49 protein-coding genes and 2 pseudogenes (1 of these 51 cut by a window edge) are annotated in these 57,671 nt (G+C 74.5%); 38 read left to right on the forward strand and 13 right to left on the reverse strand.

Going from position 1 to position 57,671, the window contains the following annotated elements; genetic code table 11:
• Positions 1-378 precede the first annotated feature (378 nt).
• Positions 379-1,221, reverse strand: a complete 843-nt coding sequence (locus EV386_RS02250; RefSeq protein WP_165399809.1) for a LysR family transcriptional regulator — start codon at positions 1,219-1,221, stop codon at positions 379-381.
• A gap of 89 nt (positions 1,222-1,310) precedes the next feature.
• On the opposite strand from EV386_RS02250, the gene EV386_RS02255 reads away from it, so the two are divergent.
• Both EV386_RS02255 and EV386_RS02260 read left to right on the forward strand, forming a co-directional pair.
• Positions 1,311-2,057 (forward strand): CTP synthase, encoded by a 747-nt coding sequence (locus EV386_RS02255; protein ID WP_130411925.1) that lies wholly within the window; start codon positions 1,311-1,313, stop codon positions 2,055-2,057.
• Complete coding sequence (locus tag EV386_RS02260) at positions 2,054-2,638, forward strand: RBBP9/YdeN family alpha/beta hydrolase (protein ID WP_130411927.1); 585 nt, start codon at positions 2,054-2,056, stop codon at positions 2,636-2,638. The genes EV386_RS02255 and EV386_RS02260 overlap by 4 nt, the downstream gene beginning before the upstream one ends.
• A gap of 12 nt (positions 2,639-2,650) precedes the next feature.
• On the opposite strand, the gene EV386_RS02265 is transcribed toward EV386_RS02260, so the two are convergent.
• The 5 genes and pseudogenes from EV386_RS02265 to EV386_RS18945 all read right to left on the reverse strand — a co-directional run.
• The gene (locus EV386_RS02265; protein WP_130411929.1) at positions 2,651-3,316 is read right to left on the reverse strand and encodes a pentapeptide repeat-containing protein; all 666 of its coding nucleotides are present in this window, start codon (positions 3,314-3,316) and stop codon (positions 2,651-2,653) included.
• A gap of 235 nt (positions 3,317-3,551) precedes the next feature.
• A complete protein-coding gene (locus EV386_RS02270) occupies positions 3,552-4,853 on the reverse strand; it encodes an enterochelin esterase domain-containing protein (RefSeq protein ID WP_130411931.1) in 1,302 nt (433 codons plus the stop codon).
• Between the two features lie 83 nt (positions 4,854-4,936).
• Positions 4,937-5,830, reverse strand: coding sequence for a LysR family transcriptional regulator (locus EV386_RS02275; protein WP_130411933.1), 894 nt, complete (start codon positions 5,828-5,830; stop codon positions 4,937-4,939).
• A 155-nt stretch (positions 5,831-5,985) separates the two neighbouring features.
• Positions 5,986-6,180 (reverse strand): SDR family oxidoreductase, encoded by a 195-nt coding sequence (locus EV386_RS18615; RefSeq protein WP_242607797.1) that lies wholly within the window; start codon positions 6,178-6,180, stop codon positions 5,986-5,988.
• 61 nt (positions 6,181-6,241) lie between these two features.
• A pseudogene (locus EV386_RS18945) lies at positions 6,242-6,709 on the reverse strand (SDR family NAD(P)-dependent oxidoreductase); the annotation flags it as partial.
• 331 nt (positions 6,710-7,040) lie between these two features.
• On the opposite strand from EV386_RS18945, the gene EV386_RS02285 reads away from it, so the two are divergent.
• From EV386_RS02285 to EV386_RS02390, 22 genes are all read left to right on the forward strand, one after another.
• On the forward strand, positions 7,041-8,030 hold the full coding sequence (locus tag EV386_RS02285) for an ABC transporter substrate-binding protein (protein WP_242607799.1): 990 nt from the start codon (positions 7,041-7,043) through the stop codon (positions 8,028-8,030).
• Positions 8,027-8,815: an ABC transporter permease gene (locus EV386_RS02290; protein WP_242607800.1), complete on the forward strand. Its 789-nt coding sequence runs from the start codon at positions 8,027-8,029 to the stop codon at positions 8,813-8,815. The genes EV386_RS02285 and EV386_RS02290 overlap by 4 nt, the downstream gene beginning before the upstream one ends.
• A complete protein-coding gene (locus tag EV386_RS02295) occupies positions 8,812-9,606 on the forward strand; it encodes an ABC transporter permease (protein ID WP_130411942.1) in 795 nt (264 codons plus the stop codon). Before EV386_RS02290 ends, EV386_RS02295 begins: the two co-directional genes overlap by 4 nt.
• Before the next feature lie 4 nt (positions 9,607-9,610).
• Positions 9,611-10,474, forward strand: a complete 864-nt coding sequence (locus EV386_RS02300; protein WP_130411944.1) for an ABC transporter ATP-binding protein — start codon at positions 9,611-9,613, stop codon at positions 10,472-10,474.
• Positions 10,471-11,259, forward strand: coding sequence for an IclR family transcriptional regulator domain-containing protein (locus EV386_RS02305; RefSeq protein ID WP_130411946.1), 789 nt, complete (start codon positions 10,471-10,473; stop codon positions 11,257-11,259). Before EV386_RS02300 ends, EV386_RS02305 begins: the two co-directional genes overlap by 4 nt.
• A gap of 11 nt (positions 11,260-11,270) precedes the next feature.
• A complete protein-coding gene (locus tag EV386_RS02310; RefSeq protein WP_130411948.1) occupies positions 11,271-12,467 on the forward strand; it encodes a thiolase family protein in 1,197 nt (398 codons plus the stop codon).
• The gene (locus EV386_RS02315; protein WP_130411950.1) at positions 12,464-13,150 is read left to right on the forward strand and encodes a 3-oxoacid CoA-transferase subunit A; all 687 of its coding nucleotides are present in this window, start codon (positions 12,464-12,466) and stop codon (positions 13,148-13,150) included. Before EV386_RS02310 ends, EV386_RS02315 begins: the two co-directional genes overlap by 4 nt.
• Complete coding sequence (locus EV386_RS02320) at positions 13,147-13,797, forward strand: 3-oxoacid CoA-transferase subunit B (protein WP_130411952.1); 651 nt, start codon at positions 13,147-13,149, stop codon at positions 13,795-13,797. The genes EV386_RS02315 and EV386_RS02320 overlap by 4 nt, the downstream gene beginning before the upstream one ends.
• Complete coding sequence (locus EV386_RS02325) at positions 13,794-14,993, forward strand: 4-hydroxybenzoate 3-monooxygenase (RefSeq protein ID WP_130411954.1); 1,200 nt, start codon at positions 13,794-13,796, stop codon at positions 14,991-14,993. Before EV386_RS02320 ends, EV386_RS02325 begins: the two co-directional genes overlap by 4 nt.
• The gene (gene pcaH, locus EV386_RS02330) at positions 14,990-15,805 is read left to right on the forward strand and encodes a protocatechuate 3,4-dioxygenase subunit beta (RefSeq protein ID WP_130411956.1); all 816 of its coding nucleotides are present in this window, start codon (positions 14,990-14,992) and stop codon (positions 15,803-15,805) included. The genes EV386_RS02325 and pcaH overlap by 4 nt, the downstream gene beginning before the upstream one ends.
• Positions 15,805-16,389 (forward strand): protocatechuate 3,4-dioxygenase subunit alpha, encoded by a 585-nt coding sequence (gene pcaG, locus EV386_RS02335; protein ID WP_207216451.1) that lies wholly within the window; start codon positions 15,805-15,807, stop codon positions 16,387-16,389. Before pcaH ends, pcaG begins: the two co-directional genes overlap by 1 nt.
• A complete protein-coding gene (locus EV386_RS02340; RefSeq protein ID WP_165399810.1) occupies positions 16,382-17,560 on the forward strand; it encodes a lyase family protein in 1,179 nt (392 codons plus the stop codon). The genes pcaG and EV386_RS02340 overlap by 8 nt, the downstream gene beginning before the upstream one ends.
• On the forward strand, positions 17,557-18,375 hold the full coding sequence (locus EV386_RS02345) for an alpha/beta fold hydrolase (RefSeq protein ID WP_130411961.1): 819 nt from the start codon (positions 17,557-17,559) through the stop codon (positions 18,373-18,375). The genes EV386_RS02340 and EV386_RS02345 overlap by 4 nt, the downstream gene beginning before the upstream one ends.
• On the forward strand, positions 18,372-18,746 hold the full coding sequence (gene pcaC / locus EV386_RS02350) for a 4-carboxymuconolactone decarboxylase (protein ID WP_130411963.1): 375 nt from the start codon (positions 18,372-18,374) through the stop codon (positions 18,744-18,746). Before EV386_RS02345 ends, pcaC begins: the two co-directional genes overlap by 4 nt.
• 59 nt (positions 18,747-18,805) lie before the next feature.
• Positions 18,806-19,945 (forward strand): MFS transporter, encoded by a 1,140-nt coding sequence (locus tag EV386_RS02355; protein ID WP_207216452.1) that lies wholly within the window; start codon positions 18,806-18,808, stop codon positions 19,943-19,945.
• An 89-nt stretch (positions 19,946-20,034) separates the two neighbouring features.
• Positions 20,035-20,643 carry a hypothetical protein gene (locus tag EV386_RS02360; protein WP_130411967.1) on the forward strand — a complete coding sequence of 203 codons (609 nt, stop codon included), beginning with the start codon at positions 20,035-20,037 and terminating at the stop codon, positions 20,641-20,643.
• Positions 20,644-20,674: 31 nt separating this feature from the next.
• Positions 20,675-21,346, forward strand: a complete 672-nt coding sequence (locus EV386_RS02365) for a copper resistance CopC family protein (RefSeq protein ID WP_130411969.1) — start codon at positions 20,675-20,677, stop codon at positions 21,344-21,346.
• On the forward strand, positions 21,343-21,933 hold the full coding sequence (locus tag EV386_RS02370) for a copper chaperone PCu(A)C (RefSeq protein ID WP_130411971.1): 591 nt from the start codon (positions 21,343-21,345) through the stop codon (positions 21,931-21,933). Before EV386_RS02365 ends, EV386_RS02370 begins: the two co-directional genes overlap by 4 nt.
• Before the next feature lie 11 nt (positions 21,934-21,944).
• Entirely contained in the window at positions 21,945-23,195 is a 1,251-nt protein-coding gene (locus EV386_RS02375) for a Dyp-type peroxidase (RefSeq protein ID WP_130411973.1), read from the forward strand.
• Positions 23,196-23,307: 112 nt separating this feature from the next.
• Positions 23,308-24,882 (forward strand): Re/Si-specific NAD(P)(+) transhydrogenase subunit alpha, encoded by a 1,575-nt coding sequence (locus EV386_RS02380; protein WP_130411975.1) that lies wholly within the window; start codon positions 23,308-23,310, stop codon positions 24,880-24,882.
• A 4-nt stretch (positions 24,883-24,886) separates the two neighbouring features.
• A complete protein-coding gene (gene pntB, locus EV386_RS02385; protein WP_130411977.1) occupies positions 24,887-26,293 on the forward strand; it encodes a Re/Si-specific NAD(P)(+) transhydrogenase subunit beta in 1,407 nt (468 codons plus the stop codon).
• Positions 26,294-26,413: 120 nt separating this feature from the next.
• Positions 26,414-27,316, forward strand: a complete 903-nt coding sequence (locus EV386_RS02390) for a ketopantoate reductase family protein (protein WP_130411979.1) — start codon at positions 26,414-26,416, stop codon at positions 27,314-27,316.
• 15 nt (positions 27,317-27,331) lie between these two features.
• Here EV386_RS02390 and EV386_RS02395 read toward each other — a convergent pair whose 3' ends face one another.
• Positions 27,332-27,964: a LysE/ArgO family amino acid transporter gene (locus tag EV386_RS02395; RefSeq protein ID WP_130411981.1), complete on the reverse strand. Its 633-nt coding sequence runs from the start codon at positions 27,962-27,964 to the stop codon at positions 27,332-27,334.
• An 81-nt stretch (positions 27,965-28,045) separates the two neighbouring features.
• On the opposite strand from EV386_RS02395, the gene EV386_RS02400 reads away from it, so the two are divergent.
• Complete coding sequence (locus tag EV386_RS02400) at positions 28,046-28,924, forward strand: LysR family transcriptional regulator ArgP (protein ID WP_130411983.1); 879 nt, start codon at positions 28,046-28,048, stop codon at positions 28,922-28,924.
• A gap of 235 nt (positions 28,925-29,159) precedes the next feature.
• On the opposite strand, the pseudogene mqo reads toward EV386_RS02400, so the two are convergent.
• Positions 29,160-30,686: pseudogene (gene mqo, locus EV386_RS02405) on the reverse strand (malate dehydrogenase (quinone)); the annotation flags it as partial.
• A 155-nt stretch (positions 30,687-30,841) separates the two neighbouring features.
• On the opposite strand from mqo, the gene EV386_RS02410 reads away from it, so the two are divergent.
• The 3 genes from EV386_RS02410 (at position 30,842) to EV386_RS02420 (ending at position 34,331) form a co-directional block, all read left to right on the forward strand.
• Positions 30,842-32,242: an MFS transporter gene (locus EV386_RS02410; protein WP_242607801.1), complete on the forward strand. Its 1,401-nt coding sequence runs from the start codon at positions 30,842-30,844 to the stop codon at positions 32,240-32,242.
• Positions 32,239-32,751, forward strand: a complete 513-nt coding sequence (locus EV386_RS02415) for a YbhB/YbcL family Raf kinase inhibitor-like protein (RefSeq protein ID WP_207216453.1) — start codon at positions 32,239-32,241, stop codon at positions 32,749-32,751. The genes EV386_RS02410 and EV386_RS02415 overlap by 4 nt, the downstream gene beginning before the upstream one ends.
• 302 nt (positions 32,752-33,053) lie before the next feature.
• On the forward strand, positions 33,054-34,331 hold the full coding sequence (locus EV386_RS02420) for an MFS transporter (protein ID WP_130411989.1): 1,278 nt from the start codon (positions 33,054-33,056) through the stop codon (positions 34,329-34,331).
• Positions 34,332-34,489: 158 nt separating this feature from the next.
• Here the strand turns inward: EV386_RS02420 and EV386_RS18450 are convergent, their stop codons facing one another.
• The 3 genes from EV386_RS18450 to EV386_RS02435 all read right to left on the reverse strand — a co-directional run bounded on the left by EV386_RS18450 (position 34,490) and on the right by EV386_RS02435 (position 39,058).
• The gene (locus EV386_RS18450) at positions 34,490-35,263 is read right to left on the reverse strand and encodes a DUF2599 domain-containing protein (protein WP_207216454.1); all 774 of its coding nucleotides are present in this window, start codon (positions 35,261-35,263) and stop codon (positions 34,490-34,492) included.
• Positions 35,260-36,408 carry an aminopeptidase P family protein gene (locus EV386_RS02430; protein WP_130411991.1) on the reverse strand — a complete coding sequence of 383 codons (1,149 nt, stop codon included), beginning with the start codon at positions 36,406-36,408 and terminating at the stop codon, positions 35,260-35,262. Before EV386_RS02430 ends, EV386_RS18450 begins: the two co-directional genes overlap by 4 nt.
• A 103-nt stretch (positions 36,409-36,511) precedes the next feature.
• Complete coding sequence (locus EV386_RS02435; protein ID WP_130411993.1) at positions 36,512-39,058, reverse strand: ATP-dependent DNA ligase; 2,547 nt, start codon at positions 39,056-39,058, stop codon at positions 36,512-36,514.
• Between the two features lie 132 nt (positions 39,059-39,190).
• On the opposite strand from EV386_RS02435, the gene EV386_RS02440 reads away from it, so the two are divergent.
• Positions 39,191-39,901: a GTP pyrophosphokinase gene (locus EV386_RS02440; protein ID WP_130416727.1), complete on the forward strand. Its 711-nt coding sequence runs from the start codon at positions 39,191-39,193 to the stop codon at positions 39,899-39,901.
• A gap of 93 nt (positions 39,902-39,994) precedes the next feature.
• Positions 39,995-40,795 (forward strand): non-homologous end joining protein Ku, encoded by an 801-nt coding sequence (gene ku / locus EV386_RS02445; protein WP_130411995.1) that lies wholly within the window; start codon positions 39,995-39,997, stop codon positions 40,793-40,795.
• Here the strand turns inward: ku and EV386_RS02450 are convergent.
• Positions 40,737-41,297 carry an SRPBCC family protein gene (locus tag EV386_RS02450; RefSeq protein WP_130411997.1) on the reverse strand — a complete coding sequence of 187 codons (561 nt, stop codon included), beginning with the start codon at positions 41,295-41,297 and terminating at the stop codon, positions 40,737-40,739. The two genes, ku and EV386_RS02450, sit on opposite strands and share 59 nt — an antisense overlap.
• Before the next feature lie 143 nt (positions 41,298-41,440).
• On the opposite strand from EV386_RS02450, the gene EV386_RS02455 reads away from it, so the two are divergent.
• The 8 genes from EV386_RS02455 to EV386_RS02490 all read left to right on the forward strand — a co-directional run bounded on the left by EV386_RS02455 (position 41,441) and on the right by EV386_RS02490 (position 56,821).
• The gene (locus tag EV386_RS02455) at positions 41,441-43,375 is read left to right on the forward strand and encodes a metallophosphoesterase family protein (RefSeq protein WP_130411999.1); all 1,935 of its coding nucleotides are present in this window, start codon (positions 41,441-41,443) and stop codon (positions 43,373-43,375) included.
• A 9-nt stretch (positions 43,376-43,384) separates the two neighbouring features.
• Positions 43,385-44,071: a metal-dependent transcriptional regulator gene (locus tag EV386_RS02460; RefSeq protein WP_130412001.1), complete on the forward strand. Its 687-nt coding sequence runs from the start codon at positions 43,385-43,387 to the stop codon at positions 44,069-44,071.
• A 45-nt stretch (positions 44,072-44,116) separates the two neighbouring features.
• Entirely contained in the window at positions 44,117-45,367 is a 1,251-nt protein-coding gene (locus tag EV386_RS02465; RefSeq protein WP_130412003.1) for an MFS transporter, read from the forward strand.
• 82 nt (positions 45,368-45,449) lie between these two features.
• Positions 45,450-48,458: a leucine--tRNA ligase gene (gene leuS / locus EV386_RS02470; protein ID WP_130412005.1), complete on the forward strand. Its 3,009-nt coding sequence runs from the start codon at positions 45,450-45,452 to the stop codon at positions 48,456-48,458.
• Positions 48,459-48,479: 21 nt separating this feature from the next.
• Positions 48,480-50,027 (forward strand): DUF3375 domain-containing protein, encoded by a 1,548-nt coding sequence (locus tag EV386_RS02475; RefSeq protein WP_130412007.1) that lies wholly within the window; start codon positions 48,480-48,482, stop codon positions 50,025-50,027.
• The gene (locus EV386_RS02480) at positions 50,024-50,755 is read left to right on the forward strand and encodes a DUF4194 domain-containing protein (protein ID WP_130412009.1); all 732 of its coding nucleotides are present in this window, start codon (positions 50,024-50,026) and stop codon (positions 50,753-50,755) included. Before EV386_RS02475 ends, EV386_RS02480 begins: the two co-directional genes overlap by 4 nt.
• Positions 50,752-54,204, forward strand: a complete 3,453-nt coding sequence (locus EV386_RS02485; RefSeq protein WP_130412011.1) for an ATP-binding protein — start codon at positions 50,752-50,754, stop codon at positions 54,202-54,204. Before EV386_RS02480 ends, EV386_RS02485 begins: the two co-directional genes overlap by 4 nt.
• Positions 54,205-54,349: 145 nt before the next feature.
• Positions 54,350-56,821, forward strand: a complete 2,472-nt coding sequence (locus EV386_RS02490) for a glycogen/starch/alpha-glucan phosphorylase (RefSeq protein WP_130412013.1) — start codon at positions 54,350-54,352, stop codon at positions 56,819-56,821.
• Positions 56,822-56,877: 56 nt separating this feature from the next.
• On the opposite strand, the gene EV386_RS02495 is transcribed toward EV386_RS02490, so the two are convergent.
• On the reverse strand, positions 56,878-57,671 hold the end of the coding sequence (locus tag EV386_RS02495) for a helicase HerA-like domain-containing protein (RefSeq protein WP_130412014.1). The gene runs 1,057 nt beyond the window's last position; the window shows 794 of its 1,851 coding nt (coding positions 1,058-1,851); its start codon lies beyond the right edge, outside the window; it ends in the stop codon at positions 56,878-56,880.

The following is a 57,671-nucleotide window of genomic DNA, read 5'->3' on the forward strand; positions in this document are numbered from 1 at the left end:
CACCGAGGCGGCCTTGACCGCCGAGGCGAGGCGCTGGCCGCGGTGGTCAGCGCGGACCGAGGTGGACTCGGTCTCGGCGCGGTCCGAACGGCGAGCGATCCCGGTGACCGCGACCAGGTCGTCGGCGTCGGGGGCGCGCCGAAGATGCGCAAGCCCCGCGCGAAGAGCGCCCGCACGTCCTCCTGGCTCGGGGCGGCGTGCGCGGTCGACGGCGTGGACGGGTAGTCGGCCTCGTTGACCGCCTCCAGCGCGGCGATGGCCGCGGCGTCGTGCGGGTCGAGCTCGACGACGCGGTAGCCGTGAGCGGTGGCTGCGGCAACCTCGCGCCGCTGGTCTGCTCGACGCGGCGGCGTGAGGGGCCCGCGCCCTGAGGGAAGGTCACACGCGCATGGCGACCGCCCGTGCGACGGCGCGGGAGGCCGCGTGGACGCGGACCTCGATCCGGTGCACCAGCCGTGGCGCCGTGAGCGGCACGCGGGCGAGCCCGTTCGGAGCCAGCCCCGACAGGGGGACGGCGGCCAGCCCGTGTCCGGCCCGGACGAGCCGCGCGACGGTGGTCGCGGCGGCGCCGTCGTACGCGGTTCCCCGCCGCAGGGTGGTCCGCGCGACGGCGGCCAGGTCCGCCGTCGCGCACACCGTGCGGCTCGTGGCCAGCCAGCGGGCGTCGGCCAAGTCGGCGAGGGCGAGCCCGTCGCGGGCGGCGAGCAGATGGTCGGCGGGCAGCAGGACCCCGAGCGGCGCCTCGGCCAGGACGCGTGTCTCGACGTCGGCCGCGGCGCCGGGCAAGGGGTCGCCGGGTGCGGTCAGGCCGTCGACGAGAGCGAGGTCGACGTCGCCGCTGGCCAAGGCGGCGGAGGCGCCCGCCAGGTCGCGCACGCGCACAGCGGCGACCGCGTGGCCCACCGGCAGCAGGTGCTCGGTCGCGGGGGTGACGGCCATCGCGATCGGCGCATGGGCGTCGTCGTCCTCCAGTCGACGCACGGCGGCGCGGGCGGCTTGCTCGTGTGCCAGCATCTGGCGCGCGTGCCGCAGGAACTCGCGTCCGGCCGGAGTCGGGGCCACCGTGGGGCGGCGGGTCAGGAGTCGCGCGCCGACGGTGCGCTCGATCGCCGCGACGTGCTGCGACACCGCCGACTGGGTGAACCCCAGCGCGTGCGCGGCGCGGGAGAAGGATCCCGTCTCGGCGACGGCGAGCAGGCTCGTCACAGCGCGCGTGTCCACGCCGGTCAGTATCCAGCATCGCAATCGCTGATGTGGTCATCGGACTTCATCGTTGGACCTGATACGGCTCGCGGCGACAGCATGTCGGCATGACCTCCCCGTCCACCGGCCTTCGCCGGGTCCCGACGCGCGTCGCGCTCGTCGGCGACCGTTCCCCAGCCGTCCGCGCCCACACCCGGATCCCCGACATCGCGGCGCGCTTTCCCGACGTCGACCTGCTCTGGGTCGCCAGCACGGCCGTCACCCCCGCTGACGCCGAGGCGTTCGACGGCCTCTGGGTCGTGCCCGGCTCGCCCTACGCCGACGAGGACCGTGTCGTGGCGGCGATCGGCGCCGCGCGGCGCGCCGGGACGCCGCTGCTCGGCACGTGCGGCGGGTACCAGCACATGCTCCTGGAGTTCGCGCGTGGCGTCGCCGGCCTGCGGGTACGGCACGCGGAGTCCGCCGCCGGACCGGACGACGTGCGGGCGCTCATCACGCCGCTGGCGTGCTCGCTCGTGGGCCACTGCGGCCAGGTGGACCTGCAACCCGGAACGCTCGCGGCAGACCTGTTGGGCGAGCGCGCGTTCGAGCGCTACCACTGCTCCTTCGGCCTCGCCGCCGCTGACGCCGGCCCGCTCGTCGAGGCGGGCATGGTCGTCTCGGGCCGCAGTCCTGACGGCGATCCGCGTGTCGTCGAACTCCCCGGCGCGGGCTTCTGGTTCGGCGTCGCCTTCCAGCCCGAGCTGGCCGACACCCAGCCTCACCCAGTGATCGAGGCGTTCATCGGCGCCGCCCGCGAGCGCGCGGCGCGACGAGCCGCCAGCCCGACGGCGCCGAGGGGCGCTGCCGCATGAGGTACGTGACCGTCCCGGGCATCGGGGGCTCGGGCCCCGACCACTGGCAGACCCATTGGGACGCCGAGCTGCCCGCGACACGGATCGCGCCCGCGTCATGGGACCGGCCCGACCCTCGCGACTGGTCGGCCGCGATCAGCCGTGCGGTCGCCGCGCCGGGCGCCGGCTCCGCTCCGCCCGGCGCCGCGCCCGGTCCCGACCGCGTCGTGCTCATCGCCCACAGCCTCGGCGCCCTGGCGGCCTCGGCCTGGCTCGTCGAACGCGGGCCGGGGCCCGTCGTCGGCGCCATGCTCGTGGCGGTTCCGGACCCGGACGGCCCGGCCTTCCCCGAGGCGGCCCGTGGCTTCACAGCGCGCCGCGCACCCCTGCCCGTCCCCACGCTCGTCGTCGTGTCCGACGACGACCCGTACGCCGGGCCCGCCTGGGCTCGCGGGCTCGCCCTGGACTGGGGCGCCGCGGTCGCGGACGTCGGACCGCTCGGACACGTCAACGCCACGAGCGGCGTGGGCGCCTGGGACCAGGGCCGGGCGCTTCTGCGGTCGTGTGGGGCGGTTCGGGACGCCGAAGAGCGCGAGGGCTGAGGACGCCGCGGCTCAGCCCACGACCGTGATGCCGAGGTGTGCGGCGAGCGCGGGCGCGAGGTCGGCGAGCTGCTCCGGGCTGATCGTCGCCCCCGCGAGCGAGCCGAGGCCGCTCAGCTCCTCGATCGCGGCCCCGCGCAGGTCGACGTGCCGCAGCGTCGACCCCTGGACGTCGAGGCGGCGCACACGCACGCCGTGGAACGCGACGCGGGTCGCGGTCGCCCCGACTAGGTCGAGCTCGTCGATGACGCAGTCGGTGAACCGGAGGTCGTCGAGCGTCGCCCCGCGCAGGTTGATGTAGCCGAGCCTGCAGTCGGCGACGTCGACACCGCGCCACGTCGACTCGTACAGCTCGGCCGAGCCGAGGCGGGCGTTGCGCACGGTGACGTCCCGCCAGGAGCCGCGCACGCCGCGCACCACCGGGACGTCCGCGCGCTCGACGACGCAGCCCACGAGCGTGGCGTTGCCTAGGTCGACCTGGTCGGCGCGCAGCCCGCTCAGGCGCGACTCGTACAGCCGCGCGTGCGCGAGGTCGACGACGTCGGTCGAGACGCCGTCGAACGCGAGCCCCTCGAGGTCCGCGTCGGCGACCAGCGCGGCCGCGTCACCGGGGCCCAGGTCCCTCAGGTCGACTGGGTCGATCGACGGTCGCTCGGGTGCGCTCCGGGGCCTCGCCATCCGGGCAGGGTATCCGCCCTGGAGCGCCAGAACCCGCCTGTGCGCGCGAGGCGGCGTCGGCCGAGCCCAGGACTCGCTCGCTCGCCGGCGCTCGGCGCCAGCCCGACGCCGCCCGCCAGGGTGCGCGCAGAGGCTCCGGGCACGGTGCGCCGTCACAGTCGAGGCCTGCGTCACCCGGCGCGACGAGGCCGTGCTGGAGGGTGTGCTGCCGACCCGGTAGCGCGCTTCCCGCCGCTCAGCGCGCCGTGATCCGGCGCAGCGCCCGCGGCAGGCTGACCTCCCAGCAGGCGCGGTCGTGGCCGCCGTCGTACTCCGCGTAGTGGAGCGCCTCGCATCGGCCCGCGAGCGCGTTGCGCAGGCGCCGCGTCGGCTCCAGCAGCACCCACTCGTTGAGCCCGACCTCCAGGCTCACGCGCCCCAGGCGGGCGTCGGCCTCCAGGATGGTGCGGGTGAGCCACTCCGCCGGCTCGCCGCCAGCGGGGTTCGGCCACCACAGCGAGCCGGACTGGCACACCGACGCGCCGAAGCGGTCGGGCGCGAGGCACTGGGCGTACAGCGCGCTGAGGCCACCGAGGGACTGCCCGGCGATCGTGGTGCGGCGTGGGTCGCGGGTCACGGGCGCGCCGAGCGCGGCCGGCGCGGTGTCGATGAGGGTCAGCACGTCGGCGACGAGGCGCGGGTTGCAGGTCAGGTCCGCGACGCGCTCGCGCATCGGGCCGTGGTCGAGCAGCAGGGTCGCGGTCGGGCGCAGGACGCCGGAGGCGGCCCACGCGTCGAGCCGTTCGCCGTCGTTCGCGGCCCAGGCCTCGCCGTCGAGCAGCACCAGGACGTCCCAGGGGTCGGAGCCGGGGCCGCCCGCGGGCACGTGCCACCGGGCGCGGCGCGCTCCGGTCTGGACCGGGACGAAAGCGCCGCTCACGTCCGCCCGTCGCGTCGGCAGCCCTCGCGGCGCCGTCGGCCCGGAGGCGACCGAGCCGAGCGGGCCGCACTCGCGCGCGTGCGGGTCGGGCCGGGCATGGCTCAGGAGGTCGTACCAGGCCTCGACCGCACGACGGCGGTGCGGCGGTGTGACCGCGAGAGACCGAGCGCGGCGCTGGTCCAGGTCTGCGAGGCCGGACGCCGGACGGGATCGGCCGTCGTCGACCGCCAGGCTGTAGCTGCCCCGCCAAGCTGCGCCGAGGCGCAGCGTCAGCGTCCACACGTCGGTGCCCGCGATGGGGGTCATCAGCGCCTGGGGGTAGGTCGTGTCGTCGACGAGTTTGTTGATCACGACGGCGACCTGTCGGGCCGTGCCGCGATGGGCGAACGTGTACTCCCGCACCGGCCCTCGGCCCTCGATGAGGGGCGTGCCGTGCGCGACGACGTGCGCCCAGAACGCGTCGACCACCTCAGGGCCCGCGCCCGCGGCGAGCGCGGTGCGCAGCGCCTCGACCTGGGGCGACGTGCCATGCGCCGGCGCGTCCGGGCGGGCGACATGGGGCGGGATGGACAGCTCGCGCGCGCCGGACGGCGGGCTCGTGAACGGGTTGGCGGGCACCGGCCCACTGTAGAGACGCGTGACTGTAGTGACGCGTGACGGTAGAGACGCGTGGCACGAGCCGGCCGCGGCCTCAGGCGTCGTCAGCGCTCCGGGCGCCAGCGGCGGAACGTGTCGCCGAGCGTGGGCACCGCCAGTTCGAGTGCGATGCGCCGGAAGGCCGCGAGCTCCGGCGCAGTCCGGTGTGCGTCGGACGCCAGTCCCACGCGCGCGGCCGGCACGCCGTCGAGCGGGCGGTAGACCACCTCGGGGCGTGGGTACAGGTCGGAGACGGACGCGCCGACGATGGCGATGCCGCGGCGCGCGGCGACGTGTTCGAGCTTCTCCTCCATCGAGCGCGTCGTGATCCCTGGGCGGCTGCTGGGCAGATGGTCGCCTGCCCAACCGGGCACCAGGTCGGGGGAGTCGAGCAGCGGCTCGTCCTCCAGGTCGCGCACGTCGATCCGCCCACGGTCGGAGAGGGGGTGGTCGCGGCGCAGCGCGACCACGCGGGGCTCCTCGGCGAGGGGGGTCACGGTCAGTCCGGCGTCGTCGAACGGGTAGCGCAGGAACCCGACGTCGGCCGTGCCGTCGTGCAGCACGGTGACCTGGTCGAGGAACGAGGTGCGCACGACGTCGGCGTCCCACCCGGGGTGGGTGTCACAGAAGCGTGAGGCTATGGCCGTGACCACCAGGCCGGGCATGAACGCGATCGTGAGCAGCCGCCGCTCATCGCTCGTGCGCGACGCGCGGCGCACCAGGGCGTCGGCGGCGCGCAGCAGCGGCAGCGCGTCCTCAAGCACCTGCTCGCCGGCCGGGGTCAACGTGGTGCCCAGGTGCGACCGGTCGAGCAGCCGAACGCCGAGCTCGCGCTCCAACGCGCGCAGCTGACGTGTCAGGACGGGCTGGGCGACGAAGAGCTGGTCGGCGGCGGCCCGCATCGACGCCGTCTGGGCCACGGCGACGAAGTAGCGCAGTTTGCGCAGGTCGACGTCCATGCTGCTCCTCGCTCCGGGGGCCTGAGCGATCCGGCGCCCGCGCAGGCGCCGTCCGCCGCCGGGAGACGGTCAGGACGACGTCGCGTCCGCCGTCGTCCTGACCATCATGGGCCGCGGGTGGGCGCTCCGCCTGCCCCCGCACCCCACGCGGCGGCTCAGACGAGCACCGTGCCGCCGTCGATCACGCTGACCACGCCGGTGGCGTAGTCCTGCTCGATGAGGTGGACGTACTCGCGCGCGGCGTCCTCGGGCTCCGCGACGCGGCCGAGCGGCAGCGACTTGCCCGTCACCTCGTACATGAGCTCGCGGTCGGCCTCGGGCATGCCGGCCCACAGGGGGCTGCGGACCACGCCCGGGGGCCACGACGTTGACCCGCAGCGGGGCCAGCTCCACGGCCAAGGAGCGGGCCGCCGCGATAACGGCGCCGGAGACGGCCGCGCCGAGGAACCAGCCCGGCCCGCCCTTGAGCGCGGCGGTGCCCGCGGTCAGCGTGATCGACCCGCCCGCGCGCAGGTGCGGCACGGCCTGGCGGACGACGTCGAGCATGTGCACGAGCCGCAGGCCGAGGATCCGCGCCCCGGCATCGGCCGTGTAGCCGTCGAGCGTGGTGGCGGCGAACGCGTCTCCCGCGGTGTAGACGAGGTGGTCGAACGGACCGACCTCATCGAGGAGGGCGGCGACCGCGGACGGGTCCGAGGCGTCGACCGCGCGACCGGAAGCCGACGGCGGAAGGCGGCGCACGGCGGACTCGACGGAGGCCGGGTTGCGGGACGCGACGACGACGCTCGCGCCCTTCGCGGCGAGCGCCTGCGCGGTGGCGAAGCCGAGGCCGCTGGTGCCGCCGAACACGACGACGGTGTGAGAGGCGTTGAGTGACATGGGGTGCTCCTGGGTCAGGTGCGGCCCGCTCTGGGCCGTGCCGACACAGTCCGCTGGCGCATCGCGCGTGGCTACTACCTGGGCGGTCCGCGCGATACCCGGCGGACATCACCCCAGGCCCGCGGCGACGCGCGGCGGGGGGCTCTCTCAACCGCTCGGGCATTGACGGCGGTGACGCGCGTCACCTATGTTCGGAGTGAGCACAGTTGTTCGGCAGGTGGTCACCAGCGTTCGAAGACGAACGCGGGTCGGCGTCAGCGACATCCCCTCCCGGCACGCCGTGGCGACGGCACTGTGCGAAGTCGAAGGCACCGTTCAAAGGAGAACTCCCGTGCGTCGTCTTGTCTCGTCCGCAGCGGCGGCCTGTGCCGCCGCGCTCGTCCTCGCCGCGTGCGCCAGCGGCTCATCCGCTCAGAACGGGTCCACCCCCACCGCTCAGGAGGGCGAGGGCTCCGGCGCCCTGACGCCCGTGTCGGTCGGCGTGATCCCGATCGTCGACGTCGCCCCGATCTATCTGGGCGTCGAGCAGGGGTTCTTCGAGGAGGAGGGCCTCGACGTCACGCTCGAACTCGCACAGGGAGGCGCCGCGATCGTCCCCGCCGTGATGAGCGGCCAGTACCAGTTCGGCTTCAGCAACACCACGTCGCTGATCCTGGCCTCCGAGCAAGGCCTGGGCATCACGATCCTCACCGCCGGGGCCATCTCGACCGGCGAGGTCGGGGCCGACTTCGGCGGCGTCGTCGCGATGCCCGACTCGGGGATCGCCACCGCCGCGGACCTGGCCGGAAAGACCGTCGCGGTCAACACGCTCAAGAACATCGGCGACACCACCGTGCGCGCCGTCGTCGACCAGGCCGGGGCCGACCCGGACTCCGTCACCTTCGTCGAGATGGGCTTCCCCGACATGCCGGCCGCGGTCGCGGGCGGGCAGGTCGACGCCGCGTGGATCGTCGAGCCGCACCTGACCCGCGCGATCCAGGCGGGAGCCCAGGTTGTGAGCTGGAACTTCGCCGAGTCGGACCCCGACCTGCTTGTGGGCGTGTACTTCACCAGCCAGCAGCGCGTCGCGGACGACCCCGAGATGGTGGCCGCGTTCACCGCCGCGATGCGCAAGTCACTCGACTACGGGCAGAGCAACCCGGACGCGATCCGTGCCGTCCTCGACACCTACACGGAGATTGACCCCGCGGTGAAGGAGGCCATGAGCCTGCCCCATTGGGCGCCCGACGCCGAGGCGGGCGCGATCCAGCGACTCGCCGACCTTGGTGCGAGGTACGGCATGTTCGACTCGCCGCCCGACACGTCGAAGCTCCTGCCGTGACGAGTCGTGTGCGCCGTCGCCTCCCCGGCTGGGCCTGGGGTCTGGCCGGGGTCGCGACCCTGCTCGCCGTCCTGGAGGCCGTGCCGCGCGCCGGGGTCGTGGACCGGCGGTTCCTGCCCACGTCGTCGGACATCCTCGGCACCCTGGTCCATCGGCTCGGGTCGGGGGAGTTCTGGACGGCGCTGGGGCAGACGCTGACGACCTGGGGCGCCGGGCTGGGGATCGCGTTGACGGCGGGCGTCGCGCTCGGCGTGGTCATCGGCATGGCGCCGTTCCTGCGGGCAGCGACGGCCTCGACGATCGAGTTTCTGCGCCCCGTGCCGTCGGTCGCGCTCATCCCGGTGGCGGTGCTGCTGTTCGGCACCGGACGCGCCTCGACCCTGCTGCTGGTGGTCTACGCCTCGTTCTGGCAGGTGTTGGTCCAGGTCCTGTCCGGTGTCCAGGATGTCGACCCCGTGGCCTCGGACACCGCGCGCTCCTACCGCTTCTCGCTATGGGCGCGGGTGCGGACCGTGATCTGGCCGACGACGCTGCCGTACGCGATGACCGGGCTGCGCCTGGCCGCGTCGGTCGCACTGATCTTGACCGTCACCGGCGAGCTGCTGATCGGCACGCCGGGCCTGGGCCTGCTGATCTCGCGGGCGCAGTCGTCGGGCGCGGTGGCCTCGATGTACGCGCTGGTGGTCGTGACCGGGCTGCTCGGGGTCGCGCTGAACCTGCTGGCGCGCGCCGTGGAGGCCAGAGCCCTGTTCTGGCACCCGTCGATCCGAGGGGAGGCGCCATGACGCGCGCCTGGCGCCCGATCCTGCTCGCCACGGGCCTGCCCGCCGTCCTGCTGGGCCTGTGGTGGGCGCTGACGGCCGAGAGCACCTCGTTCTTCAACCCGCCGCTGGCCCGGATCCTGGCCCAGTTCCGCCAGACGTGGTTCACGCAGCCGTTCGGCGAGTCGCTGTTCGTGCACGACGTCCTGCCCTCGGTGGCGCGTCTGCTGGCCGGCTACCTTGTCGCGCTCGCGATCGGCGTCGGGCTGGGCGTCGCGATCGGCTCGTCGCGCGCGCTGCGCGCCTACTGCGAGCCGGTGCTCGAGTTCTTCCGCGCGATCCCGCCGCCGGTCATGGTGCCGATCCTCATGCTGTTCCTCGGCATCGGCACGCCCATGCGCGTATTCGTCATCGCGACCGGGTGCCTGTGGCCGATCCTGCTCAACACGATCGAGGGCGTGCGCGGGATCGACCCCGTGCTGCGCGACACCGCCCGCGCTTACCGCCTCGGGCGCCGCTCGATGGTGCGGCACCTGGTGGTGCGCGGGGCGAGCCCGCAGATCGTCACCGGCGCCCGCCAGGCTCTGTCGATCGGGATCATCCTCATGGTCATCTCCGAGATGTTCACGGCGCGTGACGGCCTCGGTTTCACCGTCGTGTCGTTCCAGCGCAGCTTCGCGATCCCCGAGATGTGGTCAGGCGTGATCATCCTCGGCCTGATCGGCGTGCTGCTGTCCCTCGTCTTCCGGGCCGTCACCGAGGCGGTCCTGGCCTGGTACCTGGGGTACCGGTCCGCGCAGCGTGGAGGTGCCTGACCTGATGACCAGTCCTGCGACCACCCCCGAGCACGGCGCGCGCCTCGACGTGCGCGGCCTGCGCAAGGTCTACACCGGACGCGGAGAGCCGGTCGAGGCCATCGCGGAGCTCACCTTCGAGGTCAAGGCCGGCGAGCTCGTGTGCGTCGTCGGCCCCTCAGGGGCCGGTAAGACGACGCTGCTGCGCTGCATGGCCGGGCTCATGCCCGCCACCTCCGGCGCGATCACGCTCGGCGGCGCCCCGATCTCGGGGCCGCCGCCCGGCATGGCCGTGGTGCTCCAGGAGTACGGCCGCTCGCTGTTCCCGTGGATGAGCGTCGCCCAGAACGTCGACCTGCCCCTGAGGGAGAAGGGCGTGCGCCGCGCCGAGCGCCGCACCAAGGTCTCCGAGGCCCTGGCCGCCGTCGGCCTGGGCGACGTGCATGACGCCTACCCGTGGCAGCTGTCGGGCGGTATGCAGCAGCGCGTCGCGATCGCCCGCGCCGCGGCGTACGAGCCCCAGGTGCTGCTCATGGACGAGCCATTCGCCGCGGTCGACGCGCAGACGCGCTTCGAGCTCGAGGACCTCGTGCGGTCCCTGTGGCGGCGCCTGGGGGTGACCGTCGTGTTCGTCACGCATGACATCGACGAGGCGATCTACCTCGGCGAGCGCGTGCTCGTGCTCTCGGCCCGCCCCACCGTGGTGCTTGAGGACGTGTCCGTCGGCCTCGGCGCCGAACGCGACCAGCTCACCACCCGTGCGGACCCCGAGTTCGCGCGGCTGCGCACCCACGTCTACGAGCTGGTCCAGGCCGCCAAACGCGGCGCCCGCACCCTCGCCGACGCCCACCTGACCCACCCTGTCCGGATTGGCGGCGAGGCCCGATGACGGCGCCCGGTCCCGGCGCTCCGCACGGCGCGGAGTTCGTCCAGTCGCTGGAGCGCGGCTTGGCGGTCATTCGGGCGTTCGGGCCCGACCGCCCCGCGCTCACGCTGAGCGAGGTCGCCCGCGAGACGGGCCTGTCGCGCGCGTCCGCGCGGCGATTCCTGCTCACGCTCGTCGAGCTCGGCTACGTCGCCTCCGACGGCCGCGAGTACCGGCTGCTGCCCTCGGTGCTCGACCTCGGCTACGCCTACCTGTCGAGTCTGCGCCTGCCCGATGTCGTGACCCCGTACCTGCGCGACCTGTCGCGCGCGGTCGACGAGTCGACGTCGGTGGCCGTCCTGGACGGGTCCGACATGGTCTACGTGGCCCGGGTTGCCACGCGGCGCATCATGAGCGCCGCGATCCACGTCGGCACGCGGTTCCCTGCGTACGCGACGTCGATGGGGCGCACGCTGCTCGCGCACCTCGAGGGGGCCGTGCTCGACGACTACCTGGAGCGCACGCCGCTGCGGCCGCTGACCGCGCGCACCATCACCGACCCCGACGCCCTGCGCGCCGAGCTCGCCCAGGTGCGCGAGCGCGGTTGGGCGCTGGTGGACCAGGAGCTCGAGGAGGGTCTGCGCTCGGTCGCGGCCCCGCTGCGCGACGGCTCGGGCGCCGTCGTCGCCGCCGTCAACGTCTCGGCGCCCGTGCGCCGCGGCACGGTCGAGGAGCTCCTCGAGCACATCCTGACGCCGCTGCTCAAGGCGGCGGCGTCCATCGAGGCCGACCTGGGTCGGCTGCGGTAGGGGACGCGCACATGCGACACGCATTCGTCTACGACGCGGTCCGCACCCCGTTCGGGCGGTACGGCGGCGCCCTGGCCGGGGTCCGCCCCGACGACCTGGCGGCGTTCGCCCTCGCCGAGCAGGTGCGCCGCGCCCCCGACCTCGACCCGGCGCGCGTGGACGACGTCGTGCTGGGCAACGCCAACGGCGCCGGTGAGGAGAACCGCGATGTCGCGCGCATGGCCGTGCTGCTCGCGCGCCTGCCGCTGTCGGTGCCGGGGACCACCGTCAACCGCCTGTGCGCGTCCTCGCTCGAGGCCGCGGTGCAGGCCGCCCGCGCGGTCGAGTGCGGCGACGCCGACCTCGTCGTGGCGGGCGGGGTCGAGTCGATGTCCCGCGCGCCCTGGGTGCTGCCCAAGCCTGAGCGCGCGTTCCCGGCCGGCGACGCCGCCCTGGTCTCCACGGCGCTCGGCTGGCGCCTGGTCAATCCGCGCATGGACGCCGAGTGGACGGTCTCGCTGGGCGAGGCCACCGAACGGTTGGGCGAGAGGTACGGCGTGACGCGTGAGCGCGCCGACGCGTGGGCGCTTCGCAGCCACCGCCTGGCCCAGCGGGCGTGGGACGAGGGCCGCTACGACGACCTGGTCGTCCCGGTCCCGGGCACGACGCTCACCCGCGACGAGGCGATCCGCCCCGACACTTCGGCGCCCCGGCTGGCCGCGCTCGCCCCGGTGTTCCGCCCCGAGGGCGCGGTCACGGCCGGCAACGCCTCGCCGCTCAACGACGGCGCGTCCGCCGCGCTCGTCGGGTCGCAGGCCGCGGCCGGGCTCACGGGCCTGGACCCGCTCGCGCGCGTGGCGGGCCGCGCCGTCGTCGCCGGCGAGCCGCAGTACTTCGGGTACGCGCCCGTCGAGGCGGCCGAGCGCGCGCTCGCGCGCTCGGGCGTCGGCTGGGTGGACGTCGCCGCGGTCGAGCTCAACGAGGCCTTCGCCGCACAGACGCTCGCGTGCGTCGACGCCTGGGGCGTCGACGCCGACATCGTCAACGCCTGGGGCGGCGCCGTGGCCATCGGCCACCCGCTCGGCGCCTCGGGCACGCGCGTGCTGGGGACGCTCGCGCGGCGCCTGGTCGCCGAGCGCGCGCGATGGGGCGTCGCGGCCATCTGTGTCGGCGCCGGGCAGGGGGTCGCGGTGGTGCTGGAGAACGTCCGCAACGGGGAGGTCTCATGACGCGGGTCCGGTTCGCGCAGACGCCGGCCGAGGCGCTGGGGGAGGTCGCCGACGGGGCGACCGTCATGATCGGCGGGTTCGGCCCGGCCGGGCAGCCCGCCGCGCTCGTCGAGGCGCTGCTCGCGCACGACGCTCGCGACCTGGTCATCATCAGCAACAACGCGGGCAACGGCGACGACCCGCTCGCCCGGCTCGTGCGCGACGGGCGCGTGCGCAAGATCGTGTGCTCGTTCCCGCGGCAGACCGACTCGTGGCACTTCGACGACGCCTACCGCGCGGGGCGCGTCGAGCTTGAGCTCGTGCCGCAGGGCAACCTCGCCGAGCGGATCCGCGCGGCCGGGGCGGGCATCGGCGGCTTCTACACGCCCACGGGCTTCGGCACCCCGCTCGCGGCGGGCAAGGAGACGCGCCGCATCGACGGCGTCGACCACGTGTTCGAGCTGCCGCTGCGCGCCGACCTCGCGCTCGTGCGCGCGCACCGCGCCGACGGCGTCGGCAACCTCGTCTACCGCAAGACCGCGCGCAACTTCGGCCCGATCATGGCGGCCGCCGCGGCGCGCGCCGTGGTCCAGGTCGACGAGGTCGTGCCCACGGGCGGCCTCGACCCCGAGGCGGTGGTGACGCCCGGGATCTACGTCAGCGCGGTGGTCGCCTCCGCGTCCCGGGAGCGGGCGCCGGTATGAGCCCGGCGACGGCCGCGCTGACCAAGCGCCAGCTCGCCGCGCGCGTCGCGGCGGACATCCCACGCGGGGCGTACGTGAACCTCGGGATCGGCCTGCCGACGCTGGTGGCCGACCTGCTGCCCGCCGACGCCGACGTCACGCTGCACACCGAGAACGGGATGCTGGGGATGGGGCCTGCTGCGGCGCCCGGGCGGGCCGACCCCGACTTGGTCAACGCGGGCAAGACGCCCGTGACGGAGCTGCCCGGCGCCTCCTACTTCCACCAGGCCGACTCCTTCGCCATGATGCGCGGAGGGCACATCGACGTGTGCGTGCTCGGCGCGTTCGAGGTCTCGACCCGCGGCGACCTGGCCAACTGGTCGACGGGGGAGCCCGGCGCCGTCCCGGCCGTCGGCGGGGCCATGGACCTGGCGGTGGGCGCCCGCCGCACGGTCGTCATGATGACGCTGCTGACCAAGGACGGGCGCCCCAAGCTCGTCGAGACGTGCGCCCTGCCGCTGACCGGCGTGCGATGCGTCTCGCGCATCTACACCGACCTGGCGGTCTTCGACGTCGGGCCCACGGGCGCCCGCCTCGTCGAGACCTTCGGGACCACCGCCGCCGAGCTCGAGGACGCGCTCGGCCTGAGGCTGAGGAGAGCCGAGTGAGGGAGCGAACACGCGTCGCCGTCGTGGGGGGCGGGCCTGCGGGCCTGCTGCTGTCCCGTCTGCTGCGCCGCGACGGCGTCGACCATGTGGTGCTCGAGACCCGCACGCGCGAGCAGATCGAGGCCACCCACCGCGCGGGCATCCTCGAGGCGGGTGCGGTCGACGCGCTCGTCGAGGCGGGGATCGACCGGGTGCTGCGCGACGGCGACGAGCACGAGGGCATCACGCTGCGGTTCGACGGTGAGAGCCACCGCATCGACCTCGCCGGGCTCACGGGCCGCACCGTGTGGCTGTACCCGCAGACCGACGTCTTCACCGACCTGGCCGAGCGCGCGCAGGCCGACGGCGCCGACGTGCGCTGGCAGGCCACGGTGACGCAGGTGCTCGACCGGGACACCGCGAGTCCGGGGGTCCGCTGGACCGACGCCGAGGGACACGAGCACGAGCTGCGCGCCGATCTGCTCGTGGGAGCGGACGGCTCGCGGTCGGTGCTGCGACACACGCTCTCGGAGCAGGAGCGGCACACCTTCTCCCACGAGTACCCCTACGCCTGGTACGGGTTCATCGTGCAGGCGCCGCGCAGCGCGCCGGAGCTGGTCTACACCGCCTCCGAGCACGGCTTCGCGCTGCTGAGCCAACGCACGCCCACGCACCAGCGCATGTACTTCCAGTGCGACCCCGACGAGGACCCGGCGGCGTGGGACGACGCGCGCGTCTGGGAGACCATGCGGGCGCGCGTCGCGGGTCCCGACGGCTTCGCCGTGGCCGAGGGGCCCATCGTCGAGCGTTCGGTGCTGCGCTTCCGCTCGGCCGTCGTCGAGCCCGTGCGGCACGGGCGCTCGCTGCTGGTCGGCGACGCCGCCCACACCGTACCCCCGACGGGCGCGAAGGGGCTCAACCTCGCGATCGCCGACGTCGTCGTGCTGCACGACGTCCTCACGGGCTGGCTGCGCACGGGTGACGACGACGCGCTCGACGAGTACGGCCGCCGCGTCGGCGAGCGCGTGTGGCGCGCGCAGCACTTCTCAGCCTGGATGAGCCGCATGCTGCACTCCGCAGCAGGAGAGACCCCGTTCGAGGCGCGCCGCCGGGTCGCCGAGCTGCGCACCCTGTGCGCGTCCGAGGCCGGGCGCCGATACCTCGCCGAGGGGTACACCGGCTGGGGTCCGATCACCACACGGAAGGAGAGGCCATGAGCGACGACGACGTCGCGCCGATCAGCACCGAGCTCGACACCGCCTCCGACAGCCAGGAGCGCATCTCCTCGGAGATCGAGGCGGGCCACGCGGCCTACGCCGACGGCCGCGCACGCGGCGAGGTCGAGGAGCTCGGCCCACGCAAGGACTTCCCGCCGTACCGCTCCTCGCTGCTGCGGCACCCGACCAAGGACCTGCGCCACGCCGACCCCGAGACGATCGAGCTGTTCTCGCCCGTGTTCGGCGAGCGCGACATCAGCCCGCTCGAGGCGGACCTGACGATCCAGCGCGGCGGCGAGCCCATCGGCGAGCGCATCGTGGTGCGCGGCCGCGTGCTCGACGGCGGTGGGCGCCCTGTGCGCCACCAGCTCATCGAGGTGTGGCAGGCCAATGCCGGAGGTCGGTACGTGCACAAGCGCGACCAGCACCCGGCCCCCATCGACCCGAACTTCACGGGCGTCGGTCGCCTGCTCACCGACGACGACGGCCGCTACCAGTTCCAGTCGATCAAACCGGGGCCCTACCCGTGGAAGAACCACTTCAACGCGTGGCGCCCCGCGCACATCCACTTCTCGCTGTTCGGCACCGACTTCACCCAGCGGATCGTCACCCAGATGTACTTCCCGGGCGACCCGCTGTTCCCGCTCGACCCGATCTACCAGTCGATCCACGACCCGCGGGCGCGCGAACGGCTCATCGCGACCTACGACCACGACGTGTCGCGGCACGAGTGGGCGACCGGCTACCGCTGGGACATCGTCCTGACCGGGTCCAGGCGCACCTGGACCGAGCCCGAGGAGGGGGAGCACTGATGACGCTCGCACCGACGCCCGGCCAGACCGTCGGGCCGTTCTTCGGCTTCGCGCTGCCGTTCGCCCGCGGGCACGAGCTCGTCGATCCCGGCGCACCAGGCGCCGTGCGCGTGCACGGCACGGTCACCGACGGCCACGGCCAGCCCGTGCCCGACGCGCTGGTCGAGCTGTGGCAGGCCGACCCCGCCGGCCACGTCGTCCAACGGCACGGCTCGCTCCTGCGCGACGGAACCTTCACCGGGTGGGGTCGCGCCGAGACCGACCGCGCGGGCGGCTACTGGTTCCGCACGGTCGAGCCCGGCCCGACCGAGCCCGGGCGCGCCGCGTTCCTCGCCGTGACGGTGTTCGCCCGCGGGCTGCAGAACCGGCTGTTCACGCGTGCGTACCTCCCGGGCGACGACGCGGCGCTGGCGGCCGACCCGCTGCTGTCGGCGTTGCCCGCGGGCGACGCGGCAACGCTGGTCATGGACCGTGAGCCGGACGGCTCGCTGCGGTTCGACATCCGGCTCCAGGGCGAGCGCGAGACCGTCTTCCTGACCTACGACGGCGACGGGCACGCGGGCCGGGACGGTGTCAGTGCGTGACGTCGGCCTGCTGTTCCCGGGCGCCGCGGCCGACGCGGTCACCGACGACGTGGCCGTGGCACGCGCGCTGCTGGCTGTCGAGGCCGCCTGGGCGCGCGCCCAGGCCGGCCGCGGCGTCGCGCCCGGCGACGGCGCCGACGCGGTCGAGCGCGCGGCCGCCGCGCTCGGCGCTGACGCCGCGGCGCTCGCGGCCGACCTCGCGTCGACGGTCGGCGGAGCCAACCCGGTCATCGCCCTGGTCGCCCGGCTGCGGGCCGCGGCGCCCGAGGCCGCGCACGTGGTCCATGCGGGCCTGACCAGCCAGGATGTGCTCGACACGGCCCTCGTGCTGGTGCTGCGCGACGCCTGTCGCGCCGTCGCGGCCGACCTGGGCCGGGCGTGCGCGTCCGCCGCGGCGCTCGCGCGCGCCCACCGGGATGCGCCCGCGCTCGGACGCACGCTCGGGCAGGCGGCTGTCCCGACGACGCTCGGGGCGCGGTTCGCGGGCTGGCTCACCGGACTGAGCGCCGCACGCGCCTCGCTCGTCGACGTCGCGGCCGCCCTGCCGCTCGCGTACGGCGGCGCCGCGGGCGAGCTGTCCGGCGTCGCCGCGCTGACCGGCGACCCGTTCGCCCTCGTGGACGCCTGGGGCGAGGCGCTCGCACTGCCCGTGCCCGCGGGCCCATGGCACACCTCCCGCACGCCCCTGGTGCGCGCGGCCGCGGCGCTCGCCGAGGCCTGCGCCGCCCTCGGGCACGTGGCCGGCGACGTGCTGCAGGGCTGCCGTCCCGAGACCGGCGAGCTGCGCGAGCCCGCCGCCCCAGGTCGCGGGACGTCGTCGTCCATGGCGCACAAGCGCAACCCGGTGCTGGCGGTGCTGCTGCGCCGCTCGGCCATCGCGGCGCCGCCGCTCGCGGCGACCGTGCTCACCGCCGCCGGGCTCGCGCACGACGAGCGCCCCGACGGCGCGTGGCACGCCGAGTGGCCCGCGCTGCAGCAGCTCGCGCGGCATGCCGTGGTCGGCGCCGGCCTGGCCGCCGAACTGCTCGACGGGCTCGAGGTCGACGCCGCCGCAGCCGAGGCGAACCTGCGCGCCGCGCTGCCGGACGCGCGCGGCGTCGGGGCGGCGCCCGCCGTCGTCGACCGCGTCCTCGCCCACCTCGCCGACGTGAACCCTTCGGAGGAGCCATGACCGCCAGACCCGACCTCGGGGCCGTCTCATTCGCGCTGAGGGACGCGTCGCGCCCGCTGCTCGTGCTCGGCCCGTCGCTCGGCACGAGCGTCACCGCGCTGTGGCAGGACGTCGTGCCGCTGCTTGACGACGTCGTCGACGTCGTCGGCTGGGACCTCCCCGGACACGGCGCCGCGCCCGCCCCCGACCCCGCCGACCTCGACGGACTGACCGTCGCCGACCTGGCCGCCGCGGTGCTCGACGTCGTCGACGGCGCACAGGCCGAGCGCGGCGATCCCGGCGCCCCGTTCTGGTACGCGGGCGTGTCGGTCGGCGGCGCCGTGGGGCTGCGCCTCGTGCTCGACGCGCCCGAACGGCTGCGCGGCGCCACGCTGATCTGCACGGCCGCGCGGTTCGGCGAGCCCGAGGCGTGGCTTGAGCGCGCGCGTCTCGTCGCGGCCGCCGGGACGCCCACGCAGGTGATCGGATCGACCCAGCGGTGGTTCGGTCCGGGGTTCGTCGAGCGCGAGCCCGAGGTGGTGCTGCGGCTGCTCGGCTCGCTGCAGACCGCCGACCCGACCGGGTACGCCGCGGTGTGCCGTGCGCTCGCGACCTACGACGAGCGGACGCGGCTGGCGCCGACGTCGGTCCCGGTGGTCACCGTCGCGGGCGAGCACGACGTGCCCGCGCCGCCCGCCGCCCTCGCGCAGATCGCGGACGGCCTCGGCGCGCGGCGCCGTGAGGTGCTCGACGGGGTCGCCCACCTGGCCCCCGCCGAGGCGCCCGAACGGGTCGGGCGCCTCCTGCGCGACCTGATGATGGCGGCCGTGCGATGACCGGCGCCGCGGAGGGCATGCGCGTGCGCCGGCAGGTGCTCGGCGACGCCCACGTCGACCGGGCGGTGGCGGCGACGACGTCGTTCACGGCCGACTTCCAGGACCTCATCACGCGCTTCGCCTGGGGCGAGATCTGGACGCGGCCCGGCCTCGACCGGCGCACCCGCTCGATGATCACGCTCACCGCGCTCGTCGCGGGCGGGCACTGGGACGAGCTCGCCATGCACGTGCGCGCCGCGGTCCGCAACGGTGTGACGGTCGACGAGCTGCGCGAGGTGCTGCTCCAGACGGCGGTCTACTGCTCGGTGCCGAGCGCCAACCACGCGTTCGCCGTCGCGCAGGACGTGCTGAGCGAGGAGGGAATGCTCTGAGCGCCGTCGCCCCGCCGACCGCGGCGACCGTCCGCCGCGGTCTCGTCCTGGTCGGCGTCGTGGCGATCGCGGCGAACCTGCGCGCGGCGATCACCGTCGTCGGCCCGCTGGCCGACGACGTCGCGGCCGACCTCGCGCTGTCGGCCGCGCAGGTCTCACTCCTGGTGTCCATGCCGCTGGTGTGCTTCGGCGCGTTCGCGCTCGTCGCCCCGCGGCTCACGGCCCGCTGGGGCGTCGAGACGACGAGCGTCGTTGCGCTCGCGGCCCTCGCCGTCGGCGTCGTGGCGCGCTCGGCGCCGTGGGTTCCCGCCCTGTGGGGCGGGACGCTGCTGGTCGGCGCCGGCATCGCGACCCTCAACGTCGCGCTGCCCGCGATGGTCAAGCGCGACTTCCCCGCGCACGTCGGGCGGATGACGGGCGTGTACTCGGCGACCCAGTCCACCTTCGCCGCCGTCGCCGCGGTCGTGGCCGTGCCGCTCGCGGGCGTGCACCCGTCCGGGTGGCGGCTCGCTTTCGGTGTCTGGGCCGGGCTCGCCCTGGTGGCGATCGGTCTCGTGGCCCCGCAGCTGCGGGGGGCGCGCCGCCCGGACGCGCGCGCCGCGGCGGCGGTCCCGCCCGCCTGGCGCCCGCCCTGGCGCAGCGCGCTCGGGTGGCAGGTCGCCTGCTACATGGGGCTGCAGTCGACGTTCTACTACTCGGTCATCACGTGGTGGCCGTCGGTCGAGGCCGACGGCGGCGTCGGCGCGGGCGCCGCGGGCGCGCACCAGGGTGTGCTCCAAGTCGTCGGCATCGTCGCCTCGCTCGTGGCGGGTCGGCTCATCGACCGCAGTCGGCCGCGCGGGCAGAGCCGGCTCGTCGTGGTGTTCTCCAGCCTGTCGACGCTCGCGGTCGTCGGGCAGCTGGTCGCACCCGGCTGGTGGGCCGCCTGGATCATGTTGCTCGGGGCCGGGACCGCGGCCGTGTTCGTCACCGGGCTCTCGTTCTTCGGCCTGCGCGCCGAGCACCACGCCCAGGCCGCGGCACTGTCGGGCATGGCGCAGGCGTTCGGGTATGGCCTCGCGGCGCTCGGGCCCGTGACCATCGGAGCCCTGCATGATGTGACGCAGGGGTGGACCTGGCCGCTCCTGGCGCTGCTCGCGCTCAAGGTTCCCGAGGTCGCGTGCGGGGTGCTCGCGGGGCGCGCCCGCGTCGTCGGCTGACCGCGGGTCGCTGCTCAGGCCTCGCCGGGCCTTAGGGGCGATCCGCTACGGTGAAAGGGCATCTCGCCCGCCGAGCCGGAGGACCCGCCGTGGACGCACGCCAGGAGCGCATGCTCCGCGCAGCGCTCACGGCCGGCGTCAGCACCGTGGCGACGACCTTGGCCCACGCCCTGGCGGGCGGGCACGTCGCCCCGCCGCCGGTCCTGGCCCTGGTGCTCGCCTTCAGCACCCTCGGCGCGTTCATGCTGGGCGGCGCGCGAGTCACGCTGAGAGGTCGCGTCCTGTCGGTCGCCGCGTCGCAGGCGCTGCTGCACGTCGCGTTCACCGCGAGCGCCGGCGCGCACGCGCTGCGCGGCGCCGGGGACCCCGCGGCGCACGCCCACCACGCGGGCGTGGCCGGGTCGCTGGTCGTCGCCGCGAAGCCCGCGGCGGCGCACGCCGCGGCGATGCCATGGCTGCATGTCGTGGCCGGGGCGCTGACGGTCGCGGCGCTGCAGAGCGGGACGCACGCGCTGCGCTCGCTCGCCCGCGCCGTGCGCCTGGGTGTGGGGGTCGCGCTGAGGCTCGCGACGGCGCCCGCGCTTGTGGTCGCCCGGCGCCCGCGGGTCGTGCCCGCGCGTTGCCCGCGTCCGCGGGTGCTGGTGAGGGGGACGACGGTCTCGCGGCGGGGGCCTCCCGCGCTCGCGCCCGCCGTCTGACCACCCTGCTCCGACCTCACCCAAGGACGCCATGCTCCACCACGCCCGCACGGGGCGTGGGCCGCGGCTGCTCGCCGTCGTGTCCCTGGCCACCGCGACGGTGTTCGCGGCGGCCTGCCCCGCCCACGCCCATGACCAGCTTGTCTCGACCTCGCCGCCGGCCGAGTCCACGACCCCGCAGGCCCCGGCGCTGGTCGCGCTGACCTTCAGTGACGACCTGCTGGCGATCGGGACGACGGTGCTGGTCGTCGACGCGTCCGGATCCGACCAGGTGGTCGGCGACCCGCGGGTCGCCGGCCCGACCGTGACGGCCGACCTTCCCCCCGCACTGCCCGACGGGCCGTACGAGGTGCGCTGGCAGGTCGTGTCGAGCGACGGCCACCCGATCGCCGGGAGCTTCCGGTTCGGGGTGGGCGCGGACCCGCTGCCCGCCCCGGACGACGCCGCGGCCCCGAGCCCGGGCGCCACGGCGTCCGCAGACGCCACGCCGTCCGCGGACGCGGGCTCCGGCGGCGACCCAGGCAATTCGAGCGACGCGAGCGACGCGAGCGACGCGGACGGCAGCCGGACGCTGCGGATCGTCGCCACCGGCGTCGGCGGCGCCGTCGTCGGCCTCGGCCTGTTCGCGGCGGGGTTGTGGTGGGCGCGACGGCGCCCCCACGCCACCTCCTCCACCGACTCACACAAGGACAACGACTCATGATCGCCACGACAACCCGCCGCGCCGCCACGGGCGCGCTCACCCTCGCCGCCGCCACCGCGCTGCTCCTCGGCGGCTGCGCGACCGACGACGGCGCCGCGGCCGACACCCCGACCGGCGGCGCGACCCCCGCCACCGCCGCGGCCGACGCGCTGACAGTCACCGACCCCTGGGTCAAGGCCGCCGACGACGGCATGACGGCGGCGTTCGCCGTCCTGGAGAACACCGGCGACGCCGACGTCACGGTGGTCTCGGCGTCGACACCCGCCTCGCCCGACGTGCAACTGCACGAGACCGTCGAGGACGCCTCGGGCCAGATGGCCATGCGGGAGCGGGACGGCGGGTTCGTCGTCCCGGCGGGCGGCAGCCTTGAGCTCGCGCCCGGCGGCGACCACCTCATGCTCATGGGCCTCGCCGCCCCCATCGAGGCCGGCGACGAGGTCACGCTCACGCTCACGCTCGACGACGGATCGACGCTCGACGTCACCGCAGTCGCCAAGGACTACTCGGGCGCCCAGGAGAACTACCAGGGCGGCGAGGACGGCGACTCGGGCGGCATGGGTGACATGTCGGGCGACGGGCAAGGCTGACGGAGGCGCACATGAGCGACCGGGACCACGGCGGGGGGCGCCCGCTCACGCGGCGGCGCCTTCTGATGGGAGGCGCGGCCGCGGGGATCGGCGCCGCGGCCGCCATCGGCGGATCGGCGCTCGCCGGGAGCGGCGCGCGGCCCGCACCCGCCCCCGAGGCGTGCGCCGACCCGACCGCGATCGGCGCCGGCGTCGAGCCCTTCCACGGCGCGCGCCAGGCGGGGATCGAGACCACCCCCCAGGCGCACGCCGTGTTCGTCGCCCTGGACCTGCTCGCCGAGACCGACCGGGCGGCGCTGGGCCGCATGATGCGCGTCCTGACCGACGACGCCGCGCGGCTCACGCAGGGCAGGCCCGCGCTGGCCGACTCCGAGCCCGAGCTGGCCACGGTCCCGGCGCGCCTGACCGTGACGTTCGGGTTCGGCCCGGGCCTGGTCGAGCGCGCGGCGGGGCCGGGCGCCGTCCCGGCGTGGCTGCGGCCGCTGCCCGCGTTCGGCGTCGACCGGCTCGAGGACCGCTGGTGCGGCGGCGACCTGCTCGTGCACGTCGCCGCCGACGACCCGCTGACGCTCGCGCACACGGTGCGCATGCTGCTGAAGGACTCGCGCACCTTCGCCGAGGTGCGCTGGTCGCAGCCCGGGTTCCGGCGCGCACGCGGCGCCGAGCCCGAGGGCGCGACCATGCGCAACCTGTTCGGGCAGGTCGACGGCACCGTCAACCCGCAGCCCGGCACCGACGACTTCGACCAGGTCGTGTGGACGCACGACGGTCCCGACTGGCTGCGCGGCGGCACCAGCCTGGTGCTGCGGCGCATCCACATGGACCTCGACGGCTGGGACCGCCTCGACCGCGCGGGCCGCGAGCAGTCCGTCGGGCGCACCCTCGACACGGGGGCGCCGTTGACGGGCGCGCGCGAGCACGACGAGCCCGACTTCAAGGCCACCACGCCGCTGGGCTTCCCCGTCATCGCCGCGTTCGCGCACCTGCGCCGCGCCCGCTCCGACGACACCGCCCAGCGCATCTTCCGCCGCGCCTACAACTACGACGCGGACCCGGCCGGGACGGGCGGCGTGTCCAGCTCGGGTCTGCTGTTCGCCTCCTACCAGGCCGACGTCGACGCGCAGTACGTGCCGCTGCAACGCCGTCTCGACGAGCTCGACCTGCTCAACGAGTGGACGACGCCGATCGGATCCGCGGTGTTCGCGATCCCGCCCGGCTGCGCGCCGGGCGAGTACGTCGGCCAGACGCTGCTGGGCGCGTGACGCGCCGTGGTCTGCGGGTGACGTGAGCGGCGCGCAGAGAGACACGCAATTGTGTCTCCCGTCACCGCAGTCGGTAGGTTGCCCCCCGTCCCTACCGATCTGTGGAGGTCCCATGCGCATCGGCGTGCCCCGCGAGCCAGGACAGGGCCAACGGCTCGTGGCCGCGACCCCCGCCACCGTCGCGAAGCTCAGAAAGCTCGGGTACGAGGTCGTCGTCGAGCACGACGCCGGCGCCGCAGCCAACTTCTCCGACTCCGCGTTCACCGAGGCCGGCGCCAGCGTCGCGAGCACTGCGGAGGTCTGGGGCAGCGACGTCGTCATCGCCGTCGACGCCCCGGCCGACGACCGGCTCGCGCTGCTGCGCCCCGACGCGGTGCTCATCGCCCAGCTCTTCCCGGGCGCGCACCCGGAGCGCGTCGAGGCCTACCGCGACCGCGGGATCACGGCGATGGCGCTCGACGCCGTCCCGCGCATCTCGCGCGCCCAGGCGCTCGACACGCTCTCGACCATGTCGAACGTGTCCGGATACCGCGCCGTCATCGAGGCGGCCGCAGAGTTCCAGGGGATGTTCACCGGCCAGGTGACCGCGGCGGGCAAGACGCCGCCCGCCACCGTGTTCGTCATCGGCGGCGGTGTCGCGGGCCTGGCGGCCATAGGCACGGCGTCGAGCCTCGGCGCCGACGTGCGCGCGTTCGACGTGCGCCCCGAGGCGGGCGAGCAGATCGAGTCCATGGGCGCGACGTTCGTCCAGGCCGAGGCCGCCCAGCAGGAGGTCAGCGCCGACGGCTACGCCCGCGAGCTGACCGCCGACCAGGAGGCGGCGACCGCGCGCATGTACGCGCAGGAGTCCGCGCGCGCCGACATCGTCATCACGACCGCGCTGGTGCGCGGCAAGGCCCCGCGCACGCTGACCAACGAGATGATCGCGGCCATGCGGCCGGGCTCGGTCATCGTCGACCTGGCGGCGTCGGGCGGCGGCAACGCCGAGGCCACGGCGCCCGGGGAGCGGGTCGTGACCGAGAACGGCGTCGTCGTGCTCGGGTACACCGACCTGCCCGGACGCATGCCCGCGCAGACCTCGCAGCTGTACGGCACCAACATCGTCAACCTGCTCGCGCTGCTGACCCCAGGCAAGGACGGCGAGCTCACGCTCGACCTCGACGACCCGGTGCAGCGCGGCATGACCATCGCGCGCGCGGGCGAGGTCCTGTGGCCGCCGCCGCCCGTCGCGGTCTCGGCCGCGGCGCCGGCCGCCGACGTCGCGGCGGCGCCGACGCCCGAGCAGCACGCGGCCGAGCTCGCGGCCGCCGCCGAGAAGGCTGAGGCCCAGGCCACGCTGCGCCGTCGGCGCCTGACGTTCGGCGGCGCGCTCGCGGCCGTGCTCGTCATCCTCGGGCTGACCTACGGGCCCGGCGAGTTCCTGGGGCACTTCACGGTGTTCGCGCTGGCCGTCGTCATCGGCTTCTACGTCATCTCGAACGTCAGCCACTCGCTGCACACGCCGCTCATGGCTCAGACCAACGCGATCTCCGGCATCATCCTGGTCGGCGCGCTCCTGCAGCTCGGCAACGACAACCTCGTCGTCACGATCCTCGCGTTCGTGGCCGCGACCGTCGCGAGCGTCAACATCTTCGGTGGCTTCCTGGTCTCGCGCCGGATGATCGCCATGTTCCGGAAGGACGCGTGACCACGTGCTGACCCAGCTCGCCCAGGCCGTGTACGTCGTCGCGGCCATCCTGTTCATCCTCTCGCTCGCCGGCCTCGCCAAGCAGTCCTCGGCGCGCCGCGGCGTGACCCTCGGCATGGTCGGCATGGCCCTGGCGCTGGCCGCGACCGTCATGCTGGCCGCCGACCAGTCGCAGCGGCCCGTCGGCGTGACGCTCGGGCTCATCGTCGTCGTGCTGCTCATCGGCGCGAGCGTCGGCGCGTGGCGCGCCCGCAGCGTCGAGATGACCCAGATGCCCGAGCTCATCGCGATCCTGCACTCGTTCGTGGGCCTCGCGGCCGTCGCCGTCGGCTTCGACTCCTACCTCACCGAGCGCGTCCACGCGGGCGCGGGCGGCGCGGTGCACCTGGTCGAGGTGTTCCTCGGCGTGCTCATCGGCGCCGTCACCTTCACCGGCTCGATCGTCGCCTACCTCAAGCTCAGCGCCAAGATGAAGTCGGCGCCGCTGACCCTGCCGGGCCGCAACCTGCTCAACCTGGCCGCGCTCGTGGTCTCGGCCGGGCTCATGGTGTGGTTCGTCGCGGCGCCGTCGTCGGGCCTCGTGCCATTGGGCGTCATGACCGTCATCGCGCTGCTGCTCGGCTTCCACCTGGTCGCGGCGATCGGCGGCGGCGACATGCCCGTCGTCGTGTCGATGCTCAACTCCTACTCCGGCTGGGCCGCGGCGGCGGCGGGCTTCATGCTCGGCAACGACCTGCTCATCGTCACCGGCGCCCTCGTCGGCTCCTCCGGCGCCATCCTCAGCTACATCATGTGCAAGGCCATGAACCGCTCGTTCGTCTCTGTCATCCTGGGCGGGTTCGGCGCCGAGGGCGGGACGGTCGCCGCCGCCGGAGGCGCCGAGCAGGGCGAGCACCGCGAGATCCTCGCCGACGCCGTCGCCGACCTGCTGCGGGCCGCGAAGACCGTGGTCATCACCCCGGGGTACGGCATGGCCGTCGCCAAGGCGCAGTACCCGGTCGCCGAGCTCGTCTCGCGGCTGCGGGCGCACGGCGTGACCGTGCGGTTCGGCGTGCACCCCGTGGCCGGGCGCCTGCCCGGGCACATGAACGTGCTGCTCGCCGAGGCCAAGGTGCCCTACGACATCGTGCTCGAGATGGACGAGATCAACGACGACTTCGCGGACACCGACGTCGTCCTGGTCATCGGCGCCAACGACACCGTCAACCCGGCGGCGCTCGAGGACCCGTCCTCGCCCATCGCGGGCATGCCCGTGCTCGAGGTGTGGAACGCGAAGCAGGTCATCGTGTTCAAGCGGTCGATGGCCACCGGCTACGCGGGTGTGCAGAACCCGCTGTTCTTCCGCGAGAACACCGAGATGCTGTTCGGCGACGCGAAGGACCAGGTCGAGAAGATCGTCCAGGCGCTGTAGCGGCGCCCACCGCCGCGCGCGGGGGCGTTGCGACTCCGCGCGCGGCGCCACCGCCGCCGCGTGGCGGCGGGCGTGGCGCCTCCGCGCGCGGCGCTGGCCCGGTGTGCCAGGATGCCCGGCATGTCGACGCCACCGCTTGTCGTGATCGGTCCGGGCGCCATCGGGGGACTGGTGGCTGCGCTCCTGGAGCGCGCCGGGCGGCCGGTGACCGTCGTCGGGCGGCCGGGCTCACTCGCCCAGGTCGCCGCGCACGGGATCGCCGTCGAGTCCGACCGCGTCGGGGCGTGGCGGGCGCGGCCCGCCGCCGCGCCCGACGTGCCGCCGGGCGCGCGCGTGATCGTGGCGGTCAAGGCCGACGGCCTGGCCGCGGTCGCCGCCCAGGTGGCCGCCGCGCGGCCCACCGAGGTGCTCTCGCTGCTCAACGGGGTCGAGCATCTGGAGGCGCTGCGCGCGGCCGCGCCCGGCGCGCGCGTGGTCGCGGGCTCGATCGCGGCCGAGGCGCTGCGGACCTCGACGCCTGGAGACGGCCCGGTGACGATCCGGCACCGGGGGCAGATCCTGCGGGTCGCCGTTCCCGCCGTGGCCGCGGACCTCTCACTGACGCGCGCGCTGCGCGACACCGAGGCCGACGTCGCGGTGGGCGGCGCCCAGGCCGAGGTGCTGTGGCTCAAGCTGCGCTTCCTCGCGCCGCTCGCCCTGTTGACCTCGCGCGCGCAGGCGGGCATCGGGCCGGCGCTCGAGCGCGACCGCGCCGCGAGCGACGCGCTGCTGGCCGAGGTCGCCGCCGTCGCCACGGCCGAGGGCGTGCCCACCACGGGCGCCGAGCTGGGCGGCATCCTCACGGGGCTGCCGCCGGCCATGCGCTCCTCGCTGCAGGCTGACGTCGAGGCCGGACGGGTCGGCGAGCTCAACGCCATCGGCGGGGCGGTGCTGCGCCGCGGACGCCTCCACGGGCTCGCCTCGCCCACGCTCGCGCGCACGATCGACGAGATCGCCGCGGTGGCCGCGCGCCGCGCGGGGTAGCCCGCCCGGCCGCGCTCAGGCGCTCGGCGCGACCAGAAGGCCGACGGCGAGCGCGGTCATCACCACGGCGACACCGCCGTCGAGCGCGCGCCAGGCGACAGGGCGGGCGAACAGCGGGCGCAACAGCCGCGCGCCGTACCCCAGCCCCGTGAACCACACGAAGCTCGCGACGACCGCGCCGACCGCGAACCACCAGCGGCGCTCGCCGAGGCCCGAGGCGACGGAGCCCATGAGCACGAGCGTGTCCAGGTAGACGTGCGGGTTGAGCCAGGTCAGCGCGGCCGCCGTCGCGACGACCGGTCCGAGGCCGGCGCGGATCCCCGCGTCGTCGGCGCGCAGAGCCCCGCCGCTCGCGGTCAGCGCCCGGCGTCCGGCGAGTGCGGCGTAGGCGAGCAAGAAGGCCGCGCCGCCCCAGCGCAGCGTCCCGCCGAGCCACGGCACGGCGCGGATCAACGCCCCCGCGCCCCCGACGCCCGCCGTGATGAGCACGACGTCGGAGAGGGAGCACACGGCGACCACCGCGCCGATGTGCTCACGGCGCAGGCCCTGACGCAGCACGAACAGGTTCTGCGCGCCGATCGCGACGATGAGGGACAGGCCGAAGCCGAGGCCGGAGCCCGCGGCGAGCAGGGCGGGGGAGGTGAGCACGCCGTCGACCGTAGGCGGGGGCGTTCGCTGTAGTCCAGAGAATGTTTCTTGGGTATCAGTAGCAGCGCTTAAGATGTCGCCATGGAGCTCGCCCAGCTCGAAGCCCTCGTCGCCGTCGTCGACGAGGGGTCGTTCGATGCCGCCGCACGCGTCCTGCACGTCACGCCGTCGGCGGTGAGCCAGCGCATCAAGGCGCTGGAGACCTCCGCGGGGACGGTGCTGCTGCGGCGCACGCGGCCGGTCGCCGCGACGGGCGCGGGCGCCGACGTCGTGCGGGCGGCGCGGCAGGTGCTCGCCGTCGTGCGCGAGTCGGGGCTGCCGCGGCCGCGCGCGGGCGGCGCCGGGCTGCCGGTCGTGCCGCTCGCGATCAACGGCGACTCGCTCAACACGTGGGCGCTGCGCGCGCTCGCCGACGTCGCGCACCTGGCCGTGTTCGACGTGCACCGCGAGGACCAGGACCACTCGGCCGAGCTGCTTCGCCAGGGCGAGGTCATGGCCGCAGTGACCACGCAGGCCACACCGGTGCAGGGCTGCGTCGCCGTGCGGCTGGGCGTGATGCGCTACCGCCCGTTCGCGACGCCCGCGTTCGCCGAACGCTGGTTCGGGCAGGGGGTCACGCCCGCGGCGCTCGGCGCCGCGCCCGTCATGATGTTCGACCGCAAGGACGACTTGCAGGACCGCTACCTGCGCGAGCGGGCGGGCGGCCAGGTCGAGCCGCCGCGCCACTACATTCCCTCGTCGGCCGACTACGGGCGCGCCGTGCGGCTGGGGTTCGGCTGGGGTCTGCTGCCCGCCGAGCACTCGGCCGACGCCGAGGCCGCGGGGGAGCTGGTCGACCTGGACCCGGGCCGGCACGTCGACGTCGCGCTGCACTGGCAGCAGTGGTCGCTGCGCACACCGGTCCTCGACGCGGTCGCCGCCGCCGTCCGATCAGCCGCCCGCGCCGCCCTCCTGCCCTGACCCACCCCGGGTCGCCGCCCACGAGTTCGAGCATCCGCGCGGTGTTCGAGCAATCGTCGGGTTGGTCGAGCACTCGGGCGCTCGAACACGCCCCGGATTGCTCGAACACCGCTCGAATGCTCGAACGCGCGGTAGCCCGTGGGGTCGGGGACCCGATCGGGAGGAGGGCCGGTCGGATGGCGGTGCCGCGTGGGTGGGTGGCCCAGGTAGGGGGATGGCTCGGGTGGGTGGCTGGTCAGGCGCGGGCGTCGGCCTCGTACGCCTCGGCGTCCAGGACCAATCCGTGGGCGTCGGCGTGGGACTCGCCTGTGAGGGAGCCGGTGTCGGCGGGCACGCCGTCGAGGCTCGGCATCATCTGGGCCAGGCGGGGGCGCCACGCCTCGGCCTTCGCCGGGAAGCAGCGTCCCAGCAGCTCGACCATGGCCGAGACCGCGGTCGACGCGCCCGGCGAGGCGCCGAGCAGGCCGGCGATCGAGCCGTCCGCGGCGGCGACCACCTCGGTGCCGAACTCGAGCACGCCCTTGCCGTCTTTGTCGCGCTTGATGACCTGTACGCGCTGGCCCGCCGTGATGCGCTCCCAGTCCTTGGGCTGCGCCTGCGGGAAGAACGCCTGCAGGGTGCGGAACTTGGTCTCCGGGCGGGCCACGAGCTCGCCCACCAGGTACTGGGTCAGGTCCATGTTCTTCAGGCCCGCGCCCAGCATCGACGTGAGGTTGTGCGCGCGCAGCGAGGTGATCAGGCCCAGGTACTTGCCCTTCTTGAGGTACTTGGGGCTGAACCCGGCGTAGGGGCCGAACATGAGGTAGGACTCGCCGTCGACCACGCGCGTGTCGAGGTGCGGCACCGACATGGGCGGGGCGCCGACGTCGGCCTTGCCGTAGACCTTGGCCTGGTGGCGGGCCACGAGCTCCGGGTTGGACGTGCGCAGAAACTCACCCGAGATCGGGAAGCCGCCGAACCCGCGGATCTCGGGGATCCCGGCCGACTGCAGCAGGGGCAGGGCGCCGCCGCCCGCGCCGACGAACACGAACCGCGCGCTGACCGTATGGGTTCGCTCGACGGCGTTCCATGTGCGGTCCTTGACCTTGAGCCGCCAGCGTCCGTCCTTGGTGCGGCGAATGCCACGCACCTCGTGGCGCAGCCGCACGTCGGCTCCGCGCTCGACCATGGACGCGACGAGTTGGTGCGTGAGCGCCCCGAAGTCGACGTCGGTGCCGGCCGCGTTGCGGGTCGCGGCGACGGGTTCGGCGTCGTCGCGGCCCTCGACCAGCAGCGGCGCCCACTGCGCGATCTGGCTGCGGTCGGCGCTGAACTCCATGTCCTTGAACAGGGGGTGGGCGGTGAGGGCCTCGAACCGGCGGCGCAGGAAGTCGACGTTCCGCTCGCCGCGCACGAACGTCATGTGCGGGGTGCGCTGCAGAAAGTCGGTGCTGGTCAGCGCGCCCTGTGCGAGCAGGTGGTGCCAGTATTCGCGCGAGACCTCGAACTGCTCGTTGATCGTGACGGCCTTGGACACGTCGATCGAGCCGTCGCGGCGCTCGGGGGTGTAGTTGAGCTCGCACAGCGCCGCGTGGCCGGTGCCGGCGTTGTTCCACGGGTTGCTCGACTCGAGGGCGACGTCGTCGAGGCGCTCGTACAGGCGGATGGACCACGACGGCTCGAGTTGCTGCAGCAGCGTGCCGAGGGTGGCGCTCATGATGCCGCCGCCGATCAGGACGACGTCGACCTGATCCGTGGCGCTGGGGTGAACGGCAGTCATGGTCCGCGATTTTAGGACTACGTGAAAAGCGTCACGAAACCGTTCCGTCGTCTATGGCCCAGATCACAACGGGCGGTCAGAATGACCGTGAAATCGATCACAGCGCGCCATGGCCGCTCGTGACGCGACATCATCCCTCGGGTCGTAGCGTCGCGGGTGTGGCCGTCACCGCTCACGCACCCGACGACGGCGCGGTCCGCCGCCGCGTGCTGCTCGTCGCGATCCTCGCGACGTTTGTCGCGTTCCTCGACGGGACCGTCGTCACGGTCGCGCTGCCCGCGATCGGGCGCGAGCTCGGCGGCGGCTCGGACGCCGTGCTCGGGCTGCAGCAGTGGGTGGTCGACGCCTATCTCGTCACGCTCGGGTCGCTCATCCTGCTGGCCGGGTCCCTGAGCGACGTGTACGGACGCCGTCGGGTGCTCGCGGCGGGCCTCGTCGGATTCGCGCTCGCCTCCGCGGCGTGCGCGCTCGCCCCCACCGGCGCCGCGCTGGTCGCGGCGCGGGCGGTGCAGGGCGTCGCGGGCGCCCTCCTGGTGCCCAGCTCGCTGGCGATGATCGTCTCGGCGTTCGACGGCGAGGACCAGGGCCGGGCGATCGGGCGGTGGACGGCATGGACGGGCGCCGCGGCCATCGTCGGCCCGCTCGTCGGCGGCGTCCTGGTCGACACCCTGTCGTGGCGGTTCGTCTTCTGGCTGACCGTGCCCGTGTGCGTCATGACGACGGCGCTGCTGCGCCGGCTGCCGGGCGGCTCCCGCGCCCCGGACCGGCGGATCGACGCGCGCGGCGCCGCGCTGGCCGCCGTCGGGCTGGCCGCCACGGTCAGCGCGCTCATCGAGGCCGGACGGCTCGGCTGGGGGCACCCGCTGGTGGCGGGAGGGCTGGCCGTCGGGGTCGCCTCGCTCGTCACGTTTCTGGTGACGCAGGCCCGCTCGCGGGACCCGATGCTGCCGCTGCGCCTGTTCAGCGCGCGCAACTTCGCCTGGGGCAACGCCGCGACCGCGGCCATCTACGGCGCACTCGGATTCGGCGGGTTCCTCGTGACGCTGTTCCTGCAGCAGGTCGCGGGCTACCCCGCGACGCTCGCAGGCCTCGCCCAACTCCCCGCCACCTTCGCCATGCTGGGCCTGTCGAGCCGGTTCGGCGCGCTCGCCGGGCGCTACGGCGCTCGCGCCTTCATGACCGTGGGTCCGCTGCTGGCGGCGGCCGGCTTCCTCCTGATGCTGGTCACCGACGCCGGCGCGCACTACTGGACCCAGGTGCTGCCCGGGATGCTCGTCTTCGGCCTCGGACTGGCCGTGACCGTCGCGCCGCTGACCGCCGCGATCCTCGGCGCCGTCCCACCCGCCGACGCGGGCATCGCCTCGGGGGTCAACAACGCCGTCGCGCGCGTCGCCGGACTCGTCGTCGTCGCGCTCGCGGGCGTCATCCTCGGTGGGGCGCTCGACGTCGGAGCGTTCCACCGGGGGCTCCTGGTGACGGCGGCGCTGTTCGCCGTCGGAGGGCTGACGAGCCTGGCCGGTATCCGGCGCCCCGCAGATGGTGGCACGCTCGGCTCGTGACCACGATCTCCTGGGTGGGACGCGCGCTGCGCTCCCGCCGCGCGGGGACCGGACGCGGCGTCGTCGCGCTCCTGGCCCCGGACCTCGCTGCGACCCTCACCGTCGCCTCGCCGTCGTTCGACGACGGCGGCCCGATCCCGCCGCGGCACGCCGGGCCGGGCGTCGGGCAGAACGTCTCGCCGGCGCTCGACTGGTCCCCGGCGCCCGCCGGGACCGCGCAACTGCTGTTCGTCATGGAGGACCCGGACGTGCCGGCGCCGCGTCCGATCGTGCACAGCCTCGCGGTCTTCGACGCCGGGGTGACCGGGGTCGGGGAGGGCGGGCTCGGGCGCTACTCGGGGCCGCGGGCGCTGCCTGGCCACGGGCCGCACGTCTATGGCCTTCACGTGTTCGCGCTCGACCGGGTCGTCGTGGAGCCGGGCGCGAGACCGCGGTTCTTCGACGTCGTGCGGCGGGCGCGCGGTCATGTGATCGCACGTGGAGCGCTGTTCGGCGTCCAGGAGCGCTGACCGCTCAACCCCGCCCTCACGCCGACCGCCGCCCTCCCTCGCGCCGACCGCCCCGCTCCCTCGCGCTGTGTTCGAGCCGTTGTCGACGTGGTCGAGCCCTCGGGCGCTCGAACTCCGCCCGATCGCTCGAACTCCGCTCCAATGCTCGAACTTCGCCCCACCGTTCGAACGCAGGGCGGGGCGGCGGGCGCAGTGCGCGGGCGGGGTGCGGCGGGTGCGGCGGGCGGCGGCGGGAGGGGTGCGGGGGTCTGGGCGCGGCGTTCGGTTCGTGCGTGTGGGTGGTGCGGGTGAGGATCGGCGTCGTGTCACACTCCTCCGCGCGCTCCGGCGCCGTCGCGTTCTGGACCGAGCTGCCCCGTGACGGCCGATGGCTGCTGTCCACCGTCGTCGTGCAGTTCTTCGGACGCGGCCTCACGCTGCCGTTCACGATCATCTACCTGCACGAGGTGCGCGGGTTCTCGCTCGGTCTCTCGGGCACGCTCATGGGGCTCATCGCCGTCGTCGGGCTCGCGGTGACCGGGCCCGCAGGGGCCCTCGTGGACCGGTTCGGCGCCCGCCGCGTGGTGCTCGTCGGACTGCTGATGGGCATCGCCGGGCTCGCGCTCCTGGCGTTCGCCACCGTGCCCGTCGTGGCGGGTGTGGCGCTGTGCCTGTTCGGCGTCCAACTCGGGGTCGCGTGGCCCGCCATCAACGCGCTCGTCGCCACCGTCGTGAGCGGCGACCTGCGCCAGCGCTACTACGGCGTCAACTTCGCGCTGCTCAACCTGGGCATCGGCGTCGGTGGCGTCGTCGGCGGGTTCCTGGTCGACGTCGAGCGGCCGGGCACGTTCGTGGCCGCCTTCCTGGTCAACGCGGCCACGTTCGCGGCGCCCGTCGGCGTGTTGCTCGGCCCGCTGCGCGGCCTGCACGGCCGGGCGGCGCGCCCCGACGACGACGGCGCGGCGCGCGTCGGATACCTCGCCATCCTGCGCCGCCCTGAGGTGCTGTGGCTCACCGGTCTGGCGCTGCTCGCCTCGTTCGTGGGATACGGCCAGATGGAGGGCGGGTTCCCGGCGTTCGCGCGACAGGCCGCCCAGGTCTCCACGCGCATGGTCGGGTTCGCGTTCGTGGTCAACACCGTGGTCATCGTGGCGGCGCAGTTCTGGGTCATGAACCGGGCGCGTGGACGGCGGCGCACGCGCGTGCTCGCGGTCATGGCGGGAGTCTGGGCCGTGGCGTGGCTGGTCCTGGGCACGACCGGACTCGTCCCGGGTGGGCTCGCGGCCGCAGCCGGCGTGCTCGTCTTCCACGGCGTCTTCGGACTCGGCGAGACGCTGCTGCAGTCGGCCTTGCCCGCCCTGACCAACGACATGGCGCCCGACCACCTGCGTGGGCGTTACAACGCCGTCAACTCCGGCGCGTTCCAGGCGGGCACGATCGCGGGGCCGATCGTCGCGGGCTTCCTGCTGCAGCACCACCTCGCGGGCGGGTTCATCGCCGTCGTCGTGGCGGGTTGCGCGGCGCTCGCCGGCACGGCGCTTGCGCTCGAACGACGTGTGACGCCGCACGTCAACGGCGTCCAGGCGCCAGCCCTGCGGTAGTCGTCCGTCCGGCCAGCCGAGGGTGGCCCGGTCGCCGGGCGGGTGGGCCCCGCTGTCGGCGGCACGGTGGAGGTGACTGGCGGGTGAGCGCGAGGTGGTCGGCGAGGTGGTCGGCGAGGTGGGGAGGCGCGCTGACTGACAGCGCGGCGCCGCGTTCCTCAGGTGGGGTTGCAGCGCGCCGCCATGGTCGCGAGCAGCCCCACCTCGGGGCGCCACGGCTCCAGGTTCCACGTCGCCTTGTCGGGCGCGCCGATCGTGTGACAGATGAGCTGGTCGCGCATGGTCGTCGTGTCGGCTTCCGGCTCCGCTGCGATGAGCTCGGCCCACACGAGCTCACGCCCCGCGTCGCCCGCGCGGCGCGCCCAGCCGGTGGGCGCCACCGCAACGGAGCGGCCCCCCTCACGCTCGCCCCAGGTCGCCGAGACGATGCCGCGCGTGCCGAGCGTGAACGTGACGGGCTGGGCCGCCTGGGCCGCGCCCGGTGTCGGCAGCCGCAGCTCGGCTCGGCCGGCGCCCACGACCGCGAACCGCGCGCCGCTCGACGGCGCAGAGAGTCCGCCCACGAGCGCGCCGTCCGCGGCGAGCACCGCCAGGCCGCCGTCGGAGTAGGCCTGCAGCGTGCCGCCGCCCGGCGCGAGCCTCACGCCGACGACGCCTGACGGCACTGCGGCGGGGTCGACGGACACCGTGACCGCGCCGTCCTGCTCGGGGCCCACCGTGGCGGGCGCGTCGTGGACGTCGCCGCCCGGTAGGGAGAGCAGGAGCGCCACGGGGCCGGCGGTGACGCTCAGCGGCAGGGCCTCGGAGTCGGCGGCGCTCGCCGGCGTCGGGGGCGGCCCACTCGGCGCCGACCGCGGATCGCCCGAGCACCCGCCGAGGGCCGCGGCCAGCAGCGCGACGGCGGCGAGCGTCGTCGTCGGACGCGGCCTCATCCGACGATCTGCAGCTCGCGCGGCGAGACGTTGAGCCGGCGCGCGCCTTCGGGCTCCGCCTCGTCGAACGCCACCACGATGTCCTCCACGCGCACACCGAAGCGGTCGGGCAGGTAGACGCCGGGCTCGACCGAGAAGCACATGCCCGCGGCGATCGGCGTGGTCTCGCCCTCGACCATGTACGGAGGCTCGTGCGTCGTCAGGCCGATGCCGTGCCCCGTGCGGTGGATGAAGTGCTCGCCGTACCCGGCGTCCTCGATGACGCGGCGCGCGGCCCGGTCGACGTCCTGGCAGGTGGCGCCCGGGCGCACGGCCTCGACGCCGGCCCGCTGGGCGGCGCGCACGACGTCGTGCGCCTCGCGCTCGACGGCGGTGGGCTCGCCCACGTGCACGGTGCGCGTCGTGTCGGAGCCGTAGCCGTCGGCCAGGCCGCCGAAGTCGAGCACCACCATGTCGCCCTCGCGGATCACCGTGTCGTCGGCCTCGTGATGCGGGTCGGCGCCGTTGCTCCCGGCGCACACGAGCGTGAAGTCGACCTGCTCGTGGCCGTGTTCGCGCAGCAGCGCGTCGAGGTCGGTCGCGATGTCGCGCTCGCGCCGACCTGCGAACGGCCGCCGCACGATCTCGGCGAACGCGGCGTCGGCGCCCGCCCCGGCGGCGGCCAGGCGCGCGACCTCCTCGGGGGACTTGACCGCGCGCAGCAGGGGCAGCGCCCGCGTGAACGGGGTCCACACCGTGCCCGGCAGCGTGCGCTGCAGGCCGAGCACGTGCAGCGCCCACGCCGAGTCGCTGATCGCGTAGCGGCCGCCGGGGTGCAGCAGCCGTGCGGCGGCGGCGTGCTCGTCCTCGCCGTCGGTCCACGCGAGCGTCTCCACCGGCCCGACGGCGCCTTGGCGCAGGTCGTGCTCCTCCAGCCGCGGCACGACGGCGAGCGCCTGGGCGACGCCGTCGGGCTCCGCGCCCGTCGGCGCGGCCGGGACGTACAGCAGCGTGAAGCGCTCGCCCGCCGTCGAGGCCGGGTAGCCGAGGAAGTAGGTGAGGTCAGGGCCTGGCGTGACCACCACGCCGTCGAGCCCGGCGGCGGCCGCCTGCGCGGCGGCTCGACGGCGGCGGTCGGCGTAGACGTGCGGGGCGAAGGGGGTCATGCGTCCACGGTAGAGCGCGGGCCCTGACCTGGCAGCCGCGTGGGCGGCGCGGTTGCGCGGGTCGGTCGGGCCTCGGGCGCGGGGCGCTCGGACGGCGCGCGCCTCAGGCCTCGACGGTGATGTCGTCAGGCGCGACGTCGGTGCGCCAGCCCCGCCAGCGCGCCGCCCGCAGGCGGGCGTCCGGGCCGTCGGCCGTCCAGCCGTCGAACTCGACCTCGGCGACCAGGTGCGGCGTGGCCCAACGGGTGTGCTGTGCGTCGGGGCGCGGCACGCCGTCGAGGGGCGCTGTCGCCCGCTCGACGGCGGCCAGGCGCGTCGCGGCCTCGCGTCGGTCGGCGTCGGTCAGGCCGGTGCCGACCCGGCCCACGTACCGCAGCGCGCCGTCGGGGCCGGGCACAGCGAGCAGGAGGGCGCCCGCGAGCCGCGGATCGGGGTGTGGCTCACCCGCGTGCAGGGGCCGCCACCCGACCACGACCACGTCCTGGGTGCGCGTGTGCTTGAGCTTGAGCCACTGCCGGGTGCGCCGACCCGGTGTGTACGGCGCGTCGCGGCGCTTGGCCATGACGCCCTCGAGCCGCAGCCGCCGCGACGTGGCGAGCGCCGCGGTCAGGTCGCCGTCGAACGCGGGGGGAAGGTGGATGGGCGCGCGTGCGTCGAGCAGCGCCTTGAGCGTGCGGCGGCGCTCGTCATACGGCTCGCAGGTCAGGTCGCGGGCGCCCACCCGCAGGAGGTCGAAGACCATGAGGTCGACCGAGCGCCGCCCCGTGGCGTCCTCGCCGCTCGCGTGTTGGGGGTGCGCGCGCCGCTGCAGGCGGTGGAAGTCGGGGCGCCCGGCCTCGTCGAGCGCGACGATCTCGCCGTCGAGCACCACGGGCAGCGTGTCACCGACCTGGGCCGCCAGGGCGCGCAGCTCGGGGAAGGCCGCGGTCTGGTCCTGCCCGGTGCGCGAGATCAGACGCGCCCGCCCGGCGCCGTCGTCGCCGCGTTCGACGACGGCGAGGGTGCGGAACCCGTCCCACTTCATCTCGAACGCCCACTCGGCGCCCGCGTCGCGCCCCCGCATGCCCCGCACCTGCCCAGGAGTCGCGGCGGAGGCCAGCATGGGCAGCAGCACGTCTCCCAGCGCCGCCGCGTCTCCCTGCGGCACTTTGTCGTCACCTCGTGCGCTCGGGGGCACGAGTTGACGACGAAGTGCCGAGTCGACTGGGTGGCGCAGGGGGTGGGGGCGGGCGGGCTGGGTGAGGTGGGCCAGCCAGTGGGCGCCGTCGGTGTGGATCAGGGCCAGGCGGCGCGAGCCGCGGCGCGCGCTGTGGAGGGTGACGATGACCTCCTCGCCCTCGCGCCACTTCTCCAGGTCGTAGGTGCCCGAGTCCCAGATGGCGACCTCGCCGGCGCCGTACTCGCCGGGCGGGATGACGCCGGCGAAGGCGCCGTAGGCGAGCGGGTGGTCCTCGGTCTGGACGGCGAGGTGGTTGCGGCCCGGGTCCGTGGGCTCGCCCTTGGGCAGGGCCCAGCTCACCAGGACGCCGTCGCGCTCGAGGCGGAAGTCCCAGTGCAGGCGGCGGGCGTGGTGCTCCTGGATGACGAACGTCGGGGTGGGCGTGGTTTCGACAGGCTCAACCACCGGGGGTGGGGCGACGTCGGGCTCCGGAGTGCGGGCCGGGTCGCGCTTGGCGCGGTAGTCGGCGAGGCGCTCAAAGCGGGCGAGGTGCGCGGGGGTCGGCTCCAGGTGGGACAGGTGTCCGGCGGCCAGCCCCGCCAGCAGGTCGCCGTCGCGCGCCACGCGGTCGAGCACCTCGGTGAACGTGAGTTGCCGCAGGCCGGGGTCGTCGAGCTCGTCCCAGGTGCGCGGCGCCGCGACGGTCGGGCGCTCACGCCCACGCAGCGAGTAGGGCGCGATGGTGGTCTTGCTCGCGTTGTTCTGCGACCAGTCGACCAGCACCTTGCCGGCGCGCAGCGACGTGCGCATGTCACTGACCACCAGGTTCGGGTGCTCGGCCTCCAGGTGCCGGGCCAGTTCGTGGGCGACGGCGCTGACCTGGTCGGACGACGGCGGCCGCGCGGCGCCGCGTGCCGAGGCCGCGGCGTGGGGGTCGGCGCTGAGCGCGGCGTACAGATGGATCCCCTTGGACCCGCTGGTGACGGGGATCGGATCCAGGCCCATGCCACGCAGCAGCGTGCGGGCCAGCCGCGCGACCTCGGCGCACTCGGGCAGCCCCGCGCCCGGACCCGGGTCGAGGTCGAGCACGAGCCGGTCGGGCGGCAGGTGGGCGCCGGTGCGTCCCACCCGCCACTGCGGCACGTGCAGCTCGAGCGTCGCGGTCTGGCCCAGCCAGGTCAGCGTGGCCACGTCGTCGACCAGCACGTAGTCGTTCGCGGAGGCCTTGTGCTGGATGCGGTGCGTGACGACCCACGACGGCGTGGACGCGTCGGCGTTCTTCTGGAAGAACACCTGGCCCTCGACGCCGTCAGGCCAGCGCTTGCGCGTCACGGGACGGCGGCGGGCGTGGGGCAGCAGGACAGGCGCGATCCGGGCGAGGTAGTCGATCACCTCGCCCTTGGTCGTGCCGGTGGCCGGGTAGAGCACCTTGTCCAGGTGGGTGAGCTGGACGCGGCGCCCGTCGACGGTCACGGTCAGCGCGCCTGACACAGTGACATCTCAACGCACCTGCCAGCCAGTCGCACGCGCCAGGCGAGCGCGGGGGCCTACGGTGGGCGGGTGACCGACCCCCTCACCCTGCGCCCCTCAGGCTCTCTCGACCCCGCCGAGGTGCGCGCGCTCATGCTCGACCTGCGCCGGCTGATGCTCAGCTACAAGTTCGGGATCGACGCGGTCATGACCAAGATCGGGATCCTGCGCGACGAGTTCCGCCACATCCACGACTACAACCCCATCGAGCACACGGGCTCACGGCTCAAGTCGTTCGAGTCGATCGTCGCCAAGGCCCAGCGCAAGGCGATCCCGCTGACGCTCGACGGCGTGCGCTCGCAGATGTTCGACGTCGCCGGTGTGCGTGTGACGTGCAGCTTCATCTCGGACATCTACCGGGTGCGCGACATGCTCGTGGCGCAAAAAGACCTCACGCTGCTGGAGGAGCGCGACTACATCGCGAACGCCAAGCCCAACGGCTACAAGTCGCTGCACCTGATCGTGCAGGTGCCCGTGTACCTGTCCGACCGGGTCGAGGACGTCATCGTCGAGATCCAGCTGCGCACCATCGCGATGGACTTCTGGGCGAGCCTTGAGCACAAGATCTTCTACAAGTACGGCCAGGAGGTGCCGCGGCACCTGACCGACTCGCTCAAGCTCGCCGCCGACGTCGCCTGGTCGCTCGACAGCTCGATGGAGCGCATCCACGAGGAGGTCAAGGCCCTCGCCGACGACCGCGAGCCGCTGGGCCGTGGCGAGGATCACCTGCGCCCCGAGGAGGTGTTGGAGGCGTTCATGCGCACGGTCGAGGTCGTCGACGACGCCTCCCGTTCGCGCCGCTGACCCACCCGCCCCGACCGCCCCCGCCGGTCGAGCCTGTCGAGGCCCGTACCCGCCGCCCGTGCGAGCCACGGCGGCGCGCGTGACGATGGACCGATGCGGGCCATCTGGAAGGGCGCGGTGACGTTCGGACTCGTCAACGTCCCGGTCAAGCTCTACAGCGCGACCGAGGACCACGACGTGCCGCTGCACCAGGTGCACGACGCCGACGGCGGGCGCATCCGCTACCAGCGCGTGTGCGAGCTCGACGGCGCCGTCGTGCCCTACGAGCACATCGACCGCGCCTACGACGACGGCGAGCACACCGTGGTGCTGTCCAAGGCCGACCTCGCCGACCTGCCCGCCGAGCGCGCCCGTGAGATCGAGGTCGTCGAGTTCGTGCCCTCGGCGCAGATCGACCCGATCATGTTCGACCGGACGTACTACCTGGAGCCCGACTCGACGTCGACCAAGGCGTACGTGCTGCTGCGCCGCACGCTCGGGGAGACCGAGCGCACCGCCGTCGTGAGGTTCGCGCTGCGCCAGCGCACGCGGCTGGCGGCGTTGCGCGTGCGCGGTGACGTGCTGGTGCTGCAGACGCTGCTGTGGTCCGACGAGGTGCGTGAGGCGGCCTTCCCGTCGCTGGAGGACCCGGTCGACGTCACCGACAAGGAGCTCGCGATGTCGCGCCAGCTCGTCGCGAGCTTCGAGGCGGACTTCGCCCCCGAGGCGTTCGAGGACGACTACCAGGCGCAGTTGCGCACGCTCATCGAGGCCAAGATCGAGCGGGGTGAGGCGACCAGCAGCGCGGAGACGTTCGGCCAGGCGGAGCCGGGCGAGGGCGCCGAGGTCATCGACCTCATGGAGGCGCTGCGCAGGAGCGTCGAGGAGGCCAAGGCGCGCCGCGCGAGCGGCTGACCGCCGGCTCGGGCGCTCGCAGGCGCCGCACCAGGCCGCGCTCACCCGCCCGCATGACGGCGGCGTGCGCGGCGGCCAGCACGGGGCGCGGGCAGGCCCGCAGCGCCCGCCCGACGGCGTCGGCGCGCGTGAGCGCGACCGTCCACGTGAGCGTCACCCGCGTTCCGCCGGGCACGGGCGCGACGACGACGGCGCCGAAGCCGCTCAGGTCGCCCGTGGCGCGCAGCAGCGCCCTCCCGGGCGTGGGGGAGCGGCCGGGCGTGGGCTCCGTCACCGACACCAGCATGAGCCCGAAGCGCAGCGACCATCCCAGCGGGCTGCGCACCCGCACCCGCACGCGCGACCAGCGCTCGGCGGTGCGGCCGCCCGAGGCCCGCACCTCCTCGGCCTGCAGCCCGCGCCACCACGTGGGCCAGGTGAAGGCGGGGTCGGCGAGCTCGTCCCACACGGTCGCGACGGGAGCGGGCACCTGCCAGTGGGACACCAGGCGGAAGTGGCGCACGCCCTCATCCTGCGCCCGCGACCCAGGCGTCGCGCGCGCCAGCCGGGTCGCGCCCACAGTGCGGGGACGCTTGCCACGACGAACAGGCGGCGCACCGAGCGACCGTGTTGGCGTCGGGGTCACTCGTCGGTCATGGTTGCCCTGTGGCTGAAGCACCGCGTCGCATCCCTCCGCGCTGGGTGCGCTGGACTCTCGCGTGCGCGGTGGCGTTGGTCGCCTGCGTCGCCTTCGGCGTGCTGACGGCGTCGGCCAACCTGTCGCTGGGCCCGCACGAGGCGCGGTACGAGGTGACGACGAGCGGCGAGATCACAGCCGACCTCGGACCGCTCGGCACGCTGCGCCTCGACTCGCCCGCCGGCCCGTTGGGCGTCGACGTGATCATCAGGGAGATCCCCGCCGACCTGACCGAGATCAGCCAGGCCCGCACGCTGGAGGGCCTGAGCGGCGACCTCGACTCCTACCTCCAGTTCTTCGGCAGCCCGCAGGTGACGATCAACGCCGTCGCGCGCGCGCTGGTGGTGGACGCCGCCCGGCGCACGGGCGTCGCCATCGTGGTGGTGGCGCTCGTCGGCGCCGGGCTGTGGTTCCTGGTCGGGCGGGCGCGACGGCGCGAGCTGACCTCCGCGCTCGCGCCGCGCACCTGGGAGATCACCGCGGGCGTGGCGGTGCTGGGGATCGTGGCGGCCATGCTGGTGTCCGACGACGTCGACACGCCCGCCAACCAGCCGCCCATGTCGCCCGTGTTCGCGGGGACCGCGTTGGAGGGCGCCCGGCTGACCGGTCGGCTCGCCGGCGTCATCGACACCTACGGCGCGCAGCTCGTCGGGATCTACCGCGACAACGAGGAGTTCTACGCGCAGGCGCGCACCGCGCTGCAGGTCGCCTGGGACGAGCAGGCCACGGTGGACCGGCGCATCGCCGCCGCGGCGGCCTCGCAGGGCACGGCCGGGGTGCTCGCCCCGACGCCGGCGGGCTCCCTGGACGCCGAGCCGCCCGACGGGCAGGAGCCCCCGGAGGCTCCTGAGCCCGCTCAGAGCCCTGAGACCACCCCGCCCGCTGAGCCCTCCGCGACTGCGGCGCCCTCCGCGCGGGCGTCGGCCACCCCGTCCGACGCGTCGGACGAGTCCGACGGCGACGACGAGTCGGCCGCGGCCGACGACCGCCTGGTGACCTTCCTCGTGGTCTCCGACCTGCACTGCAACATGAACATGACGCCGCTCATCCGCGACATCGCCGAGCGGGGTGAGGTGGACGCCATCCTCGACGCGGGCGACACGACGATGAACGGCACGGCCGTCGAGAAGGTGTGCGTCGACACCTTCGCCACGGCGCGGCCCCCGGGCGTCCCGATGGTGGTCTCCGACGGCAACCACGACTCCGAGATCATCGCCGCGGCCCAGAAGTCGAACGGGATCACCGTGCTGGACGGCGGGGTTGTCGACGTCGCGGGGGTGCGCATTCTCGGCGACCGCGACCCCAACGAGACGCGCGTCGGCGCCGGCACGTCGTCACGCGGCGAGACGATGAGCGAGGCGGCGCAGCGGCTCACGCAGACGGCGTGCGACGCCGGCGACGTCGACCTGCTGCTGGTGCACACTCCGGCCGTGGGCAACCAGGCGCTCGACTCGGGCTGTGTGCCGTTGCAGGTCTCGGGCCACACGCACCTGCGGCACGACCCGGAGGTGCGCGGCCTGGGCGTGCGGTACATCAACGGCTCGACCGCCGGGGCCAAGTCGGGCCAGCCGACCGTGGGGCCGCTGCACGGGACGGCCGAGATGACACTGCTGCGCTTCGACCTCGACGAGCGGCGGTTCGTCGCCTGGAAGCTGGTCGAGGTGATGCCCGACAAGACCGCGTCGGTCAGCCCGTGGCGCGCCCTCCCGCTGCGCCCGAGCCCGCCAGCGGCCGACGAGGACACCGACGAGGACACCGGCGAGGACGCGGGCCAGGACGCGGGCCAGGACGCCGACGGTGGCGGCGAGGGGCACGCCGAGGGGAGCCCTGAGCAGGGCGCCACGCAGGACGCCCCGCCTGCCACGGCCGGTGAGAGCGCCGGCGACCAGACCGAGCACCCGTAGGCTCGACGCGTGAACCCCGCCGACCTGACACCAGTCGCCCAGGACTATCTCAAGGCCGTCTGGTCGGAGCTCGAGTGGGTTCCGGCGCGCGCCAAGGTGTCGACGGGCCGGCTCGCCGAGCGGCTCGGCGTCGGCCCCTCGACCGCGTCCGAGACGGTGCAGCGCCTGTCCGACCAAGGGCTGCTCGACTACGAGCCGTACAGGGGCGTCGGGCTCACCGAGCGCGGGCGCGCGTACGCGCTGGTCATGGTGCGCCGCCACCGCCTGCTGGAGACGTGGCTCGTCCAGGGGCTCGGCTACGCCTGGGACGAGGTGCACGACGAGGCCGAACGCCTGGAGCACGCCGTCTCCGAGCTGCTCATCGAGCGTCTCGACGCGCTGCTCGGCCACCCGGTGCGCGACCCGCACGGCGACGCCATCCCGACGGGCGACGGACAGGTGGTGCGTCCGGACGCCGTCCCGCTCGCGTCGCTCGCGGCGGGGGAGTCGGGCGTCGTGGCGCGCATCTCGGACGCCGACCCCGGCGACCTGCGACTCCTGGCGAGCCTGGGCATCGCGCTCGACGCCGCGGTGAGCGTGACCGCGCACCTGCCCCGGCGCGACGCCGTCGCGCTCACGTGGTCGCACAGCGGGGTCGCCGGCTCGGGCGAGGTCGACGCGCGGGCCGCGTCGCGGGTGTGGGTCACCAGGGCGTAGGCTCCGACCCCGCACCTCATCGGAAGACCAGGGCGGAGAGCCTGCGTGACCACCACCCGCGGGGCCGCGCGCCCCCACGTCGGCGCCGCGCTGTTCGCGCTGTCGCTCGGCGGCTTCACCATTGGCACGACCGAGTTCGCGACCATGGGGCTGCTGCCCCAGATCGGCGACGAGTTCGCGGTCAGCGACCCCGTCGTGGGCCACGCGATCGCGGCCTACGCGCTCGGCGTCGTGGTCGGCGCCCCGTTGCTGACGGTCGCCGCGGCGCGGATGAGCCGCAAGCGGCTGCTGCTGGCGCTCATGGGCGCCTACACGCTCGCCAACCTGGCCTCGGCCGCGGCGCCGAGCGTCGAGCTGCTCGTGGTCGGGCGGTTCCTCGCCGGTCTGCCGCACGGCGCGTTCTTCGGTGTGGGAGCCGCCGTCGGGGCCGCCGTCGCGGGGCCGGGGCGCCGCGGGCACGCGGTGTCGATGATGATGACGGGTCTGACGGTCGCGAACGTCGTGGGCGTGCCCGCCTCGACGTTCGTGGGGCAGCAGTTCGGCTGGCGCGTGGCGTTCTTGCTGATCGGCGTGCTCGGCGCGGCCACGCTCGCGGGGCTGGCGGCGTTCGTGCCGCACGACGGCCCGGTGGACTCCTCGGTCGCCCAGGAGTTGCGCTCGCTGCGCAACGGTCCGCTGTGGATCGGGTTCCTCGCGGGAGCGATCGGGTTCGGCGGGCTGTTCGCCGTCTACTCCTACGTGGCGCCCACCATGACCAAGGCGGCGGGGCTCGCACCGGGGCATGTGCCGTGGGTGCTGGCGGTGTTCGGCGTCGGCATGACGGCGGGCACGCTGCTGGGCGGTCGGCTCGCGGACCGGAACGTGCTGCGCACCGTGATCGGCGGGTTCGTCGCCACGGGGGCGACGCTCGTGCTGTTCGCCCTGGTGGGGCGTTGGGCGGCGCCCGCGATCGGCGCGCTGTTCCTGCTGGGCGTGACCTCGCAGGTGCTGGGCCTGTCGATGCAGACGCGGCTCATGGAGCTGTCCCCGCGCGCACAGTCGCTCGGCGCGGCGCTGTGCCACTCGGCGCTCAATGTCGGCAACGCCTCGGGCGCGTTCTTCGGCGGTCTGGTCATCGCGGCGGGATGGGGCTACCTCGCGCCCGCCTGGACCGGCGTCGGGCTCACCGCGCTGGGCCTGGCCCTGGTGCTCGTCCTCGGGCGTCAGCCGGCGCGGCGTCACGACGACGTCGCGGCCTCGGTCGCGCAGGCGCTCGGCGGCCTCGACGACGCCGGGGACGGGCGCGAGGCGCGGTAGCGGCGCCCGCGGCTGGCGCCTCGGCGTCGGACCGAGGCCACCGGCCGGTCGTGCGCCGGGGCCCGCATTAGGATGGCGAGTCGTGAGCACGTCCGACGCCGCCCAGGCCACCCCGGTTTCCGAGTCCTCCCGCGAGCCCGCCTTCCGGTACACCCCCGCCCTCGCGCAGCAGATCGAGCAGCGTTGGCAGGACCGCTGGGAGGAGCGCGGCACGTTCCACGCCGCGAACCCGACGGGCGAGCTCACCGGGACCGGCGGCGCCCGCGCCACCGGCGACCCCTACTTCATCATGGACATGTTCCCGTACCCCTCGGGCGCCGGGCTGCACGTGGGCCACCCGCTCGGCTACATCGCCACCGACGTCGTCGGGCGATTCCGGCGCATGTGCGGCGACAACGTGCTGCACGCGCTGGGCTACGACGCGTTCGGCCTGCCGGCCGAGCAGTACGCGGTCGCCACGGGCCAGCACCCGCGCGTCACCACCGAGGCCAACATCGCGACCATGCGCCGCCAGCTGCGGCGCATGGGCCTGGCGCACGACCCGCGCCGCTCGTTCGCCACCATCGACCCCGAGTACGTGCGCTGGACGCAGTGGATCTTCCTGCAGATCTTCGACTCCTGGTACGACGCCGACGCCGTCCGCCCCGACCCTGCGACAGGCTCGGGACAGGGCGGGCGCGGGCGCGCGCGCCGGATCTCGGAGCTGCGCGACGAGCTGGCCGCGGGTGTGCGGCCTGTGCCCGGCTACCCCGAGGGCACGGCGTGGGCCGACCTGACCGCGCTGGAGCAGCGCGACGTCATCGACGCCCAGCGCCTGGCCTACGTGGATGAGTCGCCCGTCAACTGGGCGCCCGGCCTGGGCACCGTCCTGGCCAACGAGGAGGTCACCGCCGACGGGCGCTCCGAGCGCGGCAACTTCCCGGTGTTCACCAAGGCGCTGCGCCAGTGGAAGATGCGCATCACGGCCTACGCCGACCGCCTGACCGACGACCTCGCGCTGATCGACTGGCCCGAGAAGGTCAAGTCGATGCAGCGCAACTGGATCGGGCGCTCGTCGGGCGCCACTGTCCGGTTCGACGTCGTCGGCACCGCCGACTTCGACGCCGCGGGCGCCGGCGAGAGCGTCGAGGTCTTCACCACGCGGCCCGACACGCTGTTCGGCGCCACGTTCATGGTCGTGGCGCCCGAGCACCCGCTGCTTGACGAGGTGCCCGCCCGGTGGCCCGACGGCGCCAAGGGCGCCTGGACGGGCGGGCACGAGAGCCCGGTCGCGGCCGTGGCCGCCTACCGCCGTGAGGCGGCCGCCAAGACCGCCGTCGAGCGGCAGGCCGACGCCGGCAAGAAGACGGGCGTGTTCTCGGGCCACCTGGCGATCAACCCGCTCACCGGCACGTACATCCCCGTCTTCACCGCCGACTACGTGCTCATGGGCTACGGCACCGGTGCGATCATGGCCGTGCCTGGCGGCGACGAGCGTGACTACGCGTTCGCCCGCGCGTTCGACCTGCCGGTGGTCTACACCGTCGCGCCCGAGGGTGGCCTGCCCGAGGGCATCGACGCCGCGTGGACCGGCGACGGTGTGGCCATCAACAGCCCCGCGCCCGACGCCGGCGACATCCCCGCCCGCGACCTGGTGCTCAACGGCCTGGGCGTCGCCGAGGCCAAGGCCCGCGCCACCGCGTGGCTCGAGGAGCACGGCGTCGGCGCGGGCACGACGACCTACCGCCTGCGCGACTGGCTGTTCAGCCGCCAGCGCTACTGGGGCGAGCCGTTCCCCATCCTGTGGGACGAGGACGAGCGCCCGGTCGCGCTGCCCGAGTCGCTGCTGCCCGTCGACCTGCCTGACGTGCCCGACTACTCCCCGCGCACGTTCGACCCCGAGGACAAGGACTCCGAGCCCGAGGCGCCGCTGGGGCGCAACGCCGAGTGGGTCGAGGTCACGCTCGACCTGGGCGACGGGCCCAAGCGCTACCGCCGCGACACCAACACCATGCCCAACTGGGCGGGCTCGTGCTGGTACTACCTGCGCTACCTCGACCCGACCAACTCGGGCCCGGCGGCCGGGGCCGTCGTCGACCCGGCGCTCGACGAGTACTGGCTCGGCCCGCGCCACAACCCGACATCGGGTCCCGCGGGCGGTGTCGACCTGTACGTGGGCGGCGTCGAGCACGCCGTGCTGCACCTGCTGTACGCGCGGTTCTGGCACAAGGTGCTGCACGACCTGGGCTTCGTCAGCTCGGCCGAGCCGTTCGGGCGCCTGTTCAACCAGGGCTACATCCAGGCCTACGCGTTCCGCGACGCCCACGGGTTCCCCGTCCCTGCGGCCGAGGTCGTCGAGGAGGCGGGCGCCGACGGGGGCAGCGTCTACACCTGGCAGGGCCAGCCGGTCACGCGCGAGTACGGGAAGATGGGCAAGTCCCTCAAGAACGTCGTGACGCCCGACGAGATGTACGAGGCGTACGGCGCTGACACCTTCCGCGTGTACGAGATGTCGATGGGCCCGCTGGACCTGTCGCGGCCGTGGAACACGCGTGACGTCGTGGGCTCGCAGCGGTTCCTGCAGCGCCTGTGGCGCAACGTCGTGGACGAGGAGACGGGCGAGGTGACCGTCACGGACGCCGCGCCGTCGGACGAGACGCTGCGCGCGCTGCACCGCACCATCGCCGACGTGACGGCCGAGATGCGGGGCATGCGCCCCAACACGGCCATCGCCAAGCTGATCACGCTCAACAACCACCTGACGGGGCTGGACTCGGTCCCGCGGGCCGCCGTCGAGCCGCTGGTGCAGATGGTCGCGCCGCTCGCGCCGCACATCGCCGAGGAGCTGTGGGAACGGCTGGGGCACCCCGAGTCGCTGGCGTACGAGCCGTTCCCGGTGGCCGACCCGCGCTACCTGGTCGAGGAGACCGTGACCTGCGTGGTGCAGGTGCAGGGCAAGGTGCGCGGGCGCCTGGAGGTGTCCCCGTCGATCGGTGACGACGAGCTTTCGGCCGCTGCCCTCGCCGAGCCGAACGTGGTCAAGGCGATGGACGGCAAGCCGGTGCGCAAGGTGATCGTGCGCGCCCCGAAGCTGGTCAACATCGTCGTCTAGGGACGCGGTCGACAAGCGTCCATGAATCGCATCGAAGGCTCCTACACGGGGGTGCTGCGCGCGTTCCGCAGCCCCATGCTCGCGCTGCTGCACAAGCGCGACGCGCCGCTGGTGGTCGCGCTGCTGTCGAGCGTGTTCCGCCCCGACCGCGCGGTGGTGCAGGTCGCCGACGCGCACACCGAGATCGCCGACGCGATCGCCCAGCTGCGCGCGGCCGGATACGACGACCTGCCCGACCGCCCGGCGCGCGAGCTGTGCCGATGGTGGGTCGAGGCGGGCTGGCTGGTGCGCCAGGCCGACGACGCCCGCGACGCCGGCGCGCCCGCGGCGGGACGGGGCGAGGGCGGGGAGACCTACCGGCTGTCCGCGCACGCGGTCGGCGCCCTGGACGTCGCGGGGCGCGCCGGGGGAGGGCACGCTCGGGTGACGCGCTCGCGCGTGCTCACGCTGCTGGAGGCCGTCGAGCGGCTGGCCGACGACGCCAACCCCGACGCGCTCGCGCGCATCGCCCGGCTGACGCGCGAGATCGAGGTGCGCGAGACCGAGCGTGCGCGGCTCGAGCGCGACGGCGTGGTTGAGCCGGTCGACGACGAGCAGCTGCTCGAGGCGGCCGAGAACGTGCTGGCGCTCGTGCGCGAGCTGCCCGCGGACTTCGCGCGCGTCGCCGAGTCGATCCGGTCGATCCAGCGCGAGACGGTCACGGCCCTGCGGCAGGACGAGCGTCCCACCGGCGAGGTGCTGCGCGACTACCTGGACCGCGCCGAGCACCTCATGGACGCGACCGCGGAGGGTCGCGCGTTCGCCGGCGCCCGGCGTCTGCTCGACGACCCGCAGCGCCTGGACCAGCTCGCCGACTGCCTCGACCTCATCGTGCGGCACCCGTTCGCGTCCCGGCTGCCGCAGCGGCAGCGGGCCGAGCTGCACGCCATCACACAGCGCATCGAGCAGGGCTTCGTCGACGTGCTCACGGCGCAGCGGCAGGCGTCGCGCGTCATCACGACGCAGGTGCGCCACCACGATCCGCTGCGCGACCGGCAGGTCGACGACCTGTTGCGCGACGTCATCGCGGGGCTCGGGGCGTGGATGCCGACGACGCGGCGCGCGCAGCCCGTCGACCCGCTGCGCCGCCTGCCGCGCGCCGGCGTCGGGCGGCTGCGCACGACGCTCGCGGACCTGCGCCCGGCCGACGGCCCGCAGCCGCTCGCGGAGTGGGACGACGACGGCGACGAGCCGTCGCTGGAGCACGCGCAGGCGTGGGGCGGGCCGCGCTACCCGCAGCTCGCGGCGCTGCTCGCGCAGGCGGACGCCGACGGCGGCCCGGTGGACGTCGCCGCGGTGTTCTCGGGCGCCGACGACGGGCTGCGCCGCCCCGTCGACCTCGTGGGCCTGCTGGAGCTCGGCGCGCGCCATGGGCTGGTCGAGCGCGACGAGGTCGCCGTCGTCGAGGCCGTGCGCCCCGACGGCACCCGGCGGCGGCTCGCGTTCGAGGGGGTCGCGCTGACCCGCGGGCCCGAGCCGAGTGGCGCCGACCAGGGCGAACACGACGATCACACCGAAGGGGACCAATGACCGACGTCGACGCCGAGGTGGGCGCCGAGCAGGACGGGTTCATCGAGCCCGTCGCGATGGAGTCCGACCCGGTCGAGCTGTTCGCCGGAGACACCGGCACGCTCGACCCGGCCGCCCGGGTCGTGCTCGTGGACCTGCTGCGCCGCCGCCACCTGTCGGCAGAGCGCACGCCCGAGCGGTGGAGGGCGCTGCTGGAGCATCAGACGGTCATCGAGTCCCGGCTGCACGACTTGTTCGTCACGCTCGTGGTCGACCGCGACCGCGGCATCGCCTACAAGCGGCAGGTGCGCACGGGCGAGGTCGACATCCCGATCCTGCTGCGCGACGAGGCGTACACCCGTGTCGAGACGGTGCTGCTGGTCCAGCTGCGCACGCTGCACCAGCAGGAGTCCCGCGCGGGGCAGACGGCGGCGCGCGTCGACGCGGAGGAGCTTGAGCAGTGGGTGCTCAGTTATCTCGACCCCGCCGAGACGAACCGCGCGCTGCGCCAGCGCGAGGTGCGCGCCGCGATCGCCAAGCTCGTGACCGAGGGCTTCCTCGTGGAGGAGGCGCCCGGGCGCTACCGCGTCACCGCCTTGGTGGAGGTGGTGCTGCCGATCGACAAGCTCGCCGAGCTGGCCGCGTGGCTGCGCGCCGGGGGAGTCTCGCCCGACGGCCCCGGCCCCGACGGGCTCGGCGTCGTCGCAGCCGGCGGCGATGGCGACGATGACGAGGAGGACGACGAATGACGATGGTCGACACCCTCTTCGGGCTCATCCCGGCGGCCTCCACGGGGCAGCAGTGGGTCGCCCGGGACCTGCAGGTGGTCAACTGGGGCGGCTACGACGGGCCGCACCGCGTGCGCCTGGCCTCGACCGCGACGCTGCTCGCGGGCGGGTCGGGCTCGGGCAAGTCCACGCTCATGGACGCCTACATCGCGCTGCTCATGCCGCACACCACACCGTTCAACGGCGCGTCCAACGGCGGCGTCGTCGGCCGGCCTCGCGGCAAGGACCAGCGCAACGTCATCTCGTACGCGCGCGGCAAGCTCGACGAGTCGCGCACCGCGGACGGCACGCGTGAGCGCGTGCTGCGCGGTGACGGCCGCGACACGTGGACCGCGATCGCGATGACCTGGGCCGACCAGTCGGGTGGCGAGCTCACCGCGATCCGCGCCTGGTACGTGCCCGCGGGCGCGACCACCATGGACGCGCTGACCGCGGTCCGCGCGACGGTCGCCGGGCCGTTCGCCCTGCGCGGGCTGGCTCCAGCGGCCGAGCAGCGCTTCGCGCGTGCGAGCCTGACGGCGCTGGGGCTCACCTGCTTCGACACCGACCGCGAGTTCGCGGCCCGGCTGTACTCGACCCTGGGCATCGGCGCCGCGGGCGGCGGGGACAAGGCCGTGGGCCTGCTCGCGCGCATCCAGGCGGGCCAGCAAATCACCACGGTCGACGCCCTGTACAAGTCGATGGTGCTCGAGGAGCCCGAGACGCTCGCCAAGGCCGACGTCGTCGTCGAGCACTTCGACGAGCTCGCCGGCACACGCGAGCAGATGCTCACCGCGCAGCAGCAGGTGCGAACGCTCGCGCCCATCCGCGCCCATCGCGCCGCGGTCGACGCCGCACGCGATCGGCTGGCCGTCGTCGACGGCGTCACGCGCTCGGCGTCGGGCGACGGCGGGACGGGCGACGACTCTCCGCTCGGGCTGTGGCGCGCCGAGCGGCGCGCGGTGCTGCTGCGCGCGCTCGAGGACGACGTGCGCCGCCAATCGCGCGCCGCCTCCGACCGTGTGCGCGACCTGGATGCGGCGGTCAAGGGCGGCAAGGCCGAACTCGACGCGATCCGGGCCCAGCTGTGGGCCGCGGGCGGCGAGCGGCTGCACCAGGCCGAGGGTGAGCGCTCGCGCGCCGAGGCCGCGCTCGCCGAGGCGCGCAAGCGGCGCGGGCGCCTCGACGGCGCGCTCGAGGTGCTCGGCACGAGCGTGTCAGGCAAGGCCGACTTCGACCGCATCGTGGCCGCGGCCCAGGTGCGGCTCGCCGACCACCAGGACCGGCATGCCGCCTTCGAGGCGCGCGACCGGGCGCGTGACGCCCAGGTCGCCGCCGAGCGCGACCTGGCAGAGGTGACCGCCGAGCGCGAGGCCTTGGCCGCGCGCCACGGCAACGTCCCCGAGCCCTTGCACCGCGCCCGCGTGGCGCTGGCGCACGCCGCGGGCCTCGACGTCGACGACCTACCGTTCGTCGCCGAGCTGGTCGAGGTCCGCACCGAGCACGAGCCGTGGCGCGAGGCCTTCAACCTGGCCCTCGGCGCGTTCGCGACGACGCTCCTGCTCGACGCCGCGCACCTGGACCGGTTCCGCTCCGCGATCGACGCCGTCCCGTCCGCGGTGCGGCTGCGCTTCGAGGGCGTGCCCACCGGCGTCGTGAGCCAGTCGCGGCCCGACCCGGCGACGCTGCCGGGGCGCCTCGACCACGCGGGCGGCCCGTTCGAGGGCTGGCTGCGCGAGCGCCTCGCCGAGCGGTTCGCGTTCACGTGCGTCGACTCGCCCGACGAGCTGTCCCGGCACGCCAAGGCGCTGACCCGCGCGGGCCAGACCTCCGAGGGGTCTCGCGGGGCGCACGGCGGGCGCGGGCGCGCCAACGTGCTCGGCTTCACCAACGCCCGTCGCCTGGCCGAGCTCGACCGCGAGATCGAGTCCGCCACAACCGTGCTGCGCGCCGCGGCCGAGGCCTTCCGGGGGGCGGCGCTGCGGCTCGACGCGGTCGAGGACCAGGCCGCGGCGGCGCGCGTCGTCGTCGAGCTCACCTGGGACGCCGTCGACGTCGAGGCGGCGCAGGACGCGTGCCGACGCTGGCGTGACGTCATCGACCAGGCTCGCGCCGAGCACCCCGACCTCGACGACCTGCGCTCGCGCGCCGGCGAGGTCGACGCCCGCGTCGACGCGCTGACGCAGGACCTCGGCCTCGCCAAGGGCCTGGCCGCTGAGCTGCAGGCCCGATGGGAGCAGGTCACCGACGACGTCGACGCCGCCCAGCGCGTGCTCGACGCCGCCGCGGACCGGGGCGAGGGCGTCGACGAGCGTCAGCGCGCCTACCTCGACGAGGTGCTGGCCGACGCGCCCGCCGCGGGCGGCGACGGCGTCGGCGGCTCGCGGGAGAGCGAGGACCCGCAGGCCGCGCTCGCCGCGTTCGACGCCGTCGTCTCGCGCGCCGCAGAACGCCTGCGGCACGACCGCGAGACCGCGGCGACCGCCGTCGAGACGCATCGCGACGCGCTGAGGGCGGCGTTCGAGGGCTTCAAGCGCCAGTGGGACGACCCCAACCTCGGCGCCGACCCTGACGAGTCGTACGCGGACTACGAGCGCGTGCTCACGACGCTGGAGACCGACCGGCTGCACGAGCTCGAGGCCGACTGGCGCCGCAGCCTGCTGCGCATGTCGGGTGATGACCTGACGGACCTGGAGCGCACCATCTCCCGGTCGCTGCGCGAGATCACCGAGCGCATCGACCCCGTCAACCGCATCCTCGCCGACCTGCCCTTCGCCGACGACGACCATCGCCTGCGCATCGACGCGCGCCCCGTCCAGTCCGCGCTCGTCTCCCGGTTCCGCCGCGAGTTGCGCGACGTGCGCGAGCTGCTGTCGTCCCAGGCGAGCGACGCCGATCGCGAGGCCCGGTACGCCCGCATGGCGCGCCTCATCGACCGCCTGCGGCCGGGCGCCCCCGACCGCGCCGACCTCATCGACGTGCGCCGCCACGTGCGGCTGTCGGCCGAGAAGGTCGACCTGGCCGGCGCGCACGTCGCCCTGTACGACCACATCGGTGAGAAGTCGGGCGGCGAGTCCCAAGAGCTCGTCGCGTTCATCGTCGGCGCCGCGCTGCGCTACCAGCTCGGCGACGCGGGAGCCGAGCGGCCCCGCTACGCGCCCGTCCTGCTCGACGAGGCCCTCATCAAGGCCGACGCGCAGTTCTCGGGCCGGGCCGTCGGCGCCTGGCGCGGGCTCGGCTTCCAGCTCGTGGTGGGCGCGCCCAACGACAAGGTCAGCGCCCTGGAGCCGCACGTCGACGCCTCGTACGTGGTGACCAAGGACGCCTCGGGGCGCTCGCGGGCGCGCGCCGTCGTGGGCCTGGCCGACGAGGACGGCCACCGCGCGGCGGTCACGTCGGGCGCCGCGGGCCCGCCCGCCGCCGCGCGCTGAGCGACAGCCGCGCGCCCGCGACCGGGGGCGCGCGGCGGGCTCGCGCGCGGGGTGTTCGACCAGGCAGACGCCACCACGCGTTGCGTCGCGCGGCGGAACCTGCCCAGCCAGTGCCGGGTGCGGCACCGGCTTGTAGGGTCGTTCTGTGACCGAGACGACCCCCCCTATCGCCACCCCGGAACACACCGTCGAGGGCTTCGTGCGGCAGTACCTGCGCGAGCTCACCTACACGCAGGGCACGACCTTGGAGCGCGCCTCCGTCGACGACAAGTACCTCGCGCTGGCCCGGACCGCACGCGCGTACTTGATGTCGCGGTGGAACCGCACGGTGACGCAGCAGTACCGCCAGCCCGTGCGCGGCGTCGCTTACCTCTCGGCCGAGTACCTGCTCGGCCGCCAGCTCGACAACGCGCTCATCGCCTCGGGCCTGGAGGACATCGCCCAGGAGGCCCTGGCCAGCCTCGGGCTGTCCCTCGACGAGTTGCGCGCCGCCGAGGTCGAGCCGGGCCTCGGCAACGGCGGCCTCGGGCGCCTGGCCGCGTGCTTCATCGACTCCCTCGCGACCATGAACATCCCCGCCATCGGGTACGGCATCCGTTACGAGTACGGCATCTTCCGCCAGACCTTCGTCGACGGCCGCCAGGTCGAGGAGCCCGACTCGTGGCTCGACCACGGCTCGCCGTGGGAGATCGCCCGCCCCGAGCAGGAGGTCGAGATCGCCTTCGGCGGCCACACCGAGAAGACGACGGTCAACGGCGTCGAGCGCACCACCTGGACGCCCGGCTGGTCCGTCCTGGCGATCCCCTACAACTACATGGTCCCCGGCTACCTCAACGGCCGCGTCAACACGCTGCGCCTGTGGAGCGCCCGCGCCACCCGCGCGTTCGACCTCAAGATCTTCAACTACGGCGACTACGCCGCCGCGGTGCGCGCCCAGACCTTCGCCGAGAACATCACCAAGGTCCTCTACCCCGAGGACTCGACCCCGCAGGGCAAGGAGCTGCGCCTGCAGCAGCAGTACTTCTTCGTCGCGGCGTCGCTGCACGACTACATCGAGCGGCTGCTCGGCGAGGGCTTCGACCTGCGTCGCCTGCCCGAGCGCATCACCTTCCAGCTCAACGACACCCACCCGGTGATCGCGATCCCCGAGCTCATGCGCATCCTCGTCGACCTCAAGGGTCTGGCGTGGGACGAGGCGTGGGAGATCACCCGCAAGTGCTTCGCCTACACCTGTCACACGCTGCTGCCCGAGGCGCTTGAGGTGTGGCCCGTCGAGCTCATGTCCCGGCTGCTGCCGCGGCACATGGAGATCATCTACCGCATCAACGACGAGTTCCTCGCCCAGGTGCGCGAGCGCTACGGCGACGACGAGATGCTGGTGCGCCGCATGTCGATCATCGCCGAGCACCCCGAGCGCGCCGTGCGCATGGCGTTCCTGGCGAGCGTCGGCACGTCGAAGATCAACGGCGTCGCCGAGCTGCACTCCCAGTTGCTGCGCGAGAAGGTGCTGACCGACTTCGCGGACCTGTGGCCCGAGAAGTTCACGAACGTGACCAACGGCGTGACCCCGCGCCGGTTCGTGCGCCTGTCCAACCCGGGTCTGTCGGCCCTCATCACCGAGGCCATCGGCGACGGGTGGGCCACCGACCTGGAGCGGCTTCGCGAGCTGGAGCCGCTGGCCGACGACGCCGCCTTCCGCGCCAAGTTCCGCGAGGTCAAGCAGGCCAACAAGCATCGCCTGGTCGACCTGCTCGCGCGGCGTGACGGCATCGTCATCGACCCCGACACGATGCTCGACGTCATGGTCAAGCGACTGCACGAGTACAAGCGCCAGATGCTCAAGGTGCTGCACGTCGTCTCGACGTACGACAAGCTGCGCACGGGCGAGCTCGACCCGGCCTCGGCGGTGCACCGCACTGTCGTCTTCGGCGCCAAGGCCGCCCCGGGCTACAAGATGGCCAAGGAGATCATCGCGCTCATCAACCACGTCGGCGCCCGCGTCAACGCGGACCCCGTCGTGTCGCAGGCGCTGCGCGTGGCGTTCCCGGCGAACTACAACGTCACGGTCGCCGAGACGCTCATCCCCGCCGCGGACCTGTCGGAGCAGATCTCGCTCGCCGGCAAGGAGGCGTCCGGCACGGGCAACATGAAGTTCGCGCTCAACGGCGCCCTGACCGTGGGCACCGACGACGGCGCGAACGTCGAGATCCGCCAGCTCGTGGGCGACGACCACTTCTTCCTGTTCGGCCTGACCGAGCCCGAGGCGAGCGCGATCCAGGAGGCGGGCTACCGCCCGTCGGCGCACTACGAGCAGAACCCGTCGCTGCGCCACGCGCTCGACCTCATCGCCTCCGGCGAGTTCTCGGGCGGCGACCGCAGCGTGTTCGAGCCGATCGTCTCGAACCTGCTCTACGAGGACCGGTTCATGGTGCTGGCCGACTACCAGTCCTACATGGACGCACAGGAGCGCGTGGACGCGGCCTACCGCGACCAGGACGCGTGGAGCCGCTCGGCGGTGCTCAACGTGGCCCGCAGCGGGTTCTTCTCCTCCGACCGCTCGATGCGCGACTACCTGGACCGCATCTGGCACGTGGACCCGATGCCCATCGAGGGCTGAGTCGACGACGACGGCGCCGCACCCTGCGCGGGGTGCGGCGCCGTCGCGCTGTCCGGTCAGCGGCGGCGCGTGCCGAAGATCGACCGCGTGATCTCGCGTGCGAGGGTGTTGCCCGCGGTCTTGAGGAGTGAGTCGAGCGGGCTCGCCGCGCGGGACCGCGACCCGCCGGACGTCTTCGACCGCTGTGTGGCGGCCTCGCGCTCCAGGCGTGCGCGCATCCGCGCCAAGTCGGCCTGCTCCTGGCGCGCGGCCCGCTCGCGCGCGGCCGCGGCGTCCGCCTCGGCCTTGGCCGCGGCCTTCGCGGCGGCCTTCGCGGCGGCGGCCGCCTCGCGCGCCGCGGCCTCCTGCTGGACGCGCACCTGGAGGAGCTCGAACGCCGACTCGTTGTCGACGGCGCTGCCGTAACGCGCCTGGCCGGGCGAGGCGGCGACGACGGCGTCGAGCGTCGCGGCGGGCGCCGGGTCCATGGACGCCTGCGGAGCGCGCACGCGCGTCCACGCGACGGGAGCGGGCGCGCCCCGCTCGGTCAGTACGGTCACCACCGCCTCGCCCGTGGCCAGGGACTGCAACAGCCGCTCCAGGTCATAGGGCGAGTGCGGGAAGGTGCGCGCGGCCGCCCGCAGCGCGGTGGCGTCGTCAGGCGTGAAGGCGCGCAGTGCGTGCTGGACACGGTTGCCGAGCTGGGCCAGCACCTGCGCAGGCACATCCTTGGGGGATTGCGTGACGAAGAAGACGCCCACGCCCTTGGAGCGGATGAGGCGCACGGTCTGGGTGACCTGCTCAAGGAAGTCCTTGCTCGCGCCCGTGAACAGCAGGTGGGCCTCGTCGAAGAAGAACACCAAGCGTGGCT

The organism is Xylanimonas ulmi (genome assembly GCF_004216535.1).
GTDB classification, from domain to species: domain Bacteria; phylum Actinomycetota; class Actinomycetes; order Actinomycetales; family Cellulomonadaceae; genus Xylanimonas; species Xylanimonas ulmi.

Coding starts and splice junctions, on each gene's coding strand:
- EV386_RS02485 (WP_130412011.1), top strand. CDS start 50,752: ATGACGATGGTCGACACCCTCTTCGGGCTCATCCCGGCGGCCTCCACG.
- EV386_RS02320 (WP_130411952.1), top strand. CDS start 13,147: ATGAGCCCGGCGACGGCCGCGCTGACCAAGCGCCAGCTCGCCGCGCGC.
- EV386_RS02345 (WP_130411961.1), top strand. CDS start 17,557: ATGACCGCCAGACCCGACCTCGGGGCCGTCTCATTCGCGCTGAGGGAC.
- EV386_RS02370 (WP_130411971.1), top strand. CDS start 21,343: ATGATCGCCACGACAACCCGCCGCGCCGCCACGGGCGCGCTCACCCTC.
- pcaH (WP_130411956.1), top strand. CDS start 14,990: ATGAGCGACGACGACGTCGCGCCGATCAGCACCGAGCTCGACACCGCC.
- EV386_RS02310 (WP_130411948.1), top strand. CDS start 11,271: ATGCGACACGCATTCGTCTACGACGCGGTCCGCACCCCGTTCGGGCGG.
- EV386_RS02400 (WP_130411983.1), top strand. CDS start 28,046: ATGGAGCTCGCCCAGCTCGAAGCCCTCGTCGCCGTCGTCGACGAGGGG.
- EV386_RS02300 (WP_130411944.1), top strand. CDS start 9,611: ATGACCAGTCCTGCGACCACCCCCGAGCACGGCGCGCGCCTCGACGTG.
- EV386_RS02305 (WP_130411946.1), top strand. CDS start 10,471: ATGACGGCGCCCGGTCCCGGCGCTCCGCACGGCGCGGAGTTCGTCCAG.
- EV386_RS02295 (WP_130411942.1), top strand. CDS start 8,812: ATGACGCGCGCCTGGCGCCCGATCCTGCTCGCCACGGGCCTGCCCGCC.
- EV386_RS02475 (WP_130412007.1), top strand. CDS start 48,480: ATGAATCGCATCGAAGGCTCCTACACGGGGGTGCTGCGCGCGTTCCGC.
- EV386_RS02480 (WP_130412009.1), top strand. CDS start 50,024: ATGACCGACGTCGACGCCGAGGTGGGCGCCGAGCAGGACGGGTTCATC.
- EV386_RS02255 (WP_130411925.1), top strand. CDS start 1,311: ATGACCTCCCCGTCCACCGGCCTTCGCCGGGTCCCGACGCGCGTCGCG.
- EV386_RS02390 (WP_130411979.1), top strand. CDS start 26,414: ATGTCGACGCCACCGCTTGTCGTGATCGGTCCGGGCGCCATCGGGGGA.
- EV386_RS02380 (WP_130411975.1), top strand. CDS start 23,308: ATGCGCATCGGCGTGCCCCGCGAGCCAGGACAGGGCCAACGGCTCGTG.
- EV386_RS02375 (WP_130411973.1), top strand. CDS start 21,945: ATGAGCGACCGGGACCACGGCGGGGGGCGCCCGCTCACGCGGCGGCGC.
- pcaC (WP_130411963.1), top strand. CDS start 18,372: ATGACCGGCGCCGCGGAGGGCATGCGCGTGCGCCGGCAGGTGCTCGGC.
- EV386_RS02365 (WP_130411969.1), top strand. CDS start 20,675: ATGCTCCACCACGCCCGCACGGGGCGTGGGCCGCGGCTGCTCGCCGTC.
- EV386_RS02265 (WP_130411929.1), bottom strand. CDS start 3,316: ATGGCGAGGCCCCGGAGCGCACCCGAGCGACCGTCGATCGACCCAGTC.
- EV386_RS02275 (WP_130411933.1), bottom strand. CDS start 5,830: ATGGACGTCGACCTGCGCAAACTGCGCTACTTCGTCGCCGTGGCCCAG.
- pcaG (WP_207216451.1), top strand. CDS start 15,805: ATGACGCTCGCACCGACGCCCGGCCAGACCGTCGGGCCGTTCTTCGGC.
- EV386_RS02315 (WP_130411950.1), top strand. CDS start 12,464: ATGACGCGGGTCCGGTTCGCGCAGACGCCGGCCGAGGCGCTGGGGGAG.
- EV386_RS02430 (WP_130411991.1), bottom strand. CDS start 36,408: ATGACCCCCTTCGCCCCGCACGTCTACGCCGACCGCCGCCGTCGAGCC.
- EV386_RS02440 (WP_130416727.1), top strand. CDS start 39,191: ATGCTCGACCTGCGCCGGCTGATGCTCAGCTACAAGTTCGGGATCGAC.
- EV386_RS02260 (WP_130411927.1), top strand. CDS start 2,054: ATGAGGTACGTGACCGTCCCGGGCATCGGGGGCTCGGGCCCCGACCAC.
- EV386_RS18450 (WP_207216454.1), bottom strand. CDS start 35,263: ATGAGGCCGCGTCCGACGACGACGCTCGCCGCCGTCGCGCTGCTGGCC.
- ku (WP_130411995.1), top strand. CDS start 39,995: ATGCGGGCCATCTGGAAGGGCGCGGTGACGTTCGGACTCGTCAACGTC.